Raw genomic sequence first — 56,227 nt, 5'->3', positions numbered from 1 at the left:
GGCAGGTCACGGTGCCGCTGCTGGCCGTGGCCGGCGCCGGGGACTTTCAGGATCCGGTGTGGGCTTGTCGCAGGCTTTACGAGCAGGTTGGCAGCGATTGCAAGCAGTTCGTCCGGCTGGGCCCGGAGCAGGGTTTCGAAGCCTTCGGCCATGTCGACATGCTCGTCAGCAAGGCCGCGCAAGTCCAGGTCTGGCCCTTGGTGCAGCGCTGGTTGAGCGATCCGCGGCAAGTATTGCTCGAAGGCGAGGCGCCTTCGCTCGCGTCGCTGCCGCGTTGAAGGCGGATTGACCACGGACGCGCGCCTGGAGGATGATCGCCAGGCGCGCGCCGACGCCGAACACTGCAAGATCCGACATTTCGTTGTGACTGACAGGAGATGACCATGCAGCATTACCTGACGCCCGACCTGTGTGATGCGTACCCGGACCTGATCCGGGTACTGGAGCCGATGTTCAGCAATTTCGGTGGCCGTGACTCGTTCGGTGGCCAGATCGTGACCCTCAAGTGCTTCGAGGACAATTCCAAGGTCCGGGAACTGGTCGAGCAGCCTGGTGCTGGCAAGGTCCTGGTGGTCGATGGCGGAGGCTCGCTGCGTCGGGCGTTGCTGGGCGACATGCTGGCCGACAAGGCGGCCAAGAATGGTTGGGAAGGCTTGCTGATCTACGGCTGCGTGCGTGACGTGGACGTGCTCGCGCAGACCGACGTCGGGGTGCAGGCCCTGGCCAGTCATCCACTGAAGAGCGACAAGCGTGGCATCGGCGAAGTCGACGTGCCGGTCACCTTCGCCGGGGTGACCTTCCGCCCAGGCGAGTACCTGTACGCCGACAACAATGGCGTGATCGTTTCCACCACCCCGCTGGAAATGCCGAAGTAACGCGCCACGGGCGCTGTTGGAGCAGTATGTTCGAGGAACAGAACGCGCAGTGGGGGCTGGTGCACGCCCTGGTGCTCGACGGCAAGGGCGGGGCTCGTCCGGTTGCCCGGGCCGAGCTTGCGCAATTGCAGCTACAGCCAGGACAGAGTCTCTGGCTGCACTGGGACCGCAGTCACCCGCAGACGCGCAGCTGGCTGCTGCGCGAAAGTGGCTTGAGCGAGTTCGCCACCGACCTGCTGTTGGAAGAGAACACCCGTCCGCGCCTGCTGCCCCAGGCCGAGGAGCGGATGTTGCTGTTTCTTCGCGGAGTCAACCTCAATCCGGGCGCCGAGCCCGAAGACATGGTGTCGGTGCGTATCTGCGCCGAGGCGCAGCGGGTCATCTCGTTGCGCCTGCGCCCGCTGCGCGCCAGCGACGAGTTGTTGCAGCAACTGGCCGAGGGGCGTGGCCCGAAGACTGCCTCGGAACTGCTACTGGTCATGGGCGAACTGTTGACCGACAAGGTCCAGGCGCTGGTCGCCGACCTTGGCGAGCTGGTCGACGATGAAGAGGAGCGGGTCGAGGCCGATGCGCGCTACACGCCGGCTCAGGGCACGTTGCAACAGATCCGTCGGCGTGCCGCTGCGCTGCGGCGCTTCCTGGCCCCTCAGCGCGACATCTATGCCCAGTTGGCGCGGCACAAGTGGAGCTGGTTCGCCGATGAGGACGTCGACTACTGGAACGAGTTGAACAACAGCCTGGTTCGCCAGCTCGAGGAGCTGGAGCTGACCCGCGAGCGCGCCGCGCTGGTGCTGGAAACCGAGGATCGCCGACGCAGCGAGCGCATGAACCTGACCATGTATCGCTTCGGTGTCATCACCTGCATCTTCCTGCCCATGAGCTTCGTCACCGGCCTGCTCGGCATCAACGTGGGTGGCATCCCGGGCGCAGACAACCCCCATGGCTTTCTCTATGCCGGCCTGCTGGTACTGGCGCTGGCCCTGGGACAATGGTGGCTGCTGCGTCGGTTGCGCTGGGTGTGAGGAGGCGACCTGGCCACCTTCGGCTGTCGATCGGCCTTGGGCCGCAACCGGCGCGAAGGGAACTTGTGACCCGACCCAAGGCGGCCTCGTCTTTGACTGACATTGCGCGAGGTGCCTGATGCACGATCCGTTTGAAGAATCCCTGCGCGACCTGTTGAAGGCTTCGCCGTCCGGCCACGACCGTGACGATGCCGCCTGTCTGGGTCGCGTCTTGAAAACCGCCAACCGCCAGGTCGGCGCAGGTGATCTGTTCACCCTGCTTGGCCGCTGGAGCCAGGCGCTGATGATCGCCGTCAACAATGGCTCGGCGCATGTCGCGCCGGTGCGCCGCAAACCTGCCGCTGGCAACGCTGATAAGGCCGATTGAATATGGAACTTGATCTCTGGACTCAGAGCCTGGTCACCGCCATGACCGCCCTATGGACCAAGGTGGCGAATTTCATTCCCAACCTGTTCGGCGCCCTGGTCGTGGTGCTGCTCGGCTTCGTGGTGGCCAAGCTGCTCGACACGCTGTTGTCCAAGCTGCTCGCCAAGCTTGGCCTGGACCGCCTGATGAGCGGTACCGGCCTCACCAAGATGCTCGGGCGCGTCGGCATCCAGGTGCCGATATCGACCCTGATCGGCAAGATCGTCTACTGGTTCGTGTTGCTCATCTTCCTGGTTTCGGCGGCAGAGTCGCTGGGCCTGGAGCGAGTCTCGGCCACCCTCGACATGCTTGCCTTGTACCTGCCCAAGGTCTTCGGCGCCGCGCTCGTGCTGCTGGTCGGCGTGCTGCTGGCGCAGCTGGTCAACGGTCTGGTTCGTGGCGCGGCCGAGGGCATCGGCCTGGAATATGCCGCCGGTGTCGGTCGCATCGCCCAGGGGCTGGTCATTCTGATCAGCATCTCGGTGGCCATCAGCCAGCTGGAGGTCAAGACCGACCTGCTGAATCATGTGATCGTCATTGGGCTGATTACCGTTGGTCTGGCAATTGCGCTGGCGATGGGGTTGGGCAGCCGCGAAATCGCTGGGCAGATCCTGGCCGGGATCTACGTTCGTGAACTGTTCCAGGTCGGCCAGCAGGTGCGCATTGGCGAGGTGGAAGGGCAGATCGAGGAGATCGGCACGGTCAAGACCACCTTGCTCACCGACGATGGCGAGCTGCTTTCGCTGTCCAACCGTGAACTGCTCGAGCAACGTGTCAATAGTCGCTAACCGCACAAAAGCTGTTAATGTATGCCGCCGCGAAAATCGGCCCCCTGGGCCGCGCGGCGACATTGTCCTGACTGTCGGCCAGATCCGTTTTGAATAAAGTCCACCCGCTGCCCGTGCGCTACGACCCCCGCGAACTCTCCGACGAAGAGTTGGTGGCGCGTTCGCATGAGGAGCTGTTTCATGTCACCCGCGCCTATGAGGAACTCATGCGGCGCTACCAGCGAACCCTTTTCAACGTCTGCGCGCGTTATCTGGGGAACGACCGGGATGCCGACGATGTCTGTCAGGAAGTGATGCTGAAGGTGCTGTACGGGCTGAAGAACTTCGAAGGCAAGTCGAAGTTCAAGACGTGGCTCTATAGCATCACCTACAACGAGTGCATCACCCAGTATCGCAAGGAGCGCCGCAAGCGGCGGTTGATGGATGCATTGAGTCTCGATCCTGTTGAAGAGGCATCCGAGGACAAGGCACCCAAGGCCGAAGAAAAAGGCGGACTGGACAGGTGGCTCGTGCATGTGAACCCGATCGACCGCGAGATCCTGGTGCTGCGATTCGTCGCGGAGCTGGAATTTCAGGAGATCGCCGACATCATGCACATGGGTCTGAGCGCGACAAAGATGCGGTACAAGCGTGCGCTCGACAAATTGCGAGAGAAATTTGCAGGTCTGGCTGAAACTTAGTGGCTTGTAAATCTCTCTAACCGATCGGCGAGTCTGCTAGACTTGCCGTCGAGTTGTCCCCCTGATGTTGGTGGGACCGCTTAACTATCACCAGATGGGGATTTAACGGATGAAACTGAAAAACACCTTGGGCTTGGCCATTGGTTCGCTTGTAGCCGCCACTTCGATTGGCGCTCTGGCACAAGGTCAAGGCGCCGTCGAGACCGAGATCTTCTACAAGAAGGAGTTCTTCGACAGCCAGCGCGACTTCAAGAATGACGGCAACCTGTTCGGCGGCTCGATCGGTTACTTCCTGACCGACGATGTCGAGCTGCGCCTCGGCTACGACGAAGTGCACAACGCGCGTGGCGACGACGGCAAGAACATCAAGGGCTCCAACACCGCCCTCGACGCCGTTTACCACTTCAACAACCCGTACGACGCCATCCGTCCGTACGTTTCCGCCGGTTTCTCGCACCAGAGCCTGGGCCAGACTGGCCGTGGCGGTCGTGACCACTCCACCTTCGCCAACCTGGGCGCCGGTGCCAAGTGGTACATCACCGACATGTTCTACGCCCGTGCCGGCGTCGAAGCCCAGTACAATATCGACCAGGGTGACACCGAGTGGGCACCGAGCGTTGGCGTCGGCCTGAACTTCGGCGGCAGCCCGAAGACCGCCGAGCCTGCTCCAGTGGCTCCGGCTCCGGTCGCCGAAGTCTGCTCCGACAGCGACAACGACGGTGTTTGCGACAACGTCGACAAGTGCCCTGACACCCCGGCCAACGTTACCGTTGACGCCGACGGCTGCCCGGCTGTAGCCGAAGTCGTACGTGTCGAGCTGGACGTCAAGTTCGACTTCGACAAGTCGGTCGTCAAGCCGAACAGCTACGGTGACATCAAGAACCTGGCTGACTTCATGAAGCAGTACCCGCAAACCACCACCACCGTCGAAGGTCACACTGACTCCGTCGGCCCGGATGCTTACAACCAGAAGCTGTCCGAGCGTCGCGCCAACGCTGTCAAGCAAGTGCTGACCCAGCAGTACGGCGTAGAGTCCAGCCGTATCGACTCGGTTGGCTACGGTGAGAGCCGTCCGGTTGCCGACAACGCTACCGAGGAAGGCCGTGCCATCAACCGTCGCGTTGAAGCTCAGGTCGAAGCCCAGGCCAAGTAATTGGTTTGATGCTTGAAAAGAACCCGGCCTCGGCCGGGTTCTTCTTTTTCAGATGCCAGAGCCTGCGCCAGCGCCGCCTGGCAGACCGTAACCTGGCCACTGGAGTGCGCCCCGCTGGCCAAGCGCATGTGCTGCATGGCCACCCTATGCCAAGCGACCCTGTCGTCGGCGCCACGTGCTGGCTATAATCGCCCCTTCATTCACCTCGAATCCCCTATGCCCATGTATAACCTGGCCCGCCAGCTACTGTTCAAGCTTTCTCCGGAAACCTCCCACGACCTGTCGCTGGACCTGATCGGTGCCGGTGGCCGGCTCGGGCTCAACGGCCTGCTGTGCAAGCAGCCCTCGGCCCTGCCGGTCACGGTCATGGGGCTCGAGTTTGCCAATCCGGTCGGGTTGGCCGCGGGCCTGGACAAGAATGGCACGGCCATCGACGGCTTCGCCCAGCTCGGTTTCGGTTTCCTCGAGATCGGCACCGTCACGCCGCGTCCGCAACCAGGCAATCCCAGGCCGCGGCTGTTCCGCCTGCCGCAGGCGACGGCGATCATCAACCGCATGGGCTTCAACAACCTGGGTGTCGACCACCTGCTGTCACGGGTACGGGCTTCACGTCATGACGGTGTCCTGGGCATCAACATCGGCAAGAACTTCGACACGCCGGTCGATCGCGCGGTGGACGACTACCTGGTCTGCCTGGACAAGGTCTACGCCGAAGCCAGCTACGTGACGGTCAACGTCAGCTCGCCGAACACGCCGGGGCTGCGTACGTTGCAGTTCGGCGATTCGCTCAAGCAGCTTCTCGATGCCCTGGCGGTCCGGCGCGAACAGCTGGCGCTCGTGCACGGCCGGCGAGTGCCGTTGGCGATCAAGATCGCACCTGACATGACGGATGAAGAAACGGCACTGGTGGCCGCTGCCTTGCTTGACTCGGGCATGGACGCGGTAATAGCCACCAATACCACTCTCGCACGCGAAGGTGTCGAAGGCTTGCCGTTCAGCGATGAGGCAGGCGGGCTGTCCGGCGCACCGGTACTTGAGAGGAGCACCCACACGGTGAGGATCCTGGCGGGTGAACTGGCTGGGAGAATGCCGATCATCGCCGCTGGCGGCATCACCGAGGGCAGGCATGCCGCCGAAAAGATCACGGCGGGGGCCAGCCTGGTGCAGATCTATTCAGGGTTCATCTACAAGGGGCCGGCGTTGATCCGCGAATCGGTGGATGCCATCGCGGCCATTCGGCGCTGAGAAGTGGAGCGAAAGGGCCCCATGGAGGGGCCCTGGGCATCAGCCCGCCGCCCAATCAGGGCGTGCATGGTGGATGAATGTCAGAACCTCGCTCAGCCAACGGCGTGATTTTCGTTGAGTCTGTGGATGCCAGCCGTGCCGGTCATGCCGTCCCAGTTGTCCCCGCGGCCTTCGCGCCAACCGTTGATCCATGCCTGGCGTACGGACGGCAGGCTGAAGGGGCACAGCTCGCGGGATTTGCCGGTGACCCCATACTGGTAGCCACGTGAATATGCTCTTTCCAACGGATCACGCTTAAGTCTTCTCATAGGGTATTGCCCTCACTTGTTGACTGTAATGTCCCGTCGGCCTCTGCGAGGCCGGGCAGAATCGTTCTGCCGGTGTATGCTCGCTGCCGGCGTGGCGAGCATGGTGTCGCCCTGTTGCAAGACGACCTGGGTCAGTTCTAACCAATGCATCCTGCGGTGTGAATGATCGATTTGTCATAAGGACGTAACCTTTCAGTGGATGAAAGGATAAGTAAGTAAATGAGTCGCAACTCTATTGCGATGATATCCCTCTAGGTGCTGGGTTTGAGCGCGGATCAAGGCATATAGCTATCATTGCTTTGGAAGAGTAGCCAGCATCGGGTAATACGACGAAGGGTCGCTTTGGCCCTGCTTGCGGAAATTTTTTTCTCGCTGGGCGATCCAAGGGGCTCGGCCCCTTGTGCCCCTGGCACTGGCGCTCCCGGCTTCGGGACGCCACCCGGATGTCCCTGGAAAGGCAACCGGGCAAACATCGGCCAGGCGTGCGCGCCTGGTCCCCTACAGCCACCAAAGGCCTGGATTTGTCATGTCGGATCGCTACGAACTCTACCTAACCTGCCCCAAGGGCCTCGAAGGCTTGCTCGCGGAAGAAGCCCGCGGCCTCGGCCTGCTCGATGTGCGTGAACATACCTCGGCGATCCGTGGTGCGGGCGACATGGAGACGGCCTATCGGCTATGTCTCTGGTCGCGCCTGGCCAACCGCGTGCTGCTGGTGCTCGAGCGCTTCACCATGAGCAACGCCGATGACTTGTATCAAGGCGTGCATGACGTCGACTGGCAGGACCACCTGGCCGCCGATGGGACGCTGGCGGTAGAGTTCAGCGGCCATGGCTCGGGCATCGACAACACTCATTTCGGCGCGCTCAAGGTCAAGGACGCCATCGTCGACAAGCTTCGCGACCGTGACGGCCGACGGCCTTCGGTGGACAAGCTCGACCCTGACGTGCGGGTCCATCTGCGTTTGGAGCGGGGCGAGGCGATCCTGTCGTTGGATCTGTCCGGGCACAGCTTGCATCAACGTGGTTACCGCCTGCAGCAGGGCGCCGCGCCGCTCAAGGAAAACCTTGCCGCGGCGGTGCTGATCCGGGCCGGTTGGCCACGGATCGCCGCCGCCGGTGGCGCACTGGCCGACCCGATGTGTGGCGTCGGGACGTTCCTGGTCGAGGCCGCCATGATGGCAGCCGATATCGCTCCCAACCTCAAGCGCGAACGCTGGGGCTTCAGCGGCTGGCTTGGCCACGTGCCGGCGCTGTGGCGCAAGGTGCATGACCAGGCGCAGGCCCGCGCCGAAGCCGGCAAGGCCCGACCGGCGTCGTGGATTCGTGGCTACGAAGCCGATCCGCGCCTGATCCAGCCTGGACGCAACAACGTCGATCGCGCCGGCCTGGGCGACTGGGTCAAGATCTACCAGGGTGAAGTCGGCACCTTCGAACCACGCCCGGACCAGAACCAGAAAGGCCTGGTGATCTGCAACCCGCCCTACGGCGAGCGGCTGGGCGACGAGGCCAGCTTGCTGTATCTCTACCAGAACCTTGGCGAGCGTCTGCGCCAGGCATGCATGGGCTGGGAGGCGGCCGTCTTCACCGGCGCTCCGGAGCTGGGCAAGCGCATGGGCCTGCGCAGCCACAAGCAGTACGCCTTCTGGAACGGCGCACTGCCTTGCAAGCTGCTCCTGATCAAGGTTCAGCCTGACCAGTTCGTGACGGGTGAGCGCCAGCGGTCGGCCCCGACGCCTGGGCACGAGCCTGTCCAGGCATCGACCGCTAGCGAGCCGGCACGCCTGAGCGAAGGCGCGCAGATGTTCGCCAACCGCCTGCAGAAGAATGCCAGGCAACTGGGCAAGTGGGCCCGGCGCGAGCAGGTAGGCTGTTATCGTCTCTACGATGCCGACATGCCTGAATATGCCCTGGCGGTCGATCTGTACCAGGACTGGGTGCATGTGCAGGAATACGCTGCGCCGCGCTCGGTCGACCCGGACAAGGCCCAGGCTCGTCTGCTCGATGCCCTGGCGGCGATTCCGCAGGCGCTGGGCGTGCCTGCGGGGCGGGTGGTGCTCAAGCGTCGCGAGCGGCAGACCGGTACTCGCCAGTATCAGCGCCAGGCGAGCCAGGGGCAGTTCATGGAGGTCGACGAAGGTGGTGCCAAGCTGCTGGTCAACCTGACCGACTACCTCGATACCGGCCTGTTCCTTGACCATCGGCCGATGCGCATGCGTATCCAGCGCGAGGCCGCCGGCAAGCGATTCCTCAACCTGTTCTGCTACACCGCCACGGCAACGGTGCACGCGGCCAAGGGCGGGGCACGGGAAACCACCAGCGTCGACCTGTCCCGCACCTACCTGGACTGGGCGCGTCGCAATCTTTCGCTCAACGGCTTCTCCGATCGCCACCGCCTGGAACAAGGCGACGTGATGGCCTGGCTGCAAGCCTGCCGGGACAGCTACGACCTGATCTTCATCGATCCACCGACCTTTTCCAATTCCAAGCGCATGGAAGGGGTGTTCGATGTGCAGCGCGATCATGTGCAACTGCTCGACCTGGCCATGGCGCGCCTGGCGCCTGGCGGCGTGCTTTATTTTTCCAACAACTTCCGTCGCTTCGAACTCGATCCGCATCTGGCCGAACGCTATGCCGTGGAAGAAATCAGCCGCCACACGCTCGACCCGGACTTTGCGCGCAACCCGAAGATCCATCGTGCCTGGAGCCTGCGGCTGCGCTGAGGCGCCAGCTGTTGCAGCGGTGGTAGCCAGTGGTTATAAAGGCCGCGGGAACCATGGAGGTACAGGGCGCTGACCCGTCGAGAAAGCTTTATGCCCAGGTATGGCGCACGTTCGAAGATGCTCGGCTTCGCCAGCGAGTCGCTTTCGCCCTGGATGGCTGCATTGGGCGCGGCGGTGGCTGGCGGGCTGTTGACCGCAGCAGTGGCCATGACTGCCCATAGGTTGTCCCAGCAGCAGCTGCATCAGCGTTTCGACCTGCTGGCGAACGAGCGACACAGCCAGGTTGCCGAGCGCCTGGCCAGGCAAGCCGTTAGTCTGGACAGCTTGCGGGGGTTCCTGAGCTATTTGGATGTAGGCGATCTTGACACGTTCGCAGGCTTTGTCCGTGGCTCGCTGCACACGGGTTTCGCCTATGGATGGGCGCCGCGTGTCGAGTCGGCGCAGCGGCTCGAGGTGCCTGCGCCAGCACGCAGTCGTCACTATCCGGTGCAGTATGTCGAGCCAGCCGGTGCGCAGGCATCGCTGGTCGGTCGCGATCTTCGTGGGATCGAAACCGTAGCGACGGCGCTTGGCCAGGCCGAGGCGACAGCAGGCCCGGCCGTTGCGGCACCCTTGACTTTCACGGGTGCCGAACAGGGCGCCACGCTGATGCTGCTCGCGCCGGTGATGCCTGCCACGTCAGGCGCGGCACCTCCCGCCGGCTACGTGTTTGCGCTGGCGAATCTTGCCGAACTGATGGGCAACCGGTTTCCAGGCGGGGCGGACGAGGATTTGGCGCTGCGTCTGTACGATGTCTCCAATGGCGCGGTGGGTCAGGCACTGTATGTCTCGCCCAATACGCCTGCCACCCTGGACCTGAGCAGCAGACGCCTTTTGCCCGTCGCGAACCGGCAGTATGAACTGGTCATCCGGCCCAGCCTGGTCTTCCTCCGGCACAATCGCTCGGCGCTGGTCGCGATCACCAGTGTGCTGGGTGGTCTGTTGAGCCTGCTCGCGGGGGGCTTGCTGTACCGCCTGCTCAGCCAGCGCCAACGAGCCTTGGGCGTGATCGCGCAACGTACCGCCGAACTCCAGCTCAGTGAACAGGCCTTGCGCGACGCGGATCATCGATTGCGCAGCGTGCTCGACGCGGCCACCCAGGTGGCGATCATCGCCACGACGCTCAAGGGCGTGGTCAGCACCTTCAATGCCGGTGCCGAACGCATGCTGGGGTATTCGGCGGGCGAGGCGGTCGGGTGTCTGACGCTCGGCGACCTGGTCGAGCCGCAGGAGCTGGAGCGTCGCGCGCGGATACTGAGCCTGCGCTATGGACGACAGATCGCGCCTGGCCAGGCGATGTTCGCCGAAACCGCGCAGCGCGCCGGAGGGGAGCCAGGCGAATGGACGCTGGTACGCAAGGACGGCTCCCGGTTGCTGGCGAACATGCTGGTGACGGCGGTATTCGATGAGCAGGGCCTCTGGTCGGGACACCTGGCCATTTGCATCGATGTCACCGAGCGCCGGCGCAGTCATGAGGCGTTGGCCGAGCGTGACCGCTTGCTGGAGAAGCTCAGCGCCCAGGTGCCAGGGGGGATCTACCAGTTCCGCCGTTTCCCTGATGGCAGTTGCTGTTTCAGCTATGCCAGCGAAGGCTTGCGCGACATCTACGAAATCGAGCCCAGGTTGTTGCGCGAGGATGGCTCGGCCGTGTTCGAGCGTATCCATCCTGACGACCAGGCGCGGGTAGCGGCTTCCATCGTCCAGTCCGCCCGGGACCTTGCGCCATGGCGAGAGGAGTATCGGGTGCTGCTGCCCGAGTCCGGGACGCGCTGGGTCAGGGGCGAGGCGACCCCAGAGCGCGTCGAGGGCGGCGGTACGCTATGGCATGGCTACCTAAGCGACATTTCCGATCTCAAGCGCGTCGAAGAGGAGCTGCGGACCCTGTCCATCACCGACGCGCTGACCGGCGTGTACAACCGGCGCTACTTTGAGCAGCGGATCGAGCACGAGCTGGAACGAGCCAGGCGAGATGGGCTGGACCTGGCGGTGATCATGTTGGATGTCGACCATTTCAAGCGCATCAACGATCGATTCGGCCATGCCGCTGGCGACCAGGTGCTGCTCAGCCTGTGTCAGAGCATCGGTGCGCGCCTGCGACGCAGCGATGTTTTCTGCCGCCTGGGTGGCGAGGAATTCATCGTCCTGTGCCCCGGCAGTAGCGCAGAACAGGCGCGCTGTCTGGCGCTGCAACTGTGGCAGGGCGTGCGCGGCGCCGCGGTGGAGGGCGTAGGGCAGGTCACGGCCAGCTTCGGCGTGGTTGGCTGGCGGCTTGGCGAAGGGATCGACTCTCTACTGCTCAGGGCCGATGCGCTGGTCTATGCCGCCAAGCAGGCCGGGCGCGACCGGGTCGAGGTCGAACCCGCCTGAACCGTTGCCCGTCCCGGCGCGCAGCATGCCGGCAGCGGGACGTGCCAGGGCCGGTCAGGGCTTGTTGCTCACCGTGCTGGAGCCAAGGCCGGGCTGGCGGTGCAAGTCCAGCAGCACCTGATCGAGTACCGCCGCAGCGCCCCAGGGTTTGGGGTCGTTGAGGATCGCGGCCACTGCCCAGGTATGGCCATTGTTGTCCCGACTGAAGCCCGCGATGGCACGCACGGTATTGAGCGTGCCGGTCTTGATATGGCCTTCGCCAGTCACCGCGGTGCGCTTGAGGCGCTTGCGCATGGTGCCGTCCATGCCTACCAGGGGCATGGAGCTGATGAATTCGGCCGCATAGGGGCTCTTCCAGGCCGCCTGCAACAAGGCCGCCATCTCGCGTGTGCTGACCCGTTCGGCGCGCGACAGGCCCGAGCCGTTCTCCATCACCAGATGAGGCGCCGTGATGCCCTTGCGCGCCAGCCATTGCCGGATCACCCGCTGCGCGGCCCTGGCATCGTCGCCATCGGCATCGGTGCGAAACTGCGCGCCCAGGCTGAGGAACAATTGCTGGGCCATGGTGTTGTTGCTGTATTTGTTGATGTCGCGGATCACTTCGACCAGGTCGGGAGAAAAGGCGCGGGCCAGCAGGCGCGCATCCTTGGGCACGTTCTCGACGCGATCGCGGCCCTGGATGGTGCCCCCCAGTTCGCTCCAGATCGCCCGCACCGCGCCGGCAGCATAGGTTGGATGATCCAGCAGCGACAGGTAGGTCTGCGAATTGCAGCCTTCGCCGAGCTGGCCAGTGACCACCACGCTGACCCCATTGGCCTCGGTCACCGGGTTGTAGCGTACTTCGCCCGAGCATTGCCGGGAGGCGATCGCCTTGACCTGGTTGTCGATGCGAATGTTGGCGATCGGAGGCTCGACCGACACCAGGACCTTGCCGCCATCGTTGCGCGCCACGAAGCGCAAGGCCTTGAGATTGACCAGCAGCGAGTCGGGCTTGACCAGGAACGGCTTGTTGAGGTCGCCGCCATCGTCAACGAACTGCGGCAGGTTGGGCTGCACGAAATGACTGCGATCGAGCACCAGGTCGCCGCTAATCGTTCGTACGCCATTGGCGCGCAGGTCTCGCATCAGTAGCCAGAGCTTTTCCATGTTCAGCTTCGGATCGCCACCACCCTTGAGGTAGAGGTTGCCGGCCAACACGCCGTTGCTCAATTGGCCATCGGTGAAGAATTCGGTCTTCCACTGGAAGGTCGGACCCAGCAGCTCCAGGGCCGCGTAGGTGGTGACCAGTTTCATGGTCGACGCCGGGTTGACCGACACATCGGCATTGAACACCGTGGGCGTGCCCGGGCCGTCGAGCGGCAGCATCACCAGCGACAGGGCCGAATCCTGCAGCTTGTTGGCCTTGAGGGCCTGTTGCACCTTGGGCGGCAGAGTGGTGTTGACGGGGGCGGCGTGAGAGGGGAGCGCCAGTGGCAGAAGCAGGCCGGCGAGCAACAATGGGCGGAGCAATTTGATCATGAGCGCTTGGACCCTGCGGACGAGGGAAGAAAACGGGGCTGTAAGGATGGTTGCCCCATGAGACAAGTGCGCATTATGCCCCAAGCGCGGGTGCCTTGCGTCACGTTCGACGGAAAACCGCTACGACGTCCGGGCGGCAAGCCACGGGCCGTAACGACGGAACGGGCCGGCCGGGACCTCGACGCAGGTCCCGGCCGGCCCGGCCAGGTATCAGGATGCCGAATTGATCGGCTTGTCCGGATACCAGGCATCGAGCAACGGGCTGAGCTCGATCTTGGTCAGTTCCGGACGCGTCTTGAGCCAGGCTTCGACAGCGCTGCGCTGCTCTTCGCTGACCGAGCCGCGCTTGGCCAGGCAAACCAGGCCGAAATCGTCGCCGCCGACATAGTCCAGGCCGTTGGCATCCATGGCTTCGTCGAGGAAAGCATCGAGGAATGCGTCGATCGCCTGGTCATCCAGGTCTTCCTTGAACTCCAGGTTCAGCTCGAAGCCCAGTTCCTGGAACTCGTCGACACACAGCTTCTTGCGCAGACGACGGGAGCGGTTAGTGGCCATGAAACAATCCTCTTAGGTGATATCGCGGCGCAGTCTACCAGCTAAAGCGTGTCGGCGCCTGCTTGCGCTCTGCCGATGCCCATGGTTGCTGGCGCCGGAGCCGTCTTCGCCAGGCAGCGCCAGGATTGGCCGTCAGGGCGAGGCCGCGTCGCCAGGCAAATCCTCCATGGGCGGAATTTCTTTCTCCAGCGCATGCTCGGCCCTGCGCATGTGACGGGCCAGCGCTTGGCGCAGAAGCCTGACCTGTCTGCCTGGCATGTCGGCAGGAAGGTGAACCAGCGCCTCGCAGGCGCGCATCAGGGCCTTGGCTTCGAGCATGCGGGCCGCGCCGAGTATCTTGTGCGCCTGCTCCGCCAGCGCCTGCCTGTGGCGGTCCGGGTCCAGCGCCATAAGCGCCAGCAAGTCCTGCCTGAGCGAGGCGTGCAATGTCTGGAGCAGGCGCGTGCGCGCCGTCTGGTCATCGCCAACGATGGCTGCCAGACCTTCGAGCTCGAAAGGCCGGGGCCGGCCGCGCCTGGCAGGCTCGCCACCGGCGACGATTCCGGCCAGGCGTCGGCCAAGCGCCTGCAGGTCGATAGGCTTGAGCAGGCAATCATCCATCCCGGCGTCGAGGCAGCGCTGGCGTACCTCGGGCTGGGCGTTGGCAGTGTAGCCCAGGATGGTGCAGCGCCGATTCCGGCCAGTCTCCTCGCGGCGGATCTGGCGGGCCAGCTGGTAGCCGTTCATGCTGGGCATGTTGCAGTCGACGATCAGCACATCGAAATCGCCCTTGCGCCAGAGTCGCAGGCCCTCGTCGCCATCCTTGGCGCCTTCATGGCGCAGGCCAAGGAAATCCAGCTGCTGGGCCACCAGCATCAGGTTGGCCGGATGATCATCCACCACCAGGACGTTCAGGCGAGCATCAGGCGCAGCGACCGAGACCGCGCAAGGTGGCGCGGGCAGCACACGGACCCGTTGCAGCGGCATCGACAGCCTGACCCGCGTGCCCACGCCCGGCAGGCTATCCATGTGCAGGGTGGCACCCATCATGTCGCAGATCGCCTTGCTGATCACCAGCCCAAGCCCAGTGCCGGCACGCGCCGCATCGCTGTTGGGCGCGGCCTGGACGAACGGATTGAACAAGCGCTTGAGATCCGCCTCGTGGATGCCTATGCCGCTGTCGCGCACCTCGAGGGCGAGCCGGGCGCGAGGCGGTTCGTCCTGCTCCTGCACGTCCACGCTGATGCGGACCTGGCCATGCTCGGTGAACTTGATGGCATTGCCCACCAGGTTGCACAGGACTTGCTTGAAGCGCAGTGGATCGAGCAGTGCGTGGCAATCGGCGGCCGCAGTGATGGCGGCTTGCAAAGCCAGGCCCTTCTGCCGGGCCAGGCCGTCGAACATCCGGCGCACCGATTCCACCAGCTCGGCGATCGCCACGGGCTCCGGGCTCAAGGTCAGATGCCCGGACTCGATCCGGGCGAAATCGAGGATGTCGCCGATCAGGCCCAGCAGGTCGTTGGCGGACTGGTAGGCGACGGCAATGGTGGAGCGGTCGAGCTTGCCCTGGTCCAGATGCCGGAGCGCGAGTTCCAGCATGCCAATGATGGCGTTCATGGGCGTACGGATTTCGTGGCTCATGGTGGCCAGGAAAGTGCTCTTGGCACGGTTGGCGTCCTCGGCCTGCTGCTTGGCCAGGCGCAGGTCCTGGACCAGCTCCCGCCGCTCGCTGATGTCGATCCAGCCCCCGATGATGCCTTGTATCGTGCCCAGCGAGTCCCGGTAGGGCAGTATCCAGTGGTAGATCGTCAGCTCCCGGTCTTGCAGGCGCAAGGGGCGATCGGTGATCAGCGGCTTGCCTTCGGCCATCACCTTGAAATAGTCCGCCTGGATCTGCCGGGTATAGTCGCAGTCGCTCAGGACACCTTCGTCCAGACGCTTGCCCAGGACCTGCTCGGCATCGGCCTGGACCGTGTCCAGGTAGCTCTGGTTGCAGCTTTGCATGCGCCCGTCGCGGTCGCGTACGTACATGGGGTGGGGCGTGCCGTCGAGCAACGCACGCATGAACGCCATCTGGTCACTCAGGGCGCGCTCCGCTTGCCGGCGCTGGCGGATTTGCCGGCGCAGGCGAGCGTTCCAGACCAGTGACAGCAACAGCAGCGACCCGGTCCCGACGACCACCTGCAGGGCAATTCGCTGGTAGCTCTGCCAGTAGGCATCGTCGTGGCTGCTGTAGCCGCGCCAGCGACTGTTGATCACCCCCAGTTCCTCGGGCGTGATGCTCAACAGCGCCTTGTCGATGATCGTGGCCAGTGCCCGGGACTGGCGGGGCGTGGCCATGGAGAAGGTCGCGGGCTGGGTGCCGACCGTGCTGCGTATCGTCAGGCCGGGGTGCGAAGCCACCGCATGGTTGGCATCGACCAGCGAAGTGATGACGGCGTCGACCTGGCCGCTGGTCAATAGCGTCACGGCCTGCAGGGTGCTATCGGTATCGATGCGTCGGATTCTCGGATAGCGCCTGGTCAGCAGGCCTGCCAGGGTGCTGTCGTAGGTCATGGCCACGCGGCCGTCGGCCAGCTGCTCGAGCGAGCTCGGCCTGTTGTCGCCGCTGCGACCGACCAGCACGTAGGAGTTCTCCAGGTAGGGGCGACTGATGGTGAGTAGGTCGCCGTACTGTTCGCCGGAGGAGATCGCCGCGATGACATCGGCCTTGCCTTCGCGAACCTGGCTGACCATGTCGCGGATGCCCGAAGCCCTGCGTACCTCGAAGCGCAGGCCGGTACGGACCCGGATCAGTTCGAGCAGGTCGGCGGCGATACCCCGGAAATTGCCATTGTTGTCGAAGAACGTCAGCGGCGCGGCCGTCTCGTTGACGACGACCCGCATCACCGGGTTGTCTTCCAGCCAGCGCTGCTCGCCAGGGGATAGTTGCAGCTTGCGATCGCTCAGCAGTTTGTCGCTGCCCGCGGTCCAGCGGTCGAAGATGTCCTTGCGCACAGCGCCGGAGGCACCCATGAGGACGGCGTTGACCAGCTCGAGCAGGGGCGTGTCGCTGCGGCGCAGGGCGAAGCCGAACCCAACCGGTTCGTGCTTGCCGAAGTTGGCCATCTTCAGGTTGGGCAGATGGCCCTGGTTGATCTGGTAATGGGTGGAGATGGTATCGCCGATGAACACATCGGCCTGTTCGAAGGCGACCGCATTGAGCGCGTGGGCCGAGGAAGGAAACGTTCGCAGCGCGGCGCCAGGGTAGCTGGCGTGGACTTCCTCGAGCGGCAGGTAGTGGTAGAGCATGCTCAGGCGCAGGCCATTGAGGCCGGTATCGAGCGGCCGTGTCTCGTCCTCGCGCGTGACCAGTACGGGTTGGTCGATGGCATAGGGCATCGACAGTACCAGGTCGCTGGCGACAGCCTCGAAGCCATTGGCGCTGCCGAGCAGGTCGATCCGCCCTTGTTTCAGGGCCTGTACGGCAGCCTGGCGATTGGCGAAGCGCATGACCACGACCGGCAGACCGAGGCTCGAGGCCACCAGCCCGGCGTAGTCCGCGGTCAGCCCCTGATAGTCGCGACCACCGGAGCTGATGTCGAAAGGTGGGTAGTCCGGAGCGGAAGTGCCGAGCCGCAGCACCTGGCGAGCCTGTATCCAGCGCCGCTGTTCGGCGGTCGGCGTCAGTTGGACGGGCGAGGCATGCCCGCGCGCCAGCAACGTCAGCTGCGCAGGTTCGCTGCTTGCGGCGCGGGCCGGCAGAACGATTGCGAGCAGCAGCGCTGCGAGAAGCGCCGTTGCCAGTCGCGTGCGCATGGCCGGCATCAGACCAGTGCGTTGCGCTTGGCCATATCGATGAGCTCGACCAGCGAGCCGACACGCAGTTTCTGCATGAGGCGCTTCTTGTAGGTACTGACGGTCTTGTTGCTCAGGAACATGCCCAAGGCGATCTCCTTGTTGCTTCTTCCCTGGGCGAAAAGTTGCAGGACCATCAGTTCGCGATCATTGACCAGGCGGAACAGTTCCAAGTCATTATTTGTTTCATTTTCCGGGGCAGGATTGATGGCCTCACTGGGAAAATAATTGTAGCCAGACAATACTGCCTTGATTGCGCTGAGCAGTTCACTCAAGTCTTCCTGCTTGCAGACATATCCCGCCGCCCCCGAATGCATGCAGCGTATCGCGAAAAGCGAAGGCGACTGCGCGGTCAGTACCAGTACCTTCAGCGGCAGCGCCATGGCCTGGAAGCGAGCCAGCACCTCCAGCCCGTCGAGCTTGGGAATGCTGATGTCGAGAATCACCAGGTCGGGCCGGCTCTCGCGTATCATCTGCACCGCATCCACGCCGTTGTCAGATTCACCGACCACCTTGTAATTCTGGTTTTCCAGCAACATGCGAACGGCCAAGCGGATGACAGGATGGTCGTCGACAATAAAGACAGAATGCATAGCAACTTTCCATGGAGGTGTCAGAGGCAGATGGCACCTTAGCTCAGTTGCAAGTCGGCGGACACGATAGTTGGCTGGATAGTTTGCTTCTAGGAAAAGGCTTACAGAAAAAACTCTCCTGTACTACGACTAGCGACAGGCCATGCTGTTGGAACAACTGATGCGGGCTTCAATGAAGCAAGCGCCAAACGAATTGTTTGGCGCACGGAACGGATGTGGGAAATATCGTGCAAAAATCACCCCTTCACCAGGATGTCTGACCCACGAGCTGCAAGCCAGGGGGTCAGCGCAGGCTCGTACGCCCGGTCATTTCGTGGGCCATGTCGCTGGCATAGCTGTCGGTCATGCCGGCGATGAAATCGATCATGCGCAGGAATGCGGCATGCAGGCTGCCATGCGGATCAGGCGCGTTGTTGCCCAGCAGGTCGAGGATACGCTGGCTCTTGAATGACGGCGTGCGCCCGCCGTGTTGCTCCAGGGCTGCGCCGCAGAAAGCGTTGAGCAAGATCTCGAGGGTCGTGTAGGCGCCAATTTCATGCAGGGTCTTGCGCTTGTCCTGGAAGATCTTCCGGCGTGCGATGTCCTTGGCTTGGAGCACGCAGCGCTTGGCCGGGCCATGCATGTGTTCGACCAGGTCAGCGGACAGGGTCCCGGCGAGCAGCGCCGGCTGTTGTTCCACGAAGGCCCGCGCTGCCGCATTGGTCAGGTGTTCGATGGCCTTGCCGCGCAAGATGGCCAGCCGACGGCGACGCGAGTCACCTGGGCCGAGCTGGCGATAGGTTTCGGGCAAGTCGTCGCCGACCAGGCTCAGCAGCAGCGACTCGACCTCGCTGTAGCGCAGCAGCTCCATTTCCAAGCCATCTTCCAGGTCGATCAGGGCGTAGCAGATGTCGTCGGCCGCCTCCATCAGGTAGACCAGGGGATGGCGCGCCCAGCGCTGTGGCGCCACCTGCGGCAGGCCCAGCCTGGCGGCGATCTGCTCGAGCAGGGGCAGCTCGCTCTGGTAACAGCCGAACTTGTGCTTCTTGTAGCCCAGCGCATCGGCATGCCGGGCACTCCAGGGATACTTGAGGTAGGTGCCAAGGGTGGCGTAGGTCAGGCGCATGCCTCCTTCGAACTGGTGGTACTCCAGTTGCGTGAGCACGCGAAAACCCTGGGCGTTGCCTTCGAAATGGAGAAAATCGCCGCGCTCGTCGTCGCTCATGTCGTCCAGCCAGCCGCGTCCGGCCGCCTGCTGGAACCAGTGGCGGATGGCGTCTTCGCCGGAGTGGCCGAACGGTGGGTTGCCGATGTCGTGCGCCAGGCAGGCCGACTGCACGATCATGCCCAGGTCGCTCGGGGCGCACCAGTCAGGCAAGGCGCCACGCAGCATCTCGCCAACCCGCATGCCCAGCGAGCGGCCGACACAGCTGACTTCCAGCGAGTGGGTCAGGCGGGTATGGATGTGGTCGTTGCTGGTGACCGGATGCACCTGGGTCTTGCGGCCCAGGCGGCGAAAGGCCCCGGAGAAGATGACCCGGTCATGGTCCTTGTGGAACGGACTGCGACCGAGTTCCTCGGGGCTGTACAAGGCCTTGCCCAGGCGTTCGCGGGTCAGCAGGGTGTCCCAGTCCAAGGTATCTTCTCCGGTGGGTTGGTGGCCGAGGCTTGGTACGAAAGTACTCGCGCGACCGTCATGCTACGTTGAGAACAGGCTCGGAATGCTCATTTGCACCCGTGACCATGCCTGCTTGCCCGTTTCGCCGTGCCTGGTCGCCGCTGGGGCGGCTTTCGTACAAGCCTAGCTCCCCGCGAGGCGCCCGTGCATGCACAGGGCGCTCAATGTCGGGAACGACGACTTTTCAGAAATATTCGCAGCAGCGGTCCGACCGTCGCGGCCAGCCGCAGCATGCGCGGCAGGCTGCGGCTGCGAACGCCCTTGCCAGTGAGAAAGCCCAGGGCCGTGACCGCGCCGAGCCCCCACAGCGGTGCATGGCTCAGGCCCATGCCGCCTTGCAAGGTGTTGCCCATGTTGCGTAGGCGCTCGAGCGGTGACAGCAGGTGGGCCGATTCCTGGCGGATTTCCTGGCGATGCATTTCCATGCGCAGGCGCAAGAGCGCCTTGCGCAGCTCACGGGGGTTTCGCGTGACGGGGGTCTCAGGCAGGCTCATGGCAACAGGCGCTCCCGGTCCTTGGCAAGTTCTTCGAGGGTGGCGCCGAAGGGCGAGGAATGATCGGACACCGCCGCCTTCAGGCGCAGGCCGCAGAACAGCGCGGCGAGCGCATAGAATACGCACAGGCCGATGATGCCAGCCAGTCGATAGCTGTCCCACAGCAGTACCAGCAACAGGCCGGACAGCGCGCTGAGCAGCAGCAGCGCGAAGACCAGGCCCAGCCCAGCGAACAGCAACAGGCTCAAGGTACGAGTCTTCTGCTCCTGCAGCTCGATGCCGAACAGTTCGATATGACCGTGCGCCAGGCCGAGCACGGCGGCGCCGAGGCGTCTGGCCGTTGCTGCGCTGCCTGTGTCTGGGGTTTCGTTATCCATGGCCAGACCTCAACCGCGATTGGCCAGCAGACCGATCAGCAAGCCGACGCCAGCGGCAATGCCAACGGCCTGCCAGGGTTTTTCCCGTACATATTCCTCGGCCGCGCCCAGCGTTTCCTGGCTGCGCTGGCAGACCGAGTCCTGGGTCAGTTCCAGGCTCTGGCGGGCGCTCAGCAGGCGCTCCTTGATCTGCCCACGCAACTGGTCGGCCTGGTCACCCGCCAGGTCCGCGGTATCGGCCAACAGTTTCTCGGTATCGCGCACCAAGGCCTGGAAGTCAGCCATCAAGATTTCCTGAGCATTCTTTGCCGATTGGCTGGCCATTAGGTCTCTCCCTGCAAGTGTGTGTGCTGGGTTCGAGTGTCCGGACAGGCGGAAGGTTCAGCGAGCCTCGAGCGATGAGCCGCAAGCCACAAGCAGATGCGCGCTGCTCTTGCGGCCGTGCGCTTTTCTGGCAGTTGCAGACGATCAGCTTGAAGCCTCGAGCTCGCGGCTGGTGGCCTGGAACCGCCAGCGAGCCTAGAATTACCGTCCATCCTCAGCCTGGAGGGACCTGGCGATGCTCCCCGAATGTCAACTGTTCAGCACCCCGGGGTGCCATCTTTGCGAAGTCGCCGAAGCCGTGCTGATGCCGTTCGTCGAGAATGGACTGCTGGTCGAACTGGTCGATATAGCCGAGCAGCAGGGCCTCTTCGATCGCTACGGGTTGCGCATCCCGGTATTGCGTCGCTGCGACAGCGGGGCGGAGCTCGACTGGCCCTTCGCGGCCGAACAGCTGGCGACCTTCCTGCGATGAGCCGGGTCAGCTCGGGCGTGAGCTACCGTCGCGGCATTTGACGCAAGACATCGCTCGCCGCTAAGCTGTATGTATATACAGTTATGGCGGTAGGGAACGGCCGATGGTCAATGTCGAGCAACTCAAGTACAGCATCAACCACATGTCTCCCGACCTGGTGCTGGAGGCGGCCCTGGAGCTGCGCCTCGACGGGCTGGTAAGCGATGCGCGCACGCCGTTCGGCAAGGTGCATTTCAATACCTGTTTCGCCGAGGTCGAGGCACTGTTCCAGCGTGCCGGCTATCATCGCCCCCTCGATGTGGTGGGCTACCAGGGCCAGATGTACGCGCTCTACGATCCGAGCCGCTGGGAGCCGGTACAGGTCCTGCGCTGGCTGAAGGCGCAGTGCGAAACCGTCGAGGCTGGTTGATCGGGCGGGCATGGGGGATAATGCCCGGCCGTCCAGCCGCCGAGCCTTCACATGACCGCGCCTTTCGATCCGGCACGCCAGCAAGCCAGTACCGTCTGTCTCCCCGCCGGGGCCTGGAACACCGTGCTCGACTGTCTGTGCGATCATTTCAAGGCGATCAGCCGCGAATGCTGGCTCGACCGGTTCGCCCGGGGACGCGTGCTCGATGGCGCCGGCCAGCCCGTGCACGCCAACCTGCCCTACAAGCGCGGCATGCGCCTGCATTACTTTCGCGAAGTGCCGAACGAAAAGCCGATCCCGGTGCGTGAAACCATCTTGTACATGGACCAGCACCTGGTGGTCGCCGACAAGCCGCATTTCCTTCCGGTCACGCCGACCGGCGAATATGTCGAGCAGACCTTGCTGCGGCGCCTGATCCGCCGACTGGACAATCCCCACCTGGTGCCTCTGCACCGCATCGATCGACATACCGCGGGGCTGGTGCTGTTTTCGGCCGATCCCGAGAGCCGGGGTGCCTACCAGGGGTTGTTTCCGCAGCGCCGCATCGTCAAGCACTACCAGGCGATCGCTCCCGCCTTGCCCGGCCTGGACTTTCCGCGGGTGCACCGGAGCCGGCTGGAGCATGGCGAGCCGTTTTTCCGCATGCGCGAAGTGCCGGGGGCAGCCAACACTGAAACCATCGCCCAGGTGCTCGAGCGCAATGGCGAGTTATGGCGCTACGGTCTTTCCCCAGTCACCGGCAAGACCCATCAGCTGCGCGTGCACATGGCCGCCCTTGGGGCTGCCATCTGCAATGATCCGTTCTATCCGCGACTGCGCCAGGAGCAGGACGATCATCGACGTCCGCTCAAGTTGCTGGCCAAGACCCTGAGTTTCGACGATCCGCTGACTGGGCGCCCCCGACGCTTCGAAAGCGAACTGGCGCTGGACTGGTAGCGAGCGCCTGAACCAGCTACCGGGTCCGGACAGGGCCCAGGCACCTCTTCGTCGTCTGCCCGCTACCGGTTGAACCGCTCCACCAGCGAGTACTGCCCGTTCGCCGTACGGGTCAGCTCCTCGCTCAACAACGCCGAATGCTGGGCCTGTTCGGAGGTCTGGTCGGCCAGCTCGGCGATGGTGCTGATATTGCGGCTGATCTCGTCGGCCACCGCTGTCTGCTCCTCGGTTGCCGCGGCGATCTGCGTCGCCATGTCGGTGATGTTGGCCACCGCGTCGCTGATGCCCAGCAAAGCCTGGTCGGCCTGCATGACTCGAGCTACGCCTTCCTCGGCCTGGCGATGGCCGTTCTCCATGGTCAGCACGGCATTGTTGGCGGTTTGTTGCAGCTTGGCGATCAACGTGTGGATCTGCCCGGTGGATTCGGCCGTGCGCTGGGCCAGCTGACGTACTTCGTCGGCGACCACCGCGAAGCCACGACCCATCTCGCCAGCGCGCGCGGCCTCGATGGCAGCGTTGAGCGCCAGCAGGTTGGTCTGGTCGGCGATGCCCTTGATCACATCCACCACGCCGCCGATCTCGTCGCTGTCCTTGGCCAGCTGGGTGACGGTCTGGCCGGTCTCGCCCACGGCCGTGGACAGACGCTCGATGGCCTCGCGGGTCTCGCCGGCGATCTGCCGGCCCTCACTAGTCAGGCGGTTGGCTTGCTGGGTGGCATCGGCGGTGCGCTGGACATGGTTGGCCACTTCCTGGGTCGTGGCGGCCATCTGGTTCACCGCGGCGGCGACCTGCTCGGTCTCGACACGCTGGCGCTCCAGACCGGTGGAACTCTTGTGCGCCAGCTCGTCGGACTGTCGGGCCTGGTCGCTGAGGTGCTCGGCGCTGTCCTGCAGGCGCGTCAGGCAGGTCTTCATCCGTGCATCCTGGCTGAGCATGGCCATTTCCAGACGTGCCTGGACACCGCGGCTGTCGGTATACATCTGGGCGATCAGCGGATCCGACGTGGTCTGCTCGGCCAGGCGCAGCAGGCGCTTGATGCCACGCTGCTGCCAGCCCAGGCCCAGCAGGCCGAGCGGCACGCTGAGCCCGGCGGCCAGGGCGAAGCCCCACCAGTGGCCGACCCAGCTGCCGATCAGGAAACCGACCTGGCTGACCAGGATGAACGGCAGCCAGTCCTGCAGCACGGGCAGCCACTTGTCGCGCCGCGGCACCGCCGGCTTGCCCTGGGTCAGCCGCTGGTACAACGCCTCGGCCCGGCGGATTTGCTCGGCGGTCGGCTTGACCCGCACCGACTCGAAACCGACCACCTGGTCGTTGTCGAAGATCGGCGTGACGTAGGCGTTGACCCAGTAGTGGTCGCCGGACTTGCAGCGGTTCTTGACGATGCCCATCCAGGGCAGGCCTTGCTTGAGCGTCTGCCACATGTGGGCGAAGACGGCAGGCGGCACGTCGGGATGGCGTACCAGGTTGTGCGCCGCGCCCACGAGCTCCTCGCGGGAAAACCCGCTGATCTCGATGAAGTCTTCATTGCAGTAGGTGATGACACCCTTGGCATTGGTGGTCGAGATCAACCGCTGGTGGGCAGGGAAGGTCCGTTCTCTCTGGGTGATCGGCTGGTTGTTACGCATCTGCTGTTCAATCCGCAAGGCTTTCCACAGCTATCGGCACGTCGCGAGCTTAGTTGAGGGTTTATTTGCAGGCGTACCGCAGCCGCGCCAGGCTTGCCGGCAAGCGGCACACGTCCGGTGGGTGCAAGGCCTCAGCGAACCGCGATGGCGTCAGGCCCCGGAGACCACCGGGGCCTGGCTACGATCAGGCAGCGATCAGCTGGCGCAGCACATAGTGCAGGATGCCGCCTGCCTTGAAGTACTCCACCTCGTTCAAGGTGTCGATGCGGCACAGCACCTCGATGTCCTCGATCCGCCCATCCTCGCGAGTGATCCGCAGGGGCAGGCTCATGCCCGGACGCAGGGTCGCGCCACCAAGGCCACGTACGTCGATGCGCTCCTTGCCGGTCAGACCGAGCTGCTTGCGGTCCTGCCCGGCCCTGAATTGCAGCGGCAGTACGCCCATGCCCACCAGGTTGGAGCGGTGGATGCGCTCGAAGCTCTCCGCCAGCACGGCCTTGACCCCTAGCAGGTTGGTGCCCTTGGCCGCCCAGTCACGGCTCGAGCCGGTGCCGTACTCCTGACCAGCGATCACCACCAGCGGGACGTTCTCGGCCTGGTAGCGCATGGCTGCGTCGTAGATCGCCAGCTTTTCGCCGCTGGGCACATGCAAGGTGTTGCCGCCTTCCTCGCCACCGAGCATTTCGTTGCGGATGCGGATGTTGGCGAAGGTGCCGCGCATCATCACTTCGTGGTTGCCACGTCGCGAGCCATAGGAGTTGAAATCGCGCGGCTGTACGCCCTTGTCGCGCAGGTAGCGCCCAGCCGGACTGTCGGCCTTGATGTTGCCAGCCGGCGAGATGTGGTCGGTGGTCACCGAGTCGCCGAGCAAGGCCAGGATATGCGCGCCTTGGATATCCTCGATGACAGGGGGGGCGCCTGCGATGTCTTCGAAGAAGGGTGGATGCTGGATGTAGGTGGAATCTTGCTGCCAGACGTAGGTGGCAGCCTGGGGAACCTCGATGGCTTGCCATTGGGCGTCGCCGGCGAAGACTTCGGCGTATTCCTTGTGGAACATCGCGGTGTCGACCTTGGCCACGGCCTCGGCGATCTCCTGCTGGCTCGGCCAGATGTCGCGCAGGTAGACCGGCTGGCCGTCCTTGCCGGTTCCCAGCGGGTCGCTTTCCAGGTCCAGGCGTACGCTGCCGGCCAGGGCATAGGCCACCACCAGGGGGGGAGAGGCCAGCCAGTTGGTCTTGACCAGCGGGTGTACCCGCCCTTCGAAGTTCCGGTTGCCTGACAGCACCGAGGCGACGGTGAGGTCGTTGTCGGTGATGGCTTGCTCGACTGCTTCGTCGAGCGGGCCGGAGTTGCCGATGCAGGTGGTGCAGCCGTAGCCGACCAGGTCGAAGCCCAGCTCGTCGAGGTACTGCGTCAGGCCGGCGGCCTGGTAGTAGTCGGTGACCACCTTGGAGCCGGGCGCCAGTGAGCTCTTGACCCACGGCTTGCGCTGCAAGCCTTTTTCCACGGCCTTCCTGGCGACCAGGCCGGCGGCCATCATCACGCTGGGGTTGGACGTGTTGGTGCACGAGGTGATCGCCGCGATGACCACCGCGCCATCGCGCAGCTGCAGGTCATCTTCATGCAGGTCGGCGCCAGTCTGTTCGGCGTTGCCCACGGCCACGCCACCGCCACCTTCGCTTTCCAGCCGGCCGATGTCCTTGGCCAGCGACTTGGGCTGCAGGTCGAGGAAGCCCTGGAAGGCCGAGGCGACGCGCGACAGGGCGACACGGTCCTGGGGCCGCTTGGGGCCGGCCAGGCTGGCCTCCACCTCGTTCATGTCCAGCGACAGAGCGTCGCTGAAGACCGGTTCCTGGCCCGGCAGGCGCCAGAGGCCCTGGGCCTTGCAGTAGGCTTCGACCAGTTGCACCGTCTCTGCCGGCCGGCCGGAAAGGCGCAAATAGTCGAGGGTGACTTCGTCGACCGGGAAGAAGCCGCAGGTAGCGCCGTATTCAGGGGCCATGTTGGCGATGGTGGCACGGTCGGCCAGGGGCAGCTGCGCCAGTCCGTCACCATAGAACTCGACGAACTTGCCGACCACGCCCTTCTTGCGCAGCATCTGTGTCACGGTCAGCACCAGGTCGGTGGCAGTGATGCCTTCACGCAGTTTGCCGGTGAGCTTGAAGCCGATGACCTCGGGAATCAGCATCGAGACCGGCTGGCCGAGCATGGCCGCTTCCGCCTCGATCCCGCCTACGCCCCAGCCCAGCACACCGAGGCCGTTGATCATGGTGGTATGCGAATCGGTTCCGACCAGGGTGTCGGGGAAGGCGAAGGTGCGGCCGTCTTGCTCGCGTGTCCAGACCGTGCGGCCCAGGTATTCCAGGTTGACCTGGTGGCAGATGCCGGTGCCGGGCGGCACTACCCGAAAATTGTCAAACGCGTCCTGGCCCCAGCGCAGGAAGGCGTAGCGCTCGCCGTTGCGCTGCATCTCGATCTCGACGTTCTCGGCGAACGCCTCGTCGCTGGCGTACTTGTCGACCATCACCGAGTGGTCGATCACCAGGTCGACCGGCGACAGCGGGTTGATGCGTTGCGGATCACCGCCGGCCTTGGCCATCGCGGCGCGCATCGCGGCCAGGTCGACCACCGCCGGCACGCCGGTGAAATCCTGCATCAGGACGCGCGCAGGGCGGTACTGGATCTCGCGGTCGGAACGCTTGTCCTGTAGCCAGCTGGCCAGGGCGACCAGATCGTCGCGCCTGACGGTCTCGCCGTCTTCCCAGCGCAGCAGGTTCTCCAGCAACACCTTGAGCGACATGGGCAGGCGCTGCAGGTCACCCAGTTGGCGTGCGGCTGCGGGCAGGCTGTAGTAATGGTAGACGCGGTCGCCCACGTGCAAGGTATCGAGTGTCTTCAGGCTATCGAGCGAGGGCATTGCCAACTCCTTTCTGCACCGGCGCCCGGCACATCCAGAAGGGTGCCGGTGTCACCGCTCTATGAGGGCCCGCACGGCACGGACCGGGCTCGAGGGCCGGGCGGCATTGCCCGGCCTGACTCAATACTGGACCGGCAGGACGTGTCGGCGGTTCAGACTTCCTTTATCATTCGCCGCCTTTGTCGCCGCATCTCCTGCGGGTCATCAGGGCGCACGCCAGGCGCGCCGTCATCGTGGAGTGAAGATGGATACCCTGTTCATGCATTGCCGGCCCGGTTTCGAGGGCGAAGTCTGCGCCGAAATCAGCGAACATGCCGCCCGCCTGGGGGTGCCCGGCTATGCGCGAAGCAAGCCGCACAGCGCCTGCGCCGAATTCATCTGCCTGGAACCGGGCGGGGCCGAACGGCTGGTGCGGGGGCTGCGCTTCGACCAGCTGATCTTCGTTCGCCAGTGGGCCCGTGGACGCTTCGTCGACCTGCCCGAGCAGGACCGCGTAGGCGTGCTGCTCGAGACGCTGGCCGAGCACCCAGCCTGCGGCAGCCTCTGGCTCGAAGTGCTCGATACCAACGAGGGCAAGGAACTGTCGACGTTCTGCCGCAAGTTCGAAGTGCCCTTGCGCAAGGCGCTGACCAAGGCTGGCCTTCTGGTCGAAGACGCACAGGCACCGCGTCTGCTGCTGACGTTCATCAGCGGCCGGCGGGTGTTCCTTGGCCTGGCCGAGCCGGGCAACTCGGCACATTGGCCGATGGGCATCCCGCGCCTGAAGTTTCCCCGCGAGGCGCCCAGCCGCTCGACCCTCAAGCTCGAGGAAGCGTGGCACCAGTTCATTCCCCGTGCGCAGTGGGACCTGCGCCTGTCCGATGACATGACCGGCGTCGACCTGGGCGCCTCGCCCGGTGGCTGGACTTACCAACTGGTGCGTCGCGGCATGCTGGTGACCGCCATCGACAATGGCCCGATGGCCGAGAGCCTGATGGATACCGGCCTGGTCCAGCACTTGATGGCTGATGGCTTCACCTGGCAGCCGAAGCATACGGTCGACTGGATGGTCTGCGACATCGTCGAGAAGCCCGCACGGACCGCGGCGCTGATCGAGACCTGGCTGGGCGAGGGGCTGTGCCGCGAAGCGATCGTCAACCTCAAGCTGCCGATGAAGCAGCGCCATGCCGAGGTGCGCCGTCTGCTCGAGCGCATGGAGGCGGGGTTCAAGGCGCGCAAGGTCAAGGTCTCGATCGCCTGCAAGCAGCTGTACCATGATCGCGAGGAGGTCACCTGCTACCTGCGGCGCCTGGACCTCAAGCGGTAGTTCGCAAGCCGCCGCGCCGGGACGCTGCAAGCCGCCCGGCTTCCGCTCAGCGCCTGCCGAGGATCGCGGTGAGTGCTTGCGTGCTGGGCGCGCCCTGCTGGCGTTGCAGGCGGCCCTGGTCGTCCCGGTAGAAGATCGCGGGCGTGGCGGACACGCCCAGAGACTGCATCAGTGCCAGGTTGTTCTCGAGTTTTTCCTGTATGGCTTGCGCAACGCTTGCCAGCGGCTCGAGCGTGCTGCCCTTGCCCGCCTGTTCATGCTCGGCCAGGGCCTTGACCGGGTCCTTCGCCGCCAGGAGCGCCGCGGACTTGCCCAGGCTGTCCTGACGAATGATGCCGACCATGACGTGACGCAGTTGCACCTTGCCGGATTCGACCCAGGGCCGGGCCTGGTGCCAGAACATGTTGCAGTAGGGGCAGTTGGGGTCGCTGAACACATAGACGATACGAGGCGCGTCGGCCTGACCGTCGGCGATCCAGGCGGACTTTTCCAGGCTGGCCAGGGCGGCTTCGTCCAGCGGGCCATGGACCAGCCTTTGCAGGGGTTCGGCGCTCAGGTCCTGGCCTTTCGCGTCGAACAGGCTGCCGACCAGCGCGTGCTGGCCGTCCGCGGTCAGGTACAGCGCAATGCCGTTGCCCTGGTATTCGGCGGCGTAGCCACGCAGGCCTGCCGGGGCATCGAAGCGGCCCTTGATCACCGCGCCCTTGTCTTGCAGCTGGCGAATCGGTTCGGGCAGGGTCTGGGCATGCAGTACGGGAGCGCCGAGCATGGCGAAGGCAAGCGGCAGGAGCAGGGAAGATCGCATCATTGGTTTCCTTGTAGGGCAGGGTTCGACGCGGCGGCTCGGTCGATCGGCGCCAGTGCATGGCGCAAGCTGGCGCGCGAGAGCTCGCCCAGGTGGCTGTCGATCAGGTGGCCTTCGGCGTCGTAGAACAGGGTCGTGGGCAGGGCCATGGAGCCTACGCGCCGAGCCAGCTGGCCTGTGCCGTCGAACAGCACGTGGGTCAGGTCCAGGCCAGTTGCGGCGAGGAAGTTGCCGACCGTCTCCGGCGTCTCGCCCTGGTTGACGAACACGAAGGTCACGTTCGGGTATTCTTGCTGGGCTTGCTGCAGCACGGGCATCTCGCGTCGACACGGCGGGCACCAGGTGGCCCACAGATTGACCACCAGCGGGCGGCCGCGGTAGGTCTGCAGCGCCACGGGGCGTTCCTGGCTGTCACGCAGGACCAGCTCGTGCGGCAGGCGCGTGCCTTGGTTGTACAGGTGGCCAGCCAGGCTGCCCAGGAGCCAGAACAGCGCGCCACTGGCCAGGGCCCAGCCCAGCGGCCTGCGCAGACCAGGACGGCGCCAGCCTTGCCATCCGGCACCCAGGAGCAAGCCTGCCAGGCCAGTGGCGAAGAGCAAGCCACCGTCTCGAATGTCGATCACCTGCGACAGGTCATCCCGGTACATGGGCCAATAGCGGATGACGAACCCCAGGCGTGCGCACAGCAGGCCGAGCAGGAACAGGTGGAAAAGCGCAGTTTCAGGGTTCTCGCCGCCGCGCCGCGCGGTCCACCAGCCAACCAGGCTGGCGATGCCCAGGGCGGCCAGCAACAACAGATGCTCGAGTGCCAGGGTCAGCGGCCCGAGGTTCAAGGTCAGCATCAGCCTTGGCTCCGGGTCTGGTTCCAGTGACGTAGCAAGCCTTCGGCATCGACCTGGCCAGTGATGCGCCGAGGGCGACGCTCCTCGCCCTCCGGTCCGATCCAGATCAGGCTGGGCGGGCCGGGGACCTGGTAACGCTGCAGCAGTTCGCGACTGGCCGGGCTGTCGGCGGTGACGTCCAGGCGCAACAGGCGCACCCCGGCCAGCGCGTCCAGGACCGCTGGGCGCGAGAACACTTGCCTTTCCATGACCTTGCAGGCGGCGCACCATTGGGCCGAGTAGTCCAGCATTACCCACTGTCCGGCTTGGCGCGCGGTAGCGAGTTCGCGGTCGAGCGCCTCCGGCGTCGCCAGCGTGACGAAGGCCTCGGGCCGGCGTGTGGCGTTCTCTGCATGGGGCTGGCCAGCCAAGGGGCGAAGTGGCTGCCAGGGATCGTCGCCGCCAGCAGCCGCGCCGATCAGTAACAGGCTGCCCCACAGCCCGCCGAGCAAGGGAAGGGCGCGCAGCGCTGGCATCCGCTGCAGGGCAGGCCAGGCGGCCCAGCCCAGGGCAACCAGCCAGGCCCCGAGCAGGGCCAGCAGTAACGGCGCCGGCAGCAGACTGCGCATGGTGTACAGCGCCATGCCCAGGAAGACGAAGCCGAACAGGCCCTTGATGCGATTCATCCAGGCGCCTGGACGCGGCAGGTAACGGTTGCCCAAGGTCACCAGCAGCAGCAACGGCACGCCCATGCCCAGGCCCAGGCCGAACAGCACCAGGCCGCCCTGCGCTACATCGCCGCTTTGCGCGATGTACAGCAGCGCGCCGGCCAGTGGCGCGGTCATGCATGGGCCCAGCAGCAGTCCGGAAAGCGCGCCGAGTGCTGCCGCGCCATACAGGCTGCCACCTTGGGTGGCTTGCCCGACGCGGTCGAGTCGGTCACGCAGCGCCGCCGGCAGCTGCAGCTCGAAGGCGCCGAACATCGGCAGTGCCAGCAGCACGAACAGCGCCGCCAGGCTGCCCAGCAGCCAGGGTTGTTGCAGCCATGCCTGCAAGCCGGCCCCCAGCAGCGCCGCCAGCACACCGAGGCCGGCATAGACCAGAGCCATGCTGGTCACATAGACGCCGGCCAGCGCCCAGCCTCGCCGCGCGCTGGCGGCGTTGCCAAGCACCAGCGCGGCGAGGATCGGCAACATCGGCAGCGAACACGGCGTGAAGGCCAGCAACAGGCCCAGGCCAAAGAACGCCAGCAGGTTCCAGGCCAGGCTGGTGCGACCCAGATCGCTGGCCAGGGCCTGGTCGGTGGCCAGCGCGCTGGTCGCCGCAGCCGTGCCGCCCAGCTCGATGACGGTGGTCTGGGGCGGATAGCACAAGCCAGCGTCGGCGCAGCCTTGCCAGCCCAGGCGCAGCTGGCCGCTGGCCGTGGCGGGCAGACGCAGTTCGAGCTGGCCACGGTAGATGGCCGATTCGCCGAAGAACTCGTCGCGATGGCTCAGCGCCTCAGGCAACTGCGGTCGTTGCGCCTGTGGCAAACCGTCGAACTTCAAGCGGTTCTGGTAAAGGTAGTAGCCTTCCCGGATCAGAAAGTGCAGGCGCACCTGGCCATCGGGCAAGCGGTCATGGCTGAGCACGAACGCCTGGTCGACCGGCAGGAAGTCCGGCTTGCTGGCGAACGGATTGGCCTGGAGCGGGCCGGCGAGCAGCAAAGTCAACAGAAGGAGCAGGATACGCATGTCGACGCCTTGGCAGTACACGAAGGACGCCCATGCTGGTCAGGCTCGATTAACCAGGGATTAACCCGTTCGCCAGGGTCGGCAAGCGCTTGCCTTGACCTTCGACATCGTGGCGCCGCATGGGATAATCCTCGCTTAATCGAGACACTGTGCAATGCCTGCCTGCATCCACCGGAGACCCATCAATGCATGTACTGCTCTGCGAGGACGACGACCTGATCGCCAGCGGCATCTGCGCCGGGCTGTCGGCCCTGGGGCTGGTCGTCGACCGGGTGGCCAGTGCTTCGGCGGCGCAGGCGATGCTGCAGGCGGCGCGCTTCGATGTGATGGTTCTGGATCTTGGCCTGCCTGACGAGGACGGCCTGAAGCTGCTGCGCCGGCTTCGCCAGCAAGGCGAACTGCTGCCTGTGCTGGTGCTGACCGCGCGCGACGCGGTGAGCGATCGGGTCGACGGCCTGCAGGCCGGGGCCGATGACTATCTGCTCAAGCCCTTCGACCTGCGCGAGTTGGCGGCGCGCCTGCATACCCTGTTGCGCCGTGCGGCAGGGCGGGCGGTCAACGTCATCGAGCATGGTCCGTTGCGCTACGATCCGAGCAGTTGCCAGGCCAGCCTGGCTGGCCAGCCGGTCGATCTGTCGCGTCGTGAACAGGCACTGCTGCAGGCCCTGCTGCACAACCCTGGCCGGATACTGTCCAGCGAACAGCTCAAGGACTGCGTATACGGCTTCGGCGACGAGGTCGAGAGCAACGCGCTGAACGTGCATATCCATCATCTGCGACGCAAGCTGGGCAACGGCATCGTCGAGACCGTTCGCGGGCTCGGCTATCGACTCGGCTCGGCGCAAGTCCCGCAGCAGCCCTCGCCATGAGCCTGCGAGTACGTCTGAGCCTGATCCTGGGCAGCGCCTTCATCGTCATCTGGGCCCTGGCTGCCGCCTGGATGCTACGTGACCTGCGCCAGCAGATGATGTTTTCCCTGGACCAGCGGCTGGTCGCCTCGGCGCGCATGGTCGCCGGGCTGGTCGACCAGCTGCCGCCATTGGCGGCCAGGGACAGCGATGCCCGCTTCGCCGCCGACCAGCTCAGCATTCCGGATGGCATGGCCTGCCAGGTGAGTTCCCTGCGCGGCGAGATCCTGGCCAGCAATCACAAGCACGACGGCGCGATGGACGCGCAGCGCAGCGGCTTTTCCGACCAGCTCATCGACGGCGCCTCCTGGCGTACCTTCACCTACGCCCATGGAGAGGTGCGGATTACCACCGCCGACCGGCATGAGGAGCGTGAAGCACTCAACCGCTCGGTCCTGCTGGCCGCCTCGGCACCGGTGTTGATGGCCCTTTTCGGCAGCCTCGGCCTGCTATGGATCGGCCTGGGCAAGGGTCTTGAGCCGCTCAATCGCATGCGCGATGCGTTGCGCCGGCGTCGCGCCGACAGCGTCGAGCCATTGCAGGTGGCCGGTCTGCCGAGCGAGCTGCAGCCGCTGCTGGCAACCCAGAACCAGCTGTTCCTGCGCATCGCCCAGACCCTCGAGCGTGAACGACGCCTGACCGATGACGCGGCGCATGAGCTGCGCAGCCCGCTTACCGTGATCAAGACCCACCTGCAAGTCGCTCGGTTGACTGACGGCAGCGCTCGCGAACAGGCCCTGGAGCATGCCGAGCAGGGCGCCGATCGCCTGCACCGCACCTTGGAACAGCTGCTGATGCTGGCACGGGTCGAGGGCAGGCTGGGTTTCGACGACGGTGTCCCGTGCACTGCCGAACAGGTTGCCCGTCAGGCGATGCAGGATGCCGGCGATGGCGAGGGCGAGCGTGTCCGCCTGTGTTTGTGCGAGGACGCGGCCAGGGCTGATCTGGACATGCCGGCGCCATTGGCCGTGACCGCACTGCGCAACCTGCTGGACAACGCCCTGCGCCATGCCGGGAATGAAACGCCGGTGGAATTGGAAGTGAAGATCGAACGAGAGCAGGCATGTTTCCGGGTTCGCGATCATGGCCCAGGTATCGCCGACGAGGACCTGGCGCACTTGACCGAGCGGTTCTGGCGACATGGGCAGAGCGGCGGCTGCGGTCTGGGCCTGGCGATCGTCGAGGCCATCGTCCAGCGTTGCGCAGGCCGGCTGTCGTTCGACAGCCGCGCGGACGGCTTGCGGGTGTACCTGCAACTGCCGGTCCGGCGCCTTGACGACGGCTCCACGCGGGCCGTCCCAACGAAGTGAGAACGGTGGTCGCCTGAAAGATCCGGGCCCGCTGCGCGGCCATTGCGACACGCGGCTCCTGCAAAGGAATGAGCTGCGCCCGATGCGCTCGGCGGCCGCGCAGCAGCCTGGGTTGGCCCTTGGCTGGCGCATGAGCGACAATAGGCGCTCATTCGCGGAGTAGCCCATGACCGACCACACCCCAGATGCCATCCTCGACGCCACCGGCCTGAACTGCCCGGAGCCGGTGATGATGTTGCACCAGCACGTGCGCGCCCTGGCCGCCGGCGGCCTGCTCAAGGTGATCGCCACCGATCCCTCGACCCGTCGCGACATTCCCAAGTTCTGCGTATTCCTTGGCCACGAACTGGTAGGCCAGCAGGAACAGGCCGGTACCTACCTGTACTGGATTCGCAAGAAGGCCAGCTGATCGCCGCTGGAACCCTCGGTCCAGAGCGCCTACACTGCCATCCCCCGCCAGGAGAGCACCATGCTGATCGTTGCCGATGAGAATATCCCGCTGCTCGATGCCTTCTTCGCCGGTTTCGGCGAAATCCGTCGCTACTCCGGCCGCGGCATCGACGCTGCCTGCGTCAGGGAGGCCGACGTGTTGCTGGTGCGTTCGGTGACTCGGGTCGACCGGGCGTTGCTCGAAGGTAGCAAGGTCAGGTTCGTCGGCACCTGTACCATCGGCACCGATCACCTGGACCTGGAGCACCTGGCCGAGGCGGGCATCCATTGGACCAGCGCGCCCGGCTGCAACGCCCGGGGCGTGGTGGACTATGTGCTCGGCAGCCTGCTGACCCTGGCCGAGCTGGACGGCGTCGCGCTGGCCGAGCGGACCTACGGCGTGGTCGGGGCCGGGGAAGTCGGCGCGCGCCTGGTCAAGGTCCTGCAAGGCCTGGGCTGGAAGGTGCTGGTCTGTGATCCGCCGCGCCAGGCTCGCGAGGGCGGCGACTTCGTTGAGCTGGATACCTTGCTCGAACGGTGCGACGTGATCAGCCTGCATACCCCGCTGGTGCGCGGCGGCGAGCAGGCGACCTGGCACTTGCTGGACGAGGCGCGACTGGCTCGGCTGCGCCCTGGCGCCTGGCTGGTCAATGCCAGTCGTGGGGCGGTGGTGGACAACCGGGCGCTGCGTGAACTGTTGCAAGCGCGCGACGACGTGCATGCCGTGCTGGATGTCTGGGAAGGCGAACCCCAGGTCGACCTGGCACTGGCCGACCTCTGCACTCTGGCCACCCCGCATATCGCCGGCTACAGCCTCGATGGCCGTCAGCGCGGTACCGCACAGGTGTACCAGGCTTTGTGTCGTTGGCTCGGCCAGCCGGAGCAGGTGCGCCTGGCCGAGTTGCTGCCCCCAGCCAGCCTGGCGCGGCTCGAGTTCGATGCCACGGCCGAGCCGTCCTGGGTCCTGGCTACCCTGTGCCGCGCGGTCTACGACCCGCGCCGTGACGATGCCGATTTGCGTCGTAGCCTCAGCGAAGACAGCGCCGAGCAACGGGCCGGATTCGACCGCTTGCGCAAGCAGTATCCACCACGGCGGGAGATCGAAGGGTTGCGAGTCGGGATTCGGGGCGAGGCGCCTGGGCTTGTGCGGATGATCGAGGCGCTGGGAGCTGTCGTGGGGTGAAGCCAGCGCCAGGGACCGCGAGCGGTCCCTGGCATGCAACCGGCCGAAGACGGCTCGATCGGCCTGGCTTGGCCAGGCCGGAGACTTCAGCTCAGGACGGGCAGGACAGGTCGATCCGGCTCTTTTCCAGGTCCTGGCAGGCTTGCTGGATCATCTGCTCGGTGATCGGCACTTCACGCCCCTGGTGATCGATGATCGAGCCGCAGGCCTGAGGTTGCTGGTGGTGCTGGGTGGTCTGTGTTTCGCTGCTATGCTGCAAGCTCATGTCCTGTCTCCTCATCAGGTTTCCGCTCAGGGTAGACGCAGGCCGTGACCGATGCATGACAGCTCCATGGCGTCACGGCGGACACCAGTCCACCAGAAACTGGCGCAAAGCTCCAGAGTCCTTTTAGAACGAAGGGCTATAACGCTTGCTGTCATTTCAATGTCATGCATGCTGCGTCCGTGATGTCCGACGTCGGCCAGCTGCCAGGGTTCCATCCGGTCGTCGCGGTGCTGGTCCGCGGCCACTGTCCGCAGAAAGGTTTGTAACATGTTCCAGGCGTTCTCTTCCCGGCAACGGCGCGCCATGCACTTGGCCTGGCGGTTCATTCGACCGTATCACGGCCGGGTCTGGCTGGCCTTGCTGGCGCTGGTGCTGACCGCCGCCATCACCTTGTCGATGGGCCAGGGCATTCGCCTGCTGGTGGACCAGGGTTTCATGACCCGTTCGCCGCAGTTGCTCAACCAGACCATCGCCCTGTTCCTGGCGCTGGTGCTGGCCTTGGCGATCGGCACCTTCAGCCGTTTCTACCTGGTCTCATGGATCGGCGAGCGCTGTGTGGCCGACGTGCGCCGCGCCGTGTACGACCACCTGTTGGGCCTGCATCCGGGCTTTTTCGAAGACAACCGCAGCTCCGAGATCCAGTCGCGACTGACCGCCGACACCACCTTGCTGCAAGCGGTGATCGGCTCGTCGCTGTCGATGTTCCTGCGCAACCTGCTGATGGTGGTCGGAGGCATCATCCTGCTGTTCGTGACCAACCCCAAGCTCACCAGCATCGTCGTCGCGGCGTTGCCGCTGGTTCTGGCGCCGATCCTGCTGTTCGGTCGCAGCGTGCGTGCACTGTCCCGGCAAAGCCAGGACCGCGTCGCCGACGTTGGCAGCTACGTGGCCGAGACGCTCGGGCAGATCAGGACGGTGCAGGCCTACAACCACGAGCCGCAAGATCGCCAGCGCTTCGCCGATACCGTGGAGGCCGCCTTCGCCGTGGCACGCCGGCGCATCGCGCAGCGCGCCTGGCTGATCACCCTGGTGATCGTGCTGGTGCTCGGCGCGGTCGGGCTGATGCTCTGGGTCGGTGGCATGGATGTCATCGCCGGCCGGATTTCCAGTGGCGAGCTGGCCGCCTTCGTCTTCTACAGCCTGATCGTCGGCAGTGCCTTCGGCACGCTCAGCGAGGTGATCGGTGAACTCCAACGTGCCGCTGGCGCTGCCGAACGCATCGCCGAGCTGCTCGGAGCGCGCAGCGCGATACTGTCGCCGGCAGCGCCCAAGGTGTTGCCGGCCGGCCGGGCCAGGGGCCGCATCGAGCTGCAGGAAGTGCGCTTCGCCTACCCGTCGCGGCCAACGCTGGCGGCGCTCGATGGCCTGAGTCTGGTCATCGAGCCTGGCCAGACCGTGGCTCTTGTCGGGCCCTCGGGCGCCGGCAAGTCAACGGTGTTCGACCTGCTGCTGCGCTTCCACGATCCACAGCACGGCCGGATTCTGCTCGACCGCCAGCCGATCGCCGAGTTGGCGCTCTGCGACGTGCGTCGCCAGTTCGCCCTGGTCGCCCAGCAGCCAGCGCTGTTTCGCGGCAGCGTCGAGGCCAACCTGCGCTACGGCCGTGCCGAGGCCACGTCGGCCGAGGTCGAGGCGGCGGCACGAATCGCCCATGCCCATGACTTCATCATGCAACTGCCGCAAGGCTACCAGACGCCGTTGGGCGAGGGTGGGGCAGGCCTGTCCGGCGGCCAGCGGCAACGTCTGGCAATCGCCCGGGCGCTGCTGGTCGATGCTCCCATCCTGCTGCTCGACGAGGCCACCAGTGCCCTCGACGCCCAAAGCGAGCACCTGATCCAGCAGGCCCTGCCCAAGCTCATGGCCGGTCGAACCACGCTGGTCATCGCCCACCGTCTGGCGACGGTACAACATGCCGATCGCATCGCGGTGATGGACAAAGGTCGGTTGGTGGCTGTGGGCACGCACCGTCAACTGATCGAGCACAGCCCGCTGTATGCACGTCTGGCGGCACTGCAGTTCGGCAAGGCAGCCGCCTCGGTGCGTCCTGAGTAGTGCTTTTGTAACAATTTTGTAGCAATTGCTTGAGACCATTTGCTGCAGCTGTCGCGCAGTGCTCGAAGTGGCTGCCATCGTCCGATGGCAGCCTTTTTTTCGGCCTGGCCCCGGCGCCAGTGAACCAGGACAGGGCTGTCCTGCATGACGCGCCCAAGCGTGGCGCTGTTATCCCCCTCTCCTTGTTTCGAGATCGACATGTTGCGCAAATCCCTTCGCATGCAACTCCTCACCCTGCTCGGTGGCAGCCTGGCGGCCATGCTGCTGATCGCGCTGGTGTGCTTCCAGTTCCTGTCTGCCAGCGTGCGCGGCTATGCCACGCTGGTCGACGGACCGCTTCGCGAGTCCCAGCTGATCGACGAAGCCAATCTGCAGTTCAAGATCCAGGTCCAGGAATGGAAGAACGTGCTGCTGCGTGGCCGCCAGCCGGACGAGCTGGACAAGTACTGGCGGCAGTTTCAGGCGCGCGAGCAGCAGGTCCAGCAACTGCTGGGCCAGTTGATCGAAGGCAGTGACGGCACCTTGCGCGCCGCGCTCGTGCAGTTGCAAGACAGTCACCGGCAACTGGGCCAGGCCTATGCCCAGGGCCGCCAGTCCTTCCTGGACGCCGGGGGCGACCCGGTGGCCGGGGACCTGGCGGTCAAGGGCGTGGACCGGGCGGCCAGCGAGCAGATGAGCGCGCTGGTCGAGCAACTGCGTGGCGAGGCTCGCCAGCGTGCCGGAGCAATCAGTACCGGTGCCGAGCGTACCGTGTGGCTGGGCGTGCTGGTGATGCTGGCTTCGGCCGTGCTGGTCGGGCTGCTGAGCCTGTGGCTGGTCAATCGCAGCCTGATCGAGCCGATCCGTAGTCTGATCGATTATGTCGCGCAGTTGAGCCAGGGCCAGTTCGGCCAGCGGGTGGTCGCCCAACGTCAGGATGAGCTGGGGCGCCTGGCCCTGGCCGCCAACACCTTGCGTGACTTTCTCGCCGAGACCATCGGCCGCTTGAAGGACAACACCTTGGAGCTGGAAGGCGCCAGCGGCCAGTTGCGCAGCATTGCCGGCGACATGGCTCGCGGCACCCGGGACCAGTTCCAGCGCACCGATCAGGTTGCCACCGCCATGCACGAAATGTCGGCCACCGCTCAGGAAGTCGCCCGACATGCTGCCGACGCCGCCCGGGCGGCCGACGATGCCGACCAGAACGCCCAGGCCGGCGGCCAGGTGATGCAGGCCACCATCGAGCTGATCGAGCGGGTCAACCAGGAGATTGCCGGCACCGCCGTAGTGGTTCGCCATCTGGAAAACCACAGCACCCGGATCGGCAAGGTCCTGGAAGTCATTCGCGGCATCGCCGAGCAGACCAACCTGCTGGCGCTCAACGCAGCGATCGAGGCGGCCCGTGCCGGCGAGGCCGGACGCGGCTTCGCCGTGGTCGCCGACGAAGTGCGCAGCCTGGCCCAGCGCACCGCCGCCTCGATCGCCGAGATCCAGCAGATCATCGAGGCGGTCCAATCCGGCGCGGTGGAAGCGGTCAAGGCCATCGAAAGTGGCCAGCAGCGCAGCGAGGAAGGCGCCGAGCAGGTGGTCCAGGCCGGGCGCATGCTCGAACGCATCACCACCTCGGTGGAAGCGATCCGCGACATGAACCGGCAGATCGCCACCGCCGCCGAGGAGCAGACCAGCGTGGCCGAGGACATCTCGCGCAACCTGATCGAGATCACTCGCATCGCCACGGCCAACCAGCAAGCGGTGCAACATACCGAGCAGGCGGGGCAGCGCTTGCATGGCCTGTCGGGCCAGCTGGGCGAGGTCACCGCCAAGCTTCGCGCCTGACAGCCAGCCACAAGCCACAAGCAGAAGCGGGTCGCATCGGCTGCACGATCCGCTTGCCGCTTGCCGCTTGCCGCCTGCGGCGGCTTTGCGCATTTGCTATCCTCTTGCGCCTTGTCGCGCTGCGGAACCTGCCATGACTGCCTTCGATACCACCGGCCAGCTGGGTCGTGCCGATCACCGGACCTTGAGCCTGGCGGCGCTCGGCGGGGCACTGGAGATCTACGACTTCATCATCTTCGTGTTCTTCGCCCTGACCTTGAGCCAGCTGTTCTTCCCGCCGCAGATGCCCGAGTGGCTGCGCCTGCTGCAAAGCTTCGGCATCTTCGTCACCGGTTACCTGGCGCGCCCGCTGGGCGGTATCCTCATGGCGCATTTCGCCGACCACCTGGGACGCAAGCGGGTCTTCAGCCTGAGCATCCTGATGATGACGCTGCCATGCCTGTTGATCGGGGTGATGCCGACCTATGCCGACATCGGCTATGCAGCACCGCTGCTGTTGCTGGCCCTGCGCATCCTCCAGGGTGCCGCCGTCGGCGGCGAGGTGCCAAGCGCCTGGACCTTCGTCGCCGAGCACACGCCGCCTGGTCGGCGTGGCTATGCCTTGGGCTTCCTCCAGGCCGGGCTGACCTTCGGCTACCTGCTCGGAGCGTTGACCGCCACGGCCCTGGCCCAGGTGTTCACGCCCGAGGAAATCCTCGCCCAGGCCTGGCGCTACCCGTTCCTGCTTGGCGGGGTGTTCGGCATCGTCGGCATCTGGCTACGTCGCTGGCTGAGCGAGACACCAGTGTTCCTGGCCCTGCGCGAACGTCGCGAACAGCCGGTGGCCTTTCCGCTGCGCAGGGTCCTGGGCGAGCATCGCCAGGCACTGGTGCCGGCTGCGCTGCTGACCTGCGTGCTGACCTCGGCGGTGGTGGTGCTGGTGGTGATCACCCCGACGGTGATGCAACAGCGTTTCGCCATGACGGCCGGACACACCTTCGCCCTGAGCAGCCTGGGTATCGTCTTTCTCAACATTGGCTGCGTGCTGGCCGGCCTGCTGGTCGATCGCCTCGGTGCCTGGCGCGCCCTGATGATCTACAGCCTGCTGCTGCCGCTGGGGATCGGCCTGCTGTATGCCAGCCTGGTAGGGCAGTGGGCCTGGCCTGGCCTGGCCTACGCCGTGGCCGGGTTGTCCTGCGGCGTGGTCGGCGTGGTGCCGTCGATAATGGTCGGGCTGTTCCCGGTCGAGATCCGCGTTTCGGGAATTTCCTTCACCTACAACGTCGCCTATGCATTGTGGGCCAGCATCACGCCATTGGCGCTGATCGCGCTGATGCCCTGGAGCCCGTGGGCATGCGTGGGCTTCTGCGCGATCATGGGCTTGGTCGGCATGCTTACCGCACTGTATTTCGAACAGCGTGAACCGCTTGGGTCCGAGGCCGACACCGCAGCCTTCTGTCGCGGCGAGTGAGCAGCGATCGCCGGTCAGCGCAGACATGCCCCGCCGGTTGCCCGGCAAGGCTTGGTGACGTGCATCTACGAAAAAGCCCCGGGCCTGGCGGCCTGGGGCTTTCGCATCAAGGGCAGGGCCTACATGTTGGGGTAGTTCGGCCCGCCAGCGCCCTCCGGCGCGACCCAGGTGATGTTCTGTGCTGGATCCTTGATATCACAGGTCTTGCAGTGCACGCAGTTCTGCGCGTTGATCTGGAAACGCTTGCTGCCGTCGTCCTGGCTGACCACCTCGTACACGCCTGCCGGGCAGTAGCGTTGCGCCGGTTCGTCGTACAACGGCAGGTTGCTGGCGATGGGAACGCTCGGGTCGGTCAGCTTGAGATGGCAAGGTTGTTCCTCTTCATGGTTGGTGCTGGAGAGGAATACCGAGCTGAGCTTGTCGAAGCTGAGCTTGCCGTCGGGTTTGGGGTAGTCGATTTTCCGCGACTCGGCCGCCAGCTTGAGGCAGGCGTAGTCCGGCTTGGTGTTGCGCAAGGTGAACGGCAGCTTGCCCTTGAACCAGTTCTGGTCGATGTAGTTGAAGGCGGCGCCGAACAGCGGGCCGAACTTGTGCATGGCCGGGCCGAAGTTGCGGCTGGCGTGCAGCTCTTCGTACACCCAGCTGGCCTTGAAGGCGCTGGCATAGCCATCGAGCCGGTCGCCGCCCTCGCGACCGGCGGCCAGGGCCTCGGCCACTGCCTCGGCGGCGAGCATGCCGGACTTCATGGCGGTATGGCTGCCCTTGATCTTGGCAAAGTTCAGCGTGCCCAGGTCGCAGCCGATCAGCGCACCGCCCTCGAAGACCATCTTGGGCAGCGAGTTCAGGCCGCCCTTGGCGATGGCGCGGGCACCGTAGCTGATCCGCTTGCCGCCTTCGAGGTACTGGCTGATCACCGGGTGGTGCTTGAGTCGCTGGAATTCGTCGAACGGCGACAGGTACGGGTTGGCGTAGGCCAGGTCGACGATCAGACCGACCACCACCTGGTTGTTCTCCAGGTGATAGAGGAACGAGCCGCCGGTGTTGTCGGCGTTGACCACGTCCAGTGGCCAGCCGGCGGTATGCACCACCAGGCCTTGCTCGTGACGGCTCGGCTCGACCTCCCAGATTTCCTTGATGCCGATGCCGTAGTGCTGCGGGTCGGCCTCGCCATCGAGATTGAAGTGGCGGATCAGCTGCTTGCCGATATGCCCGCGGCAGCCTTCGGCGAACAGGGTGTACTTGGCACGCAGTTCCATGCCAGGGGTGTACAGGCCATCCTTGGGTTGGCCCTCGCGGTCGACGCCCAGGTCGCCGGTGACGATGCCGCGCACCACGCCGGCCTCGTCGATCAGGGCTTGCTGCGCGGCGAAGCCGGGATAGATTTCCACGCCAAGGTTCTCGGCCTGCTGCGCCAGCCAGCGGCACAGGTTGCCCAAGGAAATGATGTAGTTGCCCTGGTTGTGCATGGTGCGCGGCACGAACAGGTCGGGGACCTTGACCGAGCTGGCCTGGTCCTTGAGCACATAGATGTCGTCGCGCTTGACTTCGGTCAGCAGCGGCGCGCCGAGCGCCTTCCAGTCGGGGAACAGTTCGTCGAGGGCACGCGATTCGAACACCGCGCCGGACAGAATGTGGGCGCCGACCTCCGAGCCTTTCTCGACCACGCAGACGCTGATCTCGCTGCCGGTCTCGGCGGCCTTCTGCTTCAGGCGGCATGCAGCGGACAGACCTGAGGGGCCTGCGCCGACAATGACCACGTCGAATTCCATGTATTCGCGTTCCACAGGTCTCTCCTACTCGAGGCTTTGTCTCTGTTGCTTGTCTGGTGGGTGGAATGCGTGGGCGCACAGCTGCCTGGCTGTAGCTTTCTCCGCGCCGCACTACACCGCTTTGTCGTGGCGCGCATTATATCCACACCACGGGACGGGTCCAATACAAACGTTTGTTTGAATTGCCCGGACCCCAGTAAAATCACCGAAGGGCGCCTGGACGATGGCCGATTTGCCGTATTGACCGACCGGGGGGATGCAGTCAAGATACCAGCGGTTTTACGCTCGCCGTAGGCTGACCGTCGGACGCAAGAGCGTCCCTGAAGACCAGGCGAAGTGCAGGGGATTCCCGCCAGAACCCGCCATGTAGTGCAGTTTACACGTCACGACAGGAAATGACCCGTGGGTTTTGCCCAGGCGTGGGCAGGGCGGTCGAGGCATGCTAGATCGGTCCGCCGTCCTATGTTTCCAGAGGTGCCCTGGTCCTACGCGCAAATCGCCGGGCATGCCCCAGGCGACTTCTAATCACCGGAGAGTAACGAGGAATCCATGAAGGTTCTTGTAGCTGTCAAACGAGTGGTCGACTACAACGTCAAGGTTCGCGTCAAGGCGGACAACTCCGGCGTCGACCTCGCCAATGTCAAGATGTCCATGAACCCCTTCTGCGAGATCGCCGTGGAAGAAGCCGTGCGTCTGAAGGAAAAAGGCGTCGCCACCGAGATCGTCGCCGTCAGCATCGGCCCGACCGCGGCTCAGGAGCAGCTGCGCACCTCCCTGGCGCTGGGCGCCGATCGCGCCATCCTGGTCGAGGCCGGCGATGAGCTCGGCTCGCTGGCCGTGGCCAAGCTGCTCAAGGCGGTGGTGGACAAGGAGCAGCCACAACTGGTGATCCTCGGCAAGCAGGCCATCGACAGCGACAACAACCAGACCGGCCAGATGCTCGCCGCGCTGACTGGCTATGCCCAGGGCACCTTCGCCTCGAAGGTCGAAGTCGCTGGCGACAAGCTGAACGTGACTCGCGAGATCGATGGCGGCCTGCAGACCGTCGCGCTGAACCTGCCGGCGATCGTCACCACCGATCTGCGCCTGAACGAGCCGCGCTATGCCTCGCTGCCGAACATCATGAAGGCCAAGAAGAAGCCGCTGGAGACCGTCACGCCAGAAGCGCTGGGCGTATCCATCGCCTCTACCAGCAAGACCTTGAAGGTCGAGGCCCCGGCTGCCCGTGGTGCCGGTATCAAGGTCAAGTCGGTGGCCGAACTGGTCGAGAAGCTGAAGAACGAAGCGAAGGTAATCTAAATGACTATCCTGGTTGTCGCTGAATACGAGAACGGTGCCATTGCCCCGTCCACCCTGAACACCGTCGCCGCTGCCGCCAAGATCGGTGGCGATATCCATGTGCTGGTCGCAGGCCAGGGCGTATCGGCCATCGCCGAAGCTGCGGCGAAGATCGCCGGCGTCGCCAAGGTGCTGGTCGCGGACAATGCCGCCTATGCCCACCTGCTGCCGGAAAACGCCGCGCCGCTGATCGTCGAGCTGGCCAAGGGCTACAGCCATGTGCTGGCGCCTGCTACCACCAATGGCAAGAACATCCTGCCGCGGGTCGCCGCGCTGCTGGACGTCGACCAGATCTCCGAGATCATCTCGGTCGAGTCCGCCGACACCTTCAAGCGTCCGATCTATGCCGGCAACGCCATCGCCACGGTGCAGTCGAACGCCGCGGTCAAGGTCATCACCGTGCGTGCCACCGGCTTCGACGCCGTCGCGGCCGAAGGCGGCTCGGCTGCCGTCGAAGCCCTCGATACCGCCATCGACGCCGGCAAGTCGGCTTTCGTCGGCGAGGAGCTGGCCAAGTCCGACCGTCCCGAGCTGACTGCCGCCAAGGTGGTGGTGTCCGGTGGCCGCGGGATGGGCAACGGTGACAACTTCAAGCACCTGTACAGCCTGGCCGACAAGCTCGGTGCCGCCGTCGGTGCCTCGCGCGCCGCGGTCGACGCAGGCTTCGTGCCGAACGACATGCAGGTCGGCCAGACCGGCAAGATCGTCGCGCCGCAACTGTACATCGCCGTGGGTATCTCCGGTGCCATCCAGCACCTGGCCGGCATGAAGGACTCCAAGGTGATCGTGGCGATCAACAAGGACGAAGAGGCGCCGATCTTCCAGGTCGCCGACTACGGCCTGGTCGCCGACCTGTTCGAAGCGGTTCCGGAGCTGGAAAAGCTGGTCTGATCCCGCTGCTTCACTTATAAGAAAGCCCGGCCTTCCCGTGGAAGGTCGGGCTTTCTTCATTTCGGACCTGGAGATCAAGGCATGGCAAGGCTTGGCCGAACCGCAGCGATCACGGCCTGCCTGGCCGTGCTGGCGTCGCCGGCGACATGGGCAGTGGGCAAATGCGAACGTCTGGTGGCCACTGGCAGTCCGGACGCGCCGCCTTACTCTTGGCAGGATCCGCAGGATCCACGGCATCTGGTCGGAGCCAGCGTCGATCTGCTGCGCCAGGTCGCTGGCGAAATCGGCGTGAGCGTCGAAGTGTTGCACGCCGGCAAGCGCGGCCAGGCCTTCGAAGAGGTTCGCAGCGGGCGCATGGACCTGCTGCTCGACTCGCCCATGGCCTCTTCGCGGCTGACGGCGCTCGATTACGTCCATCCACCGTTGCAACATGACGACTACCTGGTCTGGACCCGGCATGATGCGCCGCTGGTTCATGACAGTCCGGCCGAGCTGCAGCGCTACCGTGGCAGCCTGCCGGGAAATGCGCGGCTGACGGCGGGCTTCCAGGCCACCCTTCAGGCCTGGCCCACGCTGGAAACGGCCCAGAGCCTGACCCAGGCGTACCAGAAACTGGTGCTGGGGCAGGTCGACTATGTACTGGCGGGTCGCTATGCCGGGATGGCCATGGTGCAAGGCCTGGGCCTGAGCGACGAAGTGATCGCCAACGGCTTGCCCGTGGATCGGCCCGGCCTGTTCCTGGCGGTCTCGCACAACTCGGCGTGCAATGATGCCTGGTTGCGTGGACAGCTGGCGCGGCGGGTCGCTGAGCTGGCAGGCGGGACGGCGGCCGATGCCGCATTGCAGCGCAACCTGGCGCGCTGGATGCGCCAGGCGCGCATGCAGGCTCAGGGCGCGGCGAGCGACAACTGAGCGCCGCCTGGTTTTCCAGCGTCCGCTCGACTTGGTCGTGGCGGTGGAAAGCAGGTTACTATTGCCGCCGCGGCGCACAGCGCGATAGTCAACCGCGCCGCAGATCGCGTATTCGTCAGGAGCTGAAGCAGTTTGAACAGATCGGATTCGACCTTGGCCAAGGCAAGACTGCCTGGCCACACCCGCGCCCTCGGCCTGGTCCTGGCCTTGTCCGGCCTGGCCGGCTGCGCCAGCGATCCGGCGCCGCACGAGCAGCTGCGGCTTTCCGGCCAGGCTCTCGAGCAAGCCAAGGCGGTCGGGGCCACCGAGCAGCTACAGGCGCTGAAGCTTGCCGAGGACAAGCTGGCACGGGCCCAGGCTGATATGGCTAGCGGCCAGTGCCGGGAGGCCCGCATGCGTGCCGAGCAGGCCGAGTTGGATGCGCGCCTGGCCGAGGCGCAGGTGCTTACCGAGAAGAGTCAGGAGCAGATCAAGATCCTGGAGGCGCGTATCAAGCGCCTGCGCAAGCAACTGGAGGCCCAGCCATGAACCATCGCCAGTCCGTATTGCTGCTGGTCGCGCTGGGTGCGCTGGGCTTGCAGGGCTGCGCCAGCCAGCGCAGCGAGTCGGCGCTGGAGCAGGCCAGCGCCGCCTTCGAGCAGGTCAAGGATGACTCCGATGTGCTGCGCAGCGCGCCGCGTGACGTGATTCGTGCCGGGGAGTCGCTGGGGCGCGCCGAGCGCCTGTCCAGCTACATCGGCAGCGGCAGTGACGTGCGCCATTACGCCTACCTTAGCCAGCGCTACAGCGAGATCGCCCGCGAGCATGCCCGGCTCGCGCTCAACCAGGAGCGCCTGGTCCAGCTGGACCTGCAGCGCCAGCGCCTGCAACTGGCCCTGCGCGAAGCCAAGCTGGCCACGGTGCAGCAGCAGGGCAAGTGGCTGGAGGCCGAAATCGCCGCGCTGGCATCGCAGGAAAGCGATCGTGGCCAGGTCCTGACGCTGGGCGATGCACTGTTCGACACCGGTCGCGCGGAGCTGAGAAATTCGGCCAGCCGCACGCTGCTCAAGCTGGTGCAGTTCCTCCAGCTCAATCCTCGTCGGGTGATTCGTGTCGAAGGCTACACCGACAGCACGGGCACTGCGCAAGACAATCTCGAACTGTCGCGTGCGCGGGCACAGTCGGTCGCGGACATGCTGGTCGACCTGGGCGTCGATGAGAAGCGTATCCAGGTGGTCGGTTATGGCGACCAGTATCCGGTCGAAGCCAATGCCTCGGAGCGGGGCAGGGCGCAGAATCGACGCGTTGAGGTGGTGTTCTCCGACGAGAAGGGCAGGCTGGCCGCCGAACGTTGATGCCGGCCTGTGCCTGGGCATTGCCGGGTGGCCAGCACGGCGCGGGTGATCGTGCCGGTCGACAGGATGTCATGGATACGGGCGCAGGTTGACTAACCTGCAATCTGTGCCGGTACACTTGATGACTGTTACGGTAGTCCAGCTCCTCCACGGAGTTCCAGAACAACAATGAAGCCCGCGCCCCGAGACTCCGCCATGACCAACCTGCTGCTGTACCAGCGCATCGCCCAGCAATTGGCCGACGATATTCGTCGCGGCGTCTATCAGCCTGGAGAGCGCGTCCCTTCGGTGCGCAAGATGAGCGCCCAGCTCAACGTTAGTCATGCGACGGTCCTGCAAGCCTACGCCAACCTCGAGGATCAGGGGCTGATCAGGGCGCGACCGCAGTCGGGCTATTACGTACACCAGACGCCAGCGTTGACGGCGCAGACCCCGGACATCGCCAAGGTCGAGCGGCCCGGCCTGGTGACGCGGGCCAGCATCATCCAGCAGGTCCTGGTCGAGGCGCGCCGGGACGGCGTGTTTCCCTTCGGTGCGGCGGTCCCGCACGTCGACTACCTGCCGGTTCGGGCCCTGCACCAGCAATTGTCCAAGGTGACTCGCTTCCACAGCCCGCGTGCCTTCAGCTACATGTTCAGCCCAGGCTACGAGCCGCTGCGCAGGCAGATCGCGATTCGCATGCGCGATGCCGGCGTGCTGGTGGATCCGCGCGAGATCGTGGTGACCCACGGCTGTGTCGATGCGCTGCAGATGTCGCTGAGGGTGCTGACCCGTCCTGGCGACCTGATCGCCGCGGAATCACCGACCTACTACGGGTTGCTGCAACTGGCTGACCTGCTGGGGCTGAAGGTGATCGAGATTCCCAGCGACCCGTCCACCGGTATCAGTCTGGAAGCCTTGCAACTGGCAGCCAACCAGTGGTCGATCAAGGCGCTGGTGCTGACGGCCAGGTTGAGCAATCCGCTGGGCGGGACCATGCCTGAAGAACGGCAAAAACAGTTGCTGCGCCTGGCCTCGGACTTCGACATCCAGATCGTCGAAGACGACATCTATGGCGAGCTGATGTTCGAGCAAGGGCGTAGCAAGGCCGTGAAGGCGCATGATCGTCTGGATCGAGTCATTTACTGTTCGAGCTTTTCCAAGACCTTGTCGCCGGGCGTGCGAGTGGGCTGGATGATTCCGGGTCGCTATCGCGAGGAAGTCCAGCGGCTGCAGACCTTCACCACCCACTCGGCTTGCAGCGTCACGCAGATGGGGGTTGCCGCCTACCTGGAGAACGGCGGCTACGACCGTCACCTGCGCTATATCCGCCAGGAATACCGGCGCAACCTCAGCGCCTACCAGCTGGCCGTGCAGCAGCATTTTCCCGAAGGCACCCAGATGACCCGGCCTACCGGCGGGTTCATCCTCTGGATCAGCCTGCCAGGACGGGTCAATACCCAGGAGTTGCACGTGCGTGCGCTGGAGCAGGGCATCAGCATCGCGCCAGGGTTGATCTTCAGCAATACCGAACAGTTCAACCACTGTATTCGCCTCAACTGCGGTATCCCCTGGAATCGCGAGTCAGAGCGCGCGCTGCTGACGCTGGGCATGCTGGCCCATCAGCTGTGTCGGGAAGCGACGAGTTTGCCGTTCTAGGTGGGTACGAAATCGCCGCGCAGGCGCTTTCCATGCAGAACCTGGGCTTGCCAGCGGCGCGGCGAACAGCCAGCATAGCCATTTTAGGCAAATGCTTGCGGTGCTCATGAAACGCTTTCGTGTGCTTGGTTTGCTGTTGTGTCTCGGCTCGGGACTCGTTTTTCCAGGCTTGACCCTGGCTGACCAGGCGCAGGGCGCCGAAGGCGCAAGGCCGGCGACTCACGCTCATGAAAAGCCCGTCAAGAAGGTTGCCAGGCCGATACGGCATCAGGCCAAGGCGGTGAAAAGCAAGGCCGTTGCCACCCCTGTACCCAAGCCCAGGCTCGACCTGAGCCTGCCGGTCGAGCTGGTGGATGAGCTCGAGCCCGAGGTTGGCGACAACGCGCCACGGCGCAAGAACCTGTTGCCTTCGATGTTCTCGCAGGAACCCGGTGCCGACAGCTCGTTTCAGCTCAATGGCCGGCTGATCAGCAACGAAATGCAGCTGCAGTTGCGCAATGACAGCCAGCGAGAAGTCGAGGGTGCGGCCATCGAGTTCCAGTTCCGGCAGTGAGCGGCAAGCCACCTGCTCCCCATTTTCAAACGGTCGTTTCAGTGGTTATCATCGTGGCTCATCCGTCCTGTTCCAGGAGCCTCTGCCATGAACTGCCGTGAAGGCTGCGGCGCTTGCTGCATCGCCCCATCCATCAGCTCGCCGATTCCGGGCATGCCGCAAGGCAAGCCGGCCGGCGAGCGTTGCCTGCATCTTTCGCCGCAGAACCTGTGCGCACTGTTCGGTCGTCCGGAGCGGCCGGCCGTCTGTGGCGGGTTCAAGGCCGAGCCGCAGGTGTGTGGCAGCGATCGCGACGAGGCGCTCAGGATCATCGGCTGGCTGGAGCAGATGACGGCTGCGTGAAGCGTGGATCTTCGACAACAAGGAAAACGATGATGAGATCTTTGAAGCGAATCGTGTTGCTCGGTGGCCTGGGGTTGGCGGTAATGCCTGGTGCCTGGGCCGAGGACTGGAAAGTGGCCAAGGACGAAGCAGGCATTCAGGTTTCCCTGAGCGATGTGCCCAATTCCAGATACAAGGCCTACCGTGGCGTGACGCTGATCAAGGCGCCGTTGGCCAAGGTCCGTGCGCTTCAGGAGGATGCCGTTGGCGCTTGCGCCTGGATCCACGAATGCGACTCGCAGAAGCTGCTCAAGCACCAGGGCGAGCAGAGCTGGACCTACACGCGTTTCAATACGCCGTGGCCGGTGACGCCACGCGACTCGATCCTGCATGTCACTACCACCCAGGGAGCCGATGGGAGCCTGACCCGGACGCTGGAAAGCCAGCCGAACTACCTGCCGCCCGAGCCGGGCTATGTCCGGGTGAGCGAGGTGAAGGGGTTCTGGAAGCTGGTCCCTCGAGGCGACAGCACCGAAGTGATCTACCAGGTGCATACCGAGCCGGGAGGCAGCGTGCCTTCATGGCTGGCGAACAAGTTCGTGGTGGAAGCGCCGTTCAATACGCTCAAGGGGTTGCGGGAGCGGGCGGAAAAGCCCTGAGCGGCCTGCTCTGAAACGAGAAAGGCTGCCCGAGGGCAGCCTTCTCTTCACGCCCGCGATGTCGGGCGACGGACCGATCAGCGATCCTTCAGTTCGACGATGTCGCGCTGCGCCTGGCCGGTGTACAACTGGCGCGGACGGCCGATCTTGTAGGGGCTCGAAAGCATTTCCTTCCAGTGCGAGATCCAGCCGACGGTGCGTGCCAGGGCGAAGATCACGGTGAACATGCTGGTCGGAATGCCGATCGCCTTGAGGATGATGCCCGAGTAGAAGTCCACGTTCGGGTACAGCGAGCGTTCGATGAAGTAGGGGTCGGTCAGGGCGATCTCTTCCAGGCGCATGGCCAGCTCGAGCTGTGGGTCGTTCTTGATGCCCAGCTCGCCCAGGACTTCGTCGCAGGTCTGCTTCATCACGGTGGCGCGCGGGTCGCGGTTCTTGTAGACCCGGTGGCCGAAGCCCATCAGCTTGAATGGATCGTTCTTGTCCTTGGCCTTGGCGATGAAGGTGTCGATGTTCGAGACATCGCCGATCTCATCGAGCATGGTCAGTACCGCTTCGTTGGCACCGCCGTGCGCCGGACCCCACAGGGCGGCGATGCCCGCGGCGATGCAGGCGAACGGGTTGGCGCCGGACGAGCCGGCCAGACGCACGGTGGAGGTGGAGGCGTTCTGCTCGTGGTCGGCGTGGAGGATGAAGATCCGGTCCATCGCCTTGGCCAGCACCGGGCTGATCGGCTTGATCTCGCAAGGCGTGTTGAACATCATGTGCAGGAAGTTTTCCGCGTACGAGAGGTCGTTGCGCGGATACATCATGGGCTGGCCCATGGAGTACTTGTAGACCATCGCGGCCAGGGTCGGCATCTTGGCGACCAGGCGAACCGCCGAGATCTCGCGGTGCTGCGGGTTATTGATGTCCAGCGAGTCGTGGTAGAACGCCGACAGGGCGCCGACCACGCCGCACATCACCGCCATCGGGTGGGCGTCCCGGCGGAAACCGTTGAAGAACGTCTTGAGCTGCTCGTGCACCATGGTGTGGTTCTTGACGGTGCTGACGAACTGGGCCTTCTGCTCGGCATTGGGCAGTTCGCCATTGAGCAGCAGGTAGCAGGTCTCGAGGTAGTCGGATTTCTCGGCGAGCTGCTCGATCGGGTAGCCGCGGTGCAGCAGCACGCCCTTGTCGCCATCGATGTAGGTGATCTTCGATTCGCAGGACGCCGTGGCCATGAAGCCCGGGTCGAAGGTGAAATGACCGGTGGCCCCCAACCCGCGGACGTCGATTACATCAGGACCAACGGTGCCGGTTAAAATGGGCAGCTCTACGGGGGCAGCGCCCTCGATGACCAGCTGCGCTTTTTTGTCAGCCATGTGGCCTCCTATCAATGCTTGAAATCATCAGACAGCCCCCCACGCAGGGCCCGCATCACTATAGAGGGATAAATTCGAATGTCAATTTGCCTAAAGGCTGGTTGAAAGGCCTCTGCGACGGTCCTTTTTCGCGAAATTGACGCCCGTTTACGCCTTTTGCGCAACAAAGGCAATGCGCTATTCGGGCTAGCCCGTCACGTTGTCATTAGTAGCCTAACTGTCTATACTCGGCAGCCGACCGCCAGGGGCTTGCAAGCCCGTTCCGCTGGGGGTCGTCGCTCCCTGGGTGGTGGGTACCTGACCAGTACACTTACCAACAACTTTGCCCTGTTCGCTAGGGGCTCTTCAGTGTGAAAAAAGCCGTGAAAAGCCAACGACCTGTAAACCTAGACCTAAGGACCATCAAACTTCCGATCACCGCGTACACGTCCATTCTTCACCGTATTTCCGGCGTCATCCTGTTTCTCGGCATTGCCATCGCACTGTATGCGCTGGGCAAGTCGCTGGGTTCCGAGGAAGGTTTCGCCGAGGTGAAAGCGGGGCTGACCAGCCCGCTGGCGAAACTCGTGATCTGGGGCCTGCTGTCCGCCCTGCTGTATCACCTGGTGGCTGGCGTGCGCCACCTGATCATGGACATGGGTATCGGCGAGACGCTCGAGGGCGGCAAGCTGGGCTCGAAAATCGTGATCGTCATCTCCGTGGTGTTGATCGTTCTGGCGGGAGTTTGGGTATGGTAACCAATGTCACGAACCTGTCGCGTTCGGGCCTCTACGACTGGATGGCGCAGCGCGTCTCGGCGGTCGTTCTCGCGGCTTATTTCATTTTCCTGATCGGCTACCTGGTGGTGCACCCTGGCATCGACTATGTCCAGTGGCACGCCCTGTTCTCCAACAACGCGATGCGTATCTTCAGTCTGCTGGCCCTCGTTGCCCTGGGCGCCCACGCCTGGGTCGGCATGTGGACCATTGCCACCGACTACCTGACGCCGATGTCCTTCGGCAAGTCGGCGACTGCGGTACGTTTCCTGTTCCAGGCGGTTTGCGGTGTCGCGATGTTCGCGTACTTCGTCTGGGGTGTGCAGATTCTCTGGGGTATCTGATCCATGGCTAGCATTCCAACCATTTCCTTCGACGCCATCATCATCGGTGGCGGCGGTGCCGGCATGCGCGCTGCGCTGCAGCTGGCCCAGGGCGGGCACAAGACCGCCGTGATCACCAAGGTCTTCCCGACCCGTTCGCATACCGTTTCCGCCCAGGGCGGCATCACCTGCGCCATCGCCTCGGCCGACCCGAACGACGATTGGCGCTGGCACATGTACGACACCGTCAAGGGTTCCGACTACATCGGCGACCAGGACGCCATCGAATACATGTGCCAGGAAGGTCCTGCCGCGGTCTTCGAGCTGGATCACATGGGCTTGCCTTTCTCGCGCACCGAGACCGGCCGCATCTACCAGCGTCCGTTCGGCGGTCAGTCCAAGGACTACGGCAAGGGCGGCCAGGCAGCGCGTACCTGCGCGGCATCCGACCGTACAGGGCATGCCCTGCTGCACACCCTGTACCAGAACAACGTCAAGCATGGCACCACCTTCCTCAACGAGTGGTATGCCGTCGACCTGGTGAAGAACCAGGATGGCGCCTTCGTTGGCGTGATCGCGATCTGCATCGAGACCGGCGAGACCGTCTACATCAAGTCCAAGGCCACCGTGCTGGCGACTGGCGGCGCCGGCCGTATCTACGCCTCGACCACCAACGCCCTGATCAACACCGGCGACGGCGTGGGCATGGCCCTGCGTGCCGGCGTACCGGTGCAGGACATCGAAATGTGGCAGTTCCACCCGACCGGCATCGCCGGCGCCGGTGTCCTGGTCACCGAGGGTTGCCGTGGTGAAGGCGGCTACCTGATCAACAAGCACGGCGAGCGCTTCATGGAGCGTTACGCGCCCAATGCCAAGGACCTCGCCGGTCGCGACGTCGTGGCCCGTTCCATGGTCAAGGAAATCATCGCCGGCAACGGCTGTGGGCCGAACGGCGACCACGTGATGCTCAAGCTCGACCACCTCGGCGAAGAAGTGCTGCACAGCCGCCTGCCAGGCATCTGCGAGCTGTCCAAGACCTTCGCCCACGTCGACCCGGTGGTCGCGCCGGTGCCGGTGGTTCCGACCTGCCACTACATGATGGGTGGCGTCGCCACCAACATCCATGGCCAGGCCATCACCATGGACGCCAATGGCGTGGACCACATCGTTCCGGGCCTGTTCGCGGTCGGCGAGGTGGCTTGCGTGTCGGTGCACGGTGCCAACCGCCTGGGCGGCAACTCGCTGCTCGACCTGGTGGTATTCGGTCGCGCGGCCGGCCTGCACCTGGAAAAGGCACTGAGCGAAGGCATCGAGTACCGCGACGCCAGCGATACCGACGTCGACGTGGCAATCAACCGCCTGGCCAAGCTCAACGAGCGCACCAGCGGCGAAGACGTGGCCAGCCTCAAGCGCGAGCTGCAGAGCTGCATGCAGAACTACTTCGGTGTGTTCCGTACCGGCGAATACATGCAGAAGGGTATCGCCCAGCTCGAAGGCCTGCGCGAGCGCATCGCCAACGTCAAGATCAACGACAAGTCCCAGGCGTTCAATACCGCGCGTATCGAAGCGTTGGAACTGCAGAATCTTCTGGAAGTCGCAGAAGCAACCGCCATCGCGGCCGAAACCCGTAAGGAGTCCCGTGGCGCCCATGCCCGCGAAGACTACGAAGACCGTGACGACGAGAACTGGCTGTGCCACACCCTGTACTTCCCGGGAGAGAAGCGGGTCGCCAAGCGCGCGGTCAACTTCGCGCCGAAGACCGTACCGGCGTTCGAACCTAAAGTCCGGACTTATTGAGGGTGGCTACCATGCTTAAAGTCGAAGTGTATCGTTACAACCCGGATACCGACTCCGCGCCGAAGACCCAGGTCTTCGAGGTCGATACCGGCGGCAAGGACCTGATGGTGCTGGACGTGCTGGCACTGATCAAGGAGCAGGACGAGGGGTTCTCCTATCGTCGCTCCTGCCGGGAAGGCGTCTGCGGTTCCGATGGCATGAACATCAACGGCAAGAACGGTCTGGCGTGCATCACGCCGCTGTCGGCCGTGGTCAAGAACGACAAGCTGGTGCTGCGCCCGCTGCCGGGCCTGCCGGTGATTCGCGACCTGGTCGTGGACATGAGCATCTTCTACAAGCAGTACGAGAAGGTGAAGCCGTTCCTGCAGAACGACACGCCGGCGCCGGCCATCGAGCGCCTGCAGTCGCCGGAAGACCGCGACAAGCTGGACGGGCTGTACGAGTGCATCCTGTGCGCCTGTTGCTCGACGTCCTGCCCTTCGTTCTGGTGGAATCCGGACAAGTTCCTCGGTCCGGCCGCGCTGCTGCAAGCCTACCGCTTCCTGGCCGACAGCCGCGACACCAAGACCCAGGAGCGCCTGGCATCCATGGACGATCCGTTCAGCGTCTTCCGCTGCCGTGGCATCATGAACTGCGTGAACGTATGCCCCAAGGGCCTGAACCCGACCAAGGCGATCGGCCACGTACGCAACATGCTGCTGCAGAGCGGCACCTGATCTGCAATTGTTGTAACCGCAATACGCCGACGTGCGGGTGGTGAGCCCGCACCGAGGTGCAACCCGAGCCTGGGCCCACAAGGCCCCCGCTCATTACCCATGAAGATATGAGACCAGCAGGGGCTTCCGGGCTGGTACCCGGAAATCTGCAGGATCCTCGGTGGCGTGGTTCAGTCGCGTTCTCGGGCTTTTCCAGGCTTGCTTTGGCTCTTGCCGATCCGTCCCCTAACCGAGGGTGACCAAGCATGCAAGAAAGCGTGATGCAGCGCATGTGGGAAAGCGCCCACCTTTCAGGTGGTAACGCTGCATATGTGGAAGAGCTCTACGAGCTTTACCTGCACGACCCTAACGCCGTGCCAGAAGAGTGGCGCACTTACTTCCAGAAGTTGCCCGCCGAAGGCAGCACCGCTACCGATGTATCGCACTCTGCAATCCGCGACCATTTCGTACTGCTGGCGAAGAACCAGCGCCGCGCCCAACCG

General features: G+C 64.7%; 52 protein-coding genes and 1 pseudogene (2 of these 53 cut by a window edge). 36 read left to right on the top strand and 17 right to left on the bottom strand.

Going from position 1 to position 56,227, the window contains the following annotated elements; genetic code table 11:
* The 8 genes from ACY8GK_RS09215 to ACY8GK_RS09180 all read left to right on the top strand — a co-directional run.
* Nucleotides 1-278, top strand: partial view of an alpha/beta fold hydrolase gene (locus ACY8GK_RS09215; RefSeq protein WP_196180980.1) — the 3' portion only. 715 nt of this gene lie to the left of the window's left edge; only the last 278 of its 993 coding nucleotides appear in the window; its start codon lies off the left edge, out of view; it ends in the stop codon at nt 276-278.
* A gap of 105 nt (nt 279-383) precedes the next feature.
* A complete protein-coding gene (gene rraA, locus ACY8GK_RS09210; protein ID WP_196180979.1) occupies nt 384-875 on the top strand; it encodes a ribonuclease E activity regulator RraA in 492 nt (163 codons plus the stop codon).
* 26 nt (nt 876-901) lie between these two features.
* Nucleotides 902-1,897, top strand: coding sequence for a CorA family divalent cation transporter (locus ACY8GK_RS09205; RefSeq protein ID WP_196180978.1), 996 nt, complete (start codon nt 902-904; stop codon nt 1,895-1,897).
* A gap of 118 nt (nt 1,898-2,015) precedes the next feature.
* Nucleotides 2,016-2,264: a CrfX protein gene (locus tag ACY8GK_RS09200; protein ID WP_196180977.1), complete on the top strand. Its 249-nt coding sequence runs from the start codon at nt 2,016-2,018 to the stop codon at nt 2,262-2,264.
* 2 nt (nt 2,265-2,266) lie between these two features.
* Nucleotides 2,267-3,091: a mechanosensitive ion channel family protein gene (locus tag ACY8GK_RS09195; protein WP_196180976.1), complete on the top strand. Its 825-nt coding sequence runs from the start codon at nt 2,267-2,269 to the stop codon at nt 3,089-3,091.
* A gap of 89 nt (nt 3,092-3,180) precedes the next feature.
* Nucleotides 3,181-3,771: an RNA polymerase sigma factor SigX gene (gene sigX, locus ACY8GK_RS09190; RefSeq protein WP_196180975.1), complete on the top strand. Its 591-nt coding sequence runs from the start codon at nt 3,181-3,183 to the stop codon at nt 3,769-3,771.
* Nucleotides 3,772-3,880: 109 nt separating this feature from the next.
* Complete coding sequence (locus tag ACY8GK_RS09185) at nt 3,881-4,924, top strand: OmpA family protein (protein WP_196180974.1); 1,044 nt, start codon at nt 3,881-3,883, stop codon at nt 4,922-4,924.
* A gap of 222 nt (nt 4,925-5,146) precedes the next feature.
* Nucleotides 5,147-6,169, top strand: a complete 1,023-nt coding sequence (locus tag ACY8GK_RS09180; RefSeq protein WP_462403006.1) for a quinone-dependent dihydroorotate dehydrogenase — start codon at nt 5,147-5,149, stop codon at nt 6,167-6,169.
* Nucleotides 6,170-6,261: 92 nt separating this feature from the next.
* Here ACY8GK_RS09180 and rmf read toward each other — a convergent pair whose 3' ends face one another.
* A complete protein-coding gene (rmf, locus tag ACY8GK_RS09175) occupies nt 6,262-6,477 on the bottom strand; it encodes a ribosome modulation factor (protein ID WP_080754714.1) in 216 nt (71 codons plus the stop codon).
* A 526-nt stretch (nt 6,478-7,003) separates the two neighbouring features.
* Between rmf and rlmKL the strand changes: the two genes are divergently transcribed.
* Together rlmKL and ACY8GK_RS09165 are read left to right on the top strand one after the other, a co-directional pair.
* Entirely contained in the window at nt 7,004-9,196 is a 2,193-nt protein-coding gene (rlmKL, locus tag ACY8GK_RS09170) for a bifunctional 23S rRNA (guanine(2069)-N(7))-methyltransferase RlmK/23S rRNA (guanine(2445)-N(2))-methyltransferase RlmL (RefSeq protein ID WP_462402861.1), read from the top strand.
* 90 nt (nt 9,197-9,286) lie between these two features.
* On the top strand, nt 9,287-11,602 hold the full coding sequence (locus ACY8GK_RS09165) for a sensor domain-containing diguanylate cyclase (protein ID WP_462402860.1): 2,316 nt from the start codon (nt 9,287-9,289) through the stop codon (nt 11,600-11,602).
* Nucleotides 11,603-11,656: 54 nt separating this feature from the next.
* Here the strand turns inward: ACY8GK_RS09165 and dacB are convergent, their stop codons facing one another.
* The 8 genes from dacB to ACY8GK_RS09125 all read right to left on the bottom strand — a co-directional run bounded on the left by dacB (nt 11,657) and on the right by ACY8GK_RS09125 (nt 20,936).
* Nucleotides 11,657-13,120 carry a D-alanyl-D-alanine carboxypeptidase/D-alanyl-D-alanine endopeptidase gene (dacB, locus tag ACY8GK_RS09160; protein ID WP_462402859.1) on the bottom strand — a complete coding sequence of 488 codons (1,464 nt, stop codon included), beginning with the start codon at nt 13,118-13,120 and terminating at the stop codon, nt 11,657-11,659.
* A 210-nt stretch (nt 13,121-13,330) separates the two neighbouring features.
* Nucleotides 13,331-13,675 (bottom strand): YggL family protein, encoded by a 345-nt coding sequence (locus tag ACY8GK_RS09155; RefSeq protein WP_196180192.1) that lies wholly within the window; start codon nt 13,673-13,675, stop codon nt 13,331-13,333.
* A gap of 132 nt (nt 13,676-13,807) precedes the next feature.
* The gene (locus ACY8GK_RS09150) at nt 13,808-17,452 is read right to left on the bottom strand and encodes a response regulator (RefSeq protein WP_462402858.1); all 3,645 of its coding nucleotides are present in this window, start codon (nt 17,450-17,452) and stop codon (nt 13,808-13,810) included.
* 8 nt (nt 17,453-17,460) lie between these two features.
* Complete coding sequence (locus tag ACY8GK_RS09145; protein ID WP_196180190.1) at nt 17,461-18,084, bottom strand: response regulator transcription factor; 624 nt, start codon at nt 18,082-18,084, stop codon at nt 17,461-17,463.
* A gap of 283 nt (nt 18,085-18,367) precedes the next feature.
* A complete protein-coding gene (locus ACY8GK_RS09140) occupies nt 18,368-19,699 on the bottom strand; it encodes a deoxyguanosinetriphosphate triphosphohydrolase (RefSeq protein ID WP_462402857.1) in 1,332 nt (443 codons plus the stop codon).
* 203 nt (nt 19,700-19,902) lie between these two features.
* The gene (locus ACY8GK_RS09135) at nt 19,903-20,235 is read right to left on the bottom strand and encodes a hypothetical protein (protein ID WP_196180188.1); all 333 of its coding nucleotides are present in this window, start codon (nt 20,233-20,235) and stop codon (nt 19,903-19,905) included.
* A complete protein-coding gene (locus ACY8GK_RS09130) occupies nt 20,232-20,612 on the bottom strand; it encodes a phage holin family protein (protein ID WP_196180187.1) in 381 nt (126 codons plus the stop codon). Before ACY8GK_RS09130 ends, ACY8GK_RS09135 begins: the two co-directional genes overlap by 4 nt.
* 9 nt (nt 20,613-20,621) lie before the next feature.
* Nucleotides 20,622-20,936 carry an ElaB/YgaM/YqjD family protein gene (locus ACY8GK_RS09125; protein ID WP_196180186.1) on the bottom strand — a complete coding sequence of 105 codons (315 nt, stop codon included), beginning with the start codon at nt 20,934-20,936 and terminating at the stop codon, nt 20,622-20,624.
* A 235-nt stretch (nt 20,937-21,171) separates the two neighbouring features.
* Between ACY8GK_RS09125 and ACY8GK_RS09120 the strand changes: the two genes are divergently transcribed.
* The 3 genes from ACY8GK_RS09120 to ACY8GK_RS09110 all read left to right on the top strand — a co-directional run bounded on the left by ACY8GK_RS09120 (nt 21,172) and on the right by ACY8GK_RS09110 (nt 22,753).
* Entirely contained in the window at nt 21,172-21,408 is a 237-nt protein-coding gene (locus tag ACY8GK_RS09120) for a glutaredoxin family protein (RefSeq protein ID WP_196180185.1), read from the top strand.
* Between the two features lie 103 nt (nt 21,409-21,511).
* The gene (locus ACY8GK_RS09115; RefSeq protein WP_196180184.1) at nt 21,512-21,817 is read left to right on the top strand and encodes a transcriptional regulator; all 306 of its coding nucleotides are present in this window, start codon (nt 21,512-21,514) and stop codon (nt 21,815-21,817) included.
* A gap of 51 nt (nt 21,818-21,868) precedes the next feature.
* Entirely contained in the window at nt 21,869-22,753 is an 885-nt protein-coding gene (locus ACY8GK_RS09110) for a pseudouridine synthase (protein WP_196180183.1), read from the top strand.
* Nucleotides 22,754-22,815: 62 nt separating this feature from the next.
* Here the strand turns inward: ACY8GK_RS09110 and ACY8GK_RS09105 are convergent, their stop codons facing one another.
* Nucleotides 22,816-24,381, bottom strand: coding sequence for a methyl-accepting chemotaxis protein (locus tag ACY8GK_RS09105; protein ID WP_196180181.1), 1,566 nt, complete (start codon nt 24,379-24,381; stop codon nt 22,816-22,818).
* A 184-nt stretch (nt 24,382-24,565) separates the two neighbouring features.
* Nucleotides 24,566-27,298 (bottom strand): aconitate hydratase AcnA, encoded by a 2,733-nt coding sequence (gene acnA / locus ACY8GK_RS09100; RefSeq protein ID WP_462402856.1) that lies wholly within the window; start codon nt 27,296-27,298, stop codon nt 24,566-24,568.
* Nucleotides 27,299-27,542: 244 nt separating this feature from the next.
* On the opposite strand from acnA, the gene rlmM reads away from it, so the two are divergent.
* Entirely contained in the window at nt 27,543-28,604 is a 1,062-nt protein-coding gene (gene rlmM / locus ACY8GK_RS09095; protein ID WP_196180176.1) for a 23S rRNA (cytidine(2498)-2'-O)-methyltransferase RlmM, read from the top strand.
* A 46-nt stretch (nt 28,605-28,650) separates the two neighbouring features.
* Here the strand turns inward: rlmM and dsbG are convergent, their stop codons facing one another.
* The 3 genes from dsbG to dsbD are packed head-to-tail and all read right to left on the bottom strand — an operon-like array spanning nt 28,651 to nt 31,963.
* Nucleotides 28,651-29,409: a thiol:disulfide interchange protein DsbG gene (gene dsbG, locus ACY8GK_RS09090; RefSeq protein ID WP_196180174.1), complete on the bottom strand. Its 759-nt coding sequence runs from the start codon at nt 29,407-29,409 to the stop codon at nt 28,651-28,653.
* Nucleotides 29,409-30,251 (bottom strand): TlpA disulfide reductase family protein, encoded by an 843-nt coding sequence (locus ACY8GK_RS09085; RefSeq protein ID WP_196180172.1) that lies wholly within the window; start codon nt 30,249-30,251, stop codon nt 29,409-29,411. The genes dsbG and ACY8GK_RS09085 overlap by 1 nt, the downstream gene beginning before the upstream one ends.
* On the bottom strand, nt 30,251-31,963 hold the full coding sequence (gene dsbD, locus ACY8GK_RS09080; protein ID WP_462402855.1) for a protein-disulfide reductase DsbD: 1,713 nt from the start codon (nt 31,961-31,963) through the stop codon (nt 30,251-30,253). The genes ACY8GK_RS09085 and dsbD overlap by 1 nt, the downstream gene beginning before the upstream one ends.
* Before the next feature lie 185 nt (nt 31,964-32,148).
* On the opposite strand from dsbD, the gene ACY8GK_RS09075 reads away from it, so the two are divergent.
* The 4 genes from ACY8GK_RS09075 (at nt 32,149) to pdxB (ending at nt 35,793) form a co-directional block, all read left to right on the top strand.
* Nucleotides 32,149-32,832 carry a response regulator transcription factor gene (locus tag ACY8GK_RS09075; RefSeq protein ID WP_196180168.1) on the top strand — a complete coding sequence of 228 codons (684 nt, stop codon included), beginning with the start codon at nt 32,149-32,151 and terminating at the stop codon, nt 32,830-32,832.
* The gene (locus ACY8GK_RS09070; RefSeq protein ID WP_462402854.1) at nt 32,829-34,181 is read left to right on the top strand and encodes an ATP-binding protein; all 1,353 of its coding nucleotides are present in this window, start codon (nt 32,829-32,831) and stop codon (nt 34,179-34,181) included. Before ACY8GK_RS09075 ends, ACY8GK_RS09070 begins: the two co-directional genes overlap by 4 nt.
* Before the next feature lie 166 nt (nt 34,182-34,347).
* Nucleotides 34,348-34,590, top strand: coding sequence for a sulfurtransferase TusA (tusA, locus tag ACY8GK_RS09065; protein WP_196180164.1), 243 nt, complete (start codon nt 34,348-34,350; stop codon nt 34,588-34,590).
* Nucleotides 34,591-34,650: 60 nt separating this feature from the next.
* Nucleotides 34,651-35,793: a 4-phosphoerythronate dehydrogenase PdxB gene (gene pdxB, locus ACY8GK_RS09060; protein WP_462402853.1), complete on the top strand. Its 1,143-nt coding sequence runs from the start codon at nt 34,651-34,653 to the stop codon at nt 35,791-35,793.
* A 91-nt stretch (nt 35,794-35,884) separates the two neighbouring features.
* Here pdxB and ACY8GK_RS09055 read toward each other — a convergent pair whose 3' ends face one another.
* Entirely contained in the window at nt 35,885-36,058 is a 174-nt protein-coding gene (locus tag ACY8GK_RS09055; RefSeq protein ID WP_196180160.1) for a PA1571 family protein, read from the bottom strand.
* A 267-nt stretch (nt 36,059-36,325) separates the two neighbouring features.
* Between ACY8GK_RS09055 and ACY8GK_RS09050 the strand changes: the two genes are divergently transcribed.
* The 4 genes and pseudogenes from ACY8GK_RS09050 (at nt 36,326) to ACY8GK_RS09035 (ending at nt 41,375) form a co-directional block, all read left to right on the top strand.
* On the top strand, nt 36,326-38,110 hold the full coding sequence (locus ACY8GK_RS09050) for an ABC transporter transmembrane domain-containing protein (RefSeq protein ID WP_462402852.1): 1,785 nt from the start codon (nt 36,326-36,328) through the stop codon (nt 38,108-38,110).
* Between the two features lie 144 nt (nt 38,111-38,254).
* A pseudogene (locus ACY8GK_RS09045) lies at nt 38,255-38,992 on the top strand (methyl-accepting chemotaxis protein); the annotation flags it as partial.
* Between the two features lie 165 nt (nt 38,993-39,157).
* The gene (locus ACY8GK_RS09040) at nt 39,158-39,925 is read left to right on the top strand and encodes a methyl-accepting chemotaxis protein (protein ID WP_462403005.1); all 768 of its coding nucleotides are present in this window, start codon (nt 39,158-39,160) and stop codon (nt 39,923-39,925) included.
* Nucleotides 39,926-40,058: 133 nt separating this feature from the next.
* The gene (locus ACY8GK_RS09035; protein WP_196180155.1) at nt 40,059-41,375 is read left to right on the top strand and encodes an MFS transporter; all 1,317 of its coding nucleotides are present in this window, start codon (nt 40,059-40,061) and stop codon (nt 41,373-41,375) included.
* 119 nt (nt 41,376-41,494) lie between these two features.
* On the opposite strand, the gene ACY8GK_RS09030 is transcribed toward ACY8GK_RS09035, so the two are convergent.
* Nucleotides 41,495-43,159: an electron transfer flavoprotein-ubiquinone oxidoreductase gene (locus tag ACY8GK_RS09030; RefSeq protein ID WP_196180154.1), complete on the bottom strand. Its 1,665-nt coding sequence runs from the start codon at nt 43,157-43,159 to the stop codon at nt 41,495-41,497.
* 534 nt (nt 43,160-43,693) lie between these two features.
* Between ACY8GK_RS09030 and ACY8GK_RS09025 the strand changes: the two genes are divergently transcribed.
* The 9 genes from ACY8GK_RS09025 to ACY8GK_RS08985 all read left to right on the top strand — a co-directional run bounded on the left by ACY8GK_RS09025 (nt 43,694) and on the right by ACY8GK_RS08985 (nt 50,790).
* Complete coding sequence (locus ACY8GK_RS09025) at nt 43,694-44,443, top strand: electron transfer flavoprotein subunit beta/FixA family protein (RefSeq protein ID WP_196180153.1); 750 nt, start codon at nt 43,694-43,696, stop codon at nt 44,441-44,443.
* Nucleotides 44,444-45,373, top strand: a complete 930-nt coding sequence (locus tag ACY8GK_RS09020) for an electron transfer flavoprotein subunit alpha/FixB family protein (protein ID WP_196180152.1) — start codon at nt 44,444-44,446, stop codon at nt 45,371-45,373.
* 81 nt (nt 45,374-45,454) lie between these two features.
* Nucleotides 45,455-46,285 (top strand): substrate-binding periplasmic protein, encoded by an 831-nt coding sequence (locus tag ACY8GK_RS09015; RefSeq protein ID WP_462402851.1) that lies wholly within the window; start codon nt 45,455-45,457, stop codon nt 46,283-46,285.
* 168 nt (nt 46,286-46,453) lie between these two features.
* The gene (locus ACY8GK_RS09010; RefSeq protein ID WP_462403004.1) at nt 46,454-46,813 is read left to right on the top strand and encodes a DUF4398 domain-containing protein; all 360 of its coding nucleotides are present in this window, start codon (nt 46,454-46,456) and stop codon (nt 46,811-46,813) included.
* Nucleotides 46,810-47,619 (top strand): OmpA family protein, encoded by an 810-nt coding sequence (locus ACY8GK_RS09005; RefSeq protein WP_196180150.1) that lies wholly within the window; start codon nt 46,810-46,812, stop codon nt 47,617-47,619. Before ACY8GK_RS09010 ends, ACY8GK_RS09005 begins: the two co-directional genes overlap by 4 nt.
* 195 nt (nt 47,620-47,814) lie before the next feature.
* Nucleotides 47,815-49,257 carry an aminotransferase-like domain-containing protein gene (locus tag ACY8GK_RS09000; RefSeq protein WP_462402850.1) on the top strand — a complete coding sequence of 481 codons (1,443 nt, stop codon included), beginning with the start codon at nt 47,815-47,817 and terminating at the stop codon, nt 49,255-49,257.
* A gap of 106 nt (nt 49,258-49,363) precedes the next feature.
* A complete protein-coding gene (locus tag ACY8GK_RS08995; protein WP_196180148.1) occupies nt 49,364-49,810 on the top strand; it encodes a hypothetical protein in 447 nt (148 codons plus the stop codon).
* Between the two features lie 87 nt (nt 49,811-49,897).
* Nucleotides 49,898-50,152: a YkgJ family cysteine cluster protein gene (locus tag ACY8GK_RS08990; RefSeq protein ID WP_196180147.1), complete on the top strand. Its 255-nt coding sequence runs from the start codon at nt 49,898-49,900 to the stop codon at nt 50,150-50,152.
* Between the two features lie 32 nt (nt 50,153-50,184).
* Complete coding sequence (locus tag ACY8GK_RS08985; protein ID WP_196180146.1) at nt 50,185-50,790, top strand: START domain-containing protein; 606 nt, start codon at nt 50,185-50,187, stop codon at nt 50,788-50,790.
* Nucleotides 50,791-50,867: 77 nt separating this feature from the next.
* On the opposite strand, the gene gltA is transcribed toward ACY8GK_RS08985, so the two are convergent.
* On the bottom strand, nt 50,868-52,154 hold the full coding sequence (gene gltA, locus ACY8GK_RS08980) for a citrate synthase (protein ID WP_196180145.1): 1,287 nt from the start codon (nt 52,152-52,154) through the stop codon (nt 50,868-50,870).
* Nucleotides 52,155-52,504: 350 nt separating this feature from the next.
* Between gltA and sdhC the strand changes: the two genes are divergently transcribed.
* From sdhC to ACY8GK_RS08955, 5 genes are all read left to right on the top strand, one after another.
* Nucleotides 52,505-52,891 (top strand): succinate dehydrogenase, cytochrome b556 subunit, encoded by a 387-nt coding sequence (gene sdhC, locus ACY8GK_RS08975; protein WP_196180143.1) that lies wholly within the window; start codon nt 52,505-52,507, stop codon nt 52,889-52,891.
* Nucleotides 52,885-53,253, top strand: a complete 369-nt coding sequence (sdhD, locus tag ACY8GK_RS08970) for a succinate dehydrogenase, hydrophobic membrane anchor protein (protein WP_196180142.1) — start codon at nt 52,885-52,887, stop codon at nt 53,251-53,253. The genes sdhC and sdhD overlap by 7 nt, the downstream gene beginning before the upstream one ends.
* Nucleotides 53,254-53,256: 3 nt before the next feature.
* On the top strand, nt 53,257-55,029 hold the full coding sequence (sdhA, locus tag ACY8GK_RS08965; RefSeq protein WP_196180141.1) for a succinate dehydrogenase flavoprotein subunit: 1,773 nt from the start codon (nt 53,257-53,259) through the stop codon (nt 55,027-55,029).
* A gap of 11 nt (nt 55,030-55,040) precedes the next feature.
* Nucleotides 55,041-55,745, top strand: coding sequence for a succinate dehydrogenase iron-sulfur subunit (locus ACY8GK_RS08960; protein WP_196180140.1), 705 nt, complete (start codon nt 55,041-55,043; stop codon nt 55,743-55,745).
* 245 nt (nt 55,746-55,990) lie between these two features.
* Nucleotides 55,991-56,227 carry the beginning of a 2-oxoglutarate dehydrogenase E1 component gene (locus tag ACY8GK_RS08955; RefSeq protein WP_196180139.1) on the top strand. It continues 2,595 nt past the right edge of the window, so only the first 237 of its 2,832 coding nucleotides appear in the window; it begins with the start codon at nt 55,991-55,993; the stop codon falls past the right edge of the window.

The organism is Pseudomonas sp. Marseille-QA0332, from assembly GCF_054950175.1.
The sequence above is the reverse complement of the archived record's forward strand: the minus strand, read 5'-3'. Positions and strand labels throughout refer to the sequence as shown.

Bases quoted from the DNA above. Each gene is read 5' to 3' on its own strand.
- ACY8GK_RS09125 (WP_196180186.1), bottom strand. From the start codon at position 20,936: ATGGCCAGCCAATCGGCAAAGAATGCTCAGGAAATCTTGATGGCTGAC.
- ACY8GK_RS09015 (WP_462402851.1), top strand. From the start codon at position 45,455: ATGGCAAGGCTTGGCCGAACCGCAGCGATCACGGCCTGCCTGGCCGTG.
- ACY8GK_RS09020 (WP_196180152.1), top strand. From the start codon at position 44,444: ATGACTATCCTGGTTGTCGCTGAATACGAGAACGGTGCCATTGCCCCG.
- ACY8GK_RS09115 (WP_196180184.1), top strand. From the start codon at position 21,512: ATGGTCAATGTCGAGCAACTCAAGTACAGCATCAACCACATGTCTCCC.
- dacB (WP_462402859.1), bottom strand. From the start codon at position 13,120: ATGATCAAATTGCTCCGCCCATTGTTGCTCGCCGGCCTGCTTCTGCCA.
- rmf (WP_080754714.1), bottom strand. From the start codon at position 6,477: ATGAGAAGACTTAAGCGTGATCCGTTGGAAAGAGCATATTCACGTGGC.
- ACY8GK_RS08960 (WP_196180140.1), top strand. From the start codon at position 55,041: ATGCTTAAAGTCGAAGTGTATCGTTACAACCCGGATACCGACTCCGCG.
- ACY8GK_RS09055 (WP_196180160.1), bottom strand. From the start codon at position 36,058: ATGAGCTTGCAGCATAGCAGCGAAACACAGACCACCCAGCACCACCAG.
- rlmKL (WP_462402861.1), top strand. From the start codon at position 7,004: ATGTCGGATCGCTACGAACTCTACCTAACCTGCCCCAAGGGCCTCGAA.
- ACY8GK_RS09135 (WP_196180188.1), bottom strand. From the start codon at position 20,235: ATGAGCCTGCCTGAGACCCCCGTCACGCGAAACCCCCGTGAGCTGCGC.
- dsbG (WP_196180174.1), bottom strand. From the start codon at position 29,409: ATGCGATCTTCCCTGCTCCTGCCGCTTGCCTTCGCCATGCTCGGCGCT.
- ACY8GK_RS09035 (WP_196180155.1), top strand. From the start codon at position 40,059: ATGACTGCCTTCGATACCACCGGCCAGCTGGGTCGTGCCGATCACCGG.
- ACY8GK_RS09185 (WP_196180974.1), top strand. From the start codon at position 3,881: ATGAAACTGAAAAACACCTTGGGCTTGGCCATTGGTTCGCTTGTAGCC.
- ACY8GK_RS09075 (WP_196180168.1), top strand. From the start codon at position 32,149: ATGCATGTACTGCTCTGCGAGGACGACGACCTGATCGCCAGCGGCATC.
- ACY8GK_RS09085 (WP_196180172.1), bottom strand. From the start codon at position 30,251: ATGCTGACCTTGAACCTCGGGCCGCTGACCCTGGCACTCGAGCATCTG.
- dsbD (WP_462402855.1), bottom strand. From the start codon at position 31,963: ATGCGTATCCTGCTCCTTCTGTTGACTTTGCTGCTCGCCGGCCCGCTC.
- ACY8GK_RS09000 (WP_462402850.1), top strand. From the start codon at position 47,815: ATGACCAACCTGCTGCTGTACCAGCGCATCGCCCAGCAATTGGCCGAC.
- ACY8GK_RS09150 (WP_462402858.1), bottom strand. From the start codon at position 17,452: ATGCGCACGCGACTGGCAACGGCGCTTCTCGCAGCGCTGCTGCTCGCA.
- ACY8GK_RS09200 (WP_196180977.1), top strand. From the start codon at position 2,016: ATGCACGATCCGTTTGAAGAATCCCTGCGCGACCTGTTGAAGGCTTCG.
- ACY8GK_RS09155 (WP_196180192.1), bottom strand. From the start codon at position 13,675: ATGGCCACTAACCGCTCCCGTCGTCTGCGCAAGAAGCTGTGTGTCGAC.
- ACY8GK_RS09110 (WP_196180183.1), top strand. From the start codon at position 21,869: ATGACCGCGCCTTTCGATCCGGCACGCCAGCAAGCCAGTACCGTCTGT.
- rraA (WP_196180979.1), top strand. From the start codon at position 384: ATGCAGCATTACCTGACGCCCGACCTGTGTGATGCGTACCCGGACCTG.
- ACY8GK_RS09050 (WP_462402852.1), top strand. From the start codon at position 36,326: ATGTTCCAGGCGTTCTCTTCCCGGCAACGGCGCGCCATGCACTTGGCC.
- gltA (WP_196180145.1), bottom strand. From the start codon at position 52,154: ATGGCTGACAAAAAAGCGCAGCTGGTCATCGAGGGCGCTGCCCCCGTA.
- pdxB (WP_462402853.1), top strand. From the start codon at position 34,651: ATGCTGATCGTTGCCGATGAGAATATCCCGCTGCTCGATGCCTTCTTC.
- ACY8GK_RS09105 (WP_196180181.1), bottom strand. From the start codon at position 24,381: ATGCGTAACAACCAGCCGATCACCCAGAGAGAACGGACCTTCCCTGCC.
- ACY8GK_RS08990 (WP_196180147.1), top strand. From the start codon at position 49,898: ATGAACTGCCGTGAAGGCTGCGGCGCTTGCTGCATCGCCCCATCCATC.
- ACY8GK_RS08985 (WP_196180146.1), top strand. From the start codon at position 50,185: ATGAGATCTTTGAAGCGAATCGTGTTGCTCGGTGGCCTGGGGTTGGCG.
- ACY8GK_RS09205 (WP_196180978.1), top strand. From the start codon at position 902: ATGTTCGAGGAACAGAACGCGCAGTGGGGGCTGGTGCACGCCCTGGTG.
- tusA (WP_196180164.1), top strand. From the start codon at position 34,348: ATGACCGACCACACCCCAGATGCCATCCTCGACGCCACCGGCCTGAAC.
- ACY8GK_RS09130 (WP_196180187.1), bottom strand. From the start codon at position 20,612: ATGGATAACGAAACCCCAGACACAGGCAGCGCAGCAACGGCCAGACGC.
- ACY8GK_RS09165 (WP_462402860.1), top strand. From the start codon at position 9,287: ATGCCCAGGTATGGCGCACGTTCGAAGATGCTCGGCTTCGCCAGCGAG.
- ACY8GK_RS09145 (WP_196180190.1), bottom strand. From the start codon at position 18,084: ATGCATTCTGTCTTTATTGTCGACGACCATCCTGTCATCCGCTTGGCC.
- rlmM (WP_196180176.1), top strand. From the start codon at position 27,543: ATGGATACCCTGTTCATGCATTGCCGGCCCGGTTTCGAGGGCGAAGTC.
- ACY8GK_RS09005 (WP_196180150.1), top strand. From the start codon at position 46,810: ATGAACCATCGCCAGTCCGTATTGCTGCTGGTCGCGCTGGGTGCGCTG.
- ACY8GK_RS09070 (WP_462402854.1), top strand. From the start codon at position 32,829: ATGAGCCTGCGAGTACGTCTGAGCCTGATCCTGGGCAGCGCCTTCATC.
- ACY8GK_RS09025 (WP_196180153.1), top strand. From the start codon at position 43,694: ATGAAGGTTCTTGTAGCTGTCAAACGAGTGGTCGACTACAACGTCAAG.
- acnA (WP_462402856.1), bottom strand. From the start codon at position 27,298: ATGCCCTCGCTCGATAGCCTGAAGACACTCGATACCTTGCACGTGGGC.
- sdhA (WP_196180141.1), top strand. From the start codon at position 53,257: ATGGCTAGCATTCCAACCATTTCCTTCGACGCCATCATCATCGGTGGC.
- ACY8GK_RS09180 (WP_462403006.1), top strand. From the start codon at position 5,147: ATGTATAACCTGGCCCGCCAGCTACTGTTCAAGCTTTCTCCGGAAACC.
- sdhD (WP_196180142.1), top strand. From the start codon at position 52,885: ATGGTAACCAATGTCACGAACCTGTCGCGTTCGGGCCTCTACGACTGG.
- ACY8GK_RS09195 (WP_196180976.1), top strand. From the start codon at position 2,267: ATGGAACTTGATCTCTGGACTCAGAGCCTGGTCACCGCCATGACCGCC.
- ACY8GK_RS09120 (WP_196180185.1), top strand. From the start codon at position 21,172: ATGCTCCCCGAATGTCAACTGTTCAGCACCCCGGGGTGCCATCTTTGC.
- ACY8GK_RS08995 (WP_196180148.1), top strand. From the start codon at position 49,364: ATGAAACGCTTTCGTGTGCTTGGTTTGCTGTTGTGTCTCGGCTCGGGA.
- ACY8GK_RS09040 (WP_462403005.1), top strand. From the start codon at position 39,158: ATGGCTCGCGGCACCCGGGACCAGTTCCAGCGCACCGATCAGGTTGCC.